Origin of the sequence: Desulfovibrio cuneatus DSM 11391 (genome assembly GCF_000430005.1) — a bacterium.
GTDB classification, from domain to species: Bacteria; Desulfobacterota; Desulfovibrionia; order Desulfovibrionales; family Desulfovibrionaceae; genus Frigididesulfovibrio; species Frigididesulfovibrio cuneatus.
On record NZ_AUCY01000010.1, the window covers coordinates 57,672 to 114,767 of the forward strand.

Annotated in this window: 57 protein-coding genes and 1 tRNA gene (2 of these 58 running past the window's edge); 39 read left to right on the forward strand and 19 right to left on the reverse strand. The window is 53.6% G+C overall.

Annotated elements, in window-relative coordinates:
* On the forward strand, positions 1-617 hold the 3' end of the coding sequence (gene groL / locus G497_RS0101165) for a chaperonin GroEL (protein WP_027186771.1). The gene continues 1,027 nt to the left of window position 1, outside the view; only the last 617 of its 1,644 coding nucleotides appear in the window; its start codon lies off the left edge, out of view; its stop codon occupies positions 615-617.
* Positions 618-871: 254 nt separating this feature from the next.
* Here groL and G497_RS0101170 read toward each other — a convergent pair whose 3' ends face one another.
* Positions 872-1,948 carry a hypothetical protein gene (locus G497_RS0101170; RefSeq protein WP_156907870.1) on the reverse strand — a complete coding sequence of 359 codons (1,077 nt, stop codon included), beginning with the start codon at positions 1,946-1,948 and terminating at the stop codon, positions 872-874.
* Positions 1,949-2,378: 430 nt separating this feature from the next.
* Between G497_RS0101170 and G497_RS0101175 the strand changes: the two genes are divergently transcribed.
* Positions 2,379-3,893: a 30S ribosomal protein S1 gene (locus G497_RS0101175; protein WP_084515832.1), complete on the forward strand. Its 1,515-nt coding sequence runs from the start codon at positions 2,379-2,381 to the stop codon at positions 3,891-3,893.
* A gap of 214 nt (positions 3,894-4,107) precedes the next feature.
* Here the strand turns inward: G497_RS0101175 and G497_RS0101185 are convergent, their stop codons facing one another.
* Complete coding sequence (locus G497_RS0101185; RefSeq protein ID WP_027186774.1) at positions 4,108-4,626, reverse strand: ferritin; 519 nt, start codon at positions 4,624-4,626, stop codon at positions 4,108-4,110.
* A 122-nt stretch (positions 4,627-4,748) separates the two neighbouring features.
* Between G497_RS0101185 and G497_RS0101190 the strand changes: the two genes are divergently transcribed.
* On the forward strand, positions 4,749-4,958 hold the full coding sequence (locus G497_RS0101190) for a dual CXXC motif small (seleno)protein (protein ID WP_027186775.1): 210 nt from the start codon (positions 4,749-4,751) through the stop codon (positions 4,956-4,958).
* 72 nt (positions 4,959-5,030) lie between these two features.
* On the opposite strand, the gene G497_RS0101195 is transcribed toward G497_RS0101190, so the two are convergent.
* The 8 genes from G497_RS0101195 to G497_RS0101235 form a co-directional block, all read right to left on the reverse strand.
* Positions 5,031-5,510, reverse strand: coding sequence for a deoxycytidylate deaminase (locus G497_RS0101195; protein ID WP_027186776.1), 480 nt, complete (start codon positions 5,508-5,510; stop codon positions 5,031-5,033).
* 296 nt (positions 5,511-5,806) lie between these two features.
* Positions 5,807-6,301, reverse strand: a complete 495-nt coding sequence (locus G497_RS0101200) for a rubrerythrin family protein (RefSeq protein ID WP_027186777.1) — start codon at positions 6,299-6,301, stop codon at positions 5,807-5,809.
* A gap of 155 nt (positions 6,302-6,456) precedes the next feature.
* Positions 6,457-7,902, reverse strand: a complete 1,446-nt coding sequence (gene radA / locus G497_RS0101205) for a DNA repair protein RadA (protein ID WP_027186778.1) — start codon at positions 7,900-7,902, stop codon at positions 6,457-6,459.
* A gap of 155 nt (positions 7,903-8,057) precedes the next feature.
* Positions 8,058-8,912 (reverse strand): DUF3426 domain-containing protein, encoded by an 855-nt coding sequence (locus G497_RS0101210; RefSeq protein WP_084515834.1) that lies wholly within the window; start codon positions 8,910-8,912, stop codon positions 8,058-8,060.
* Between the two features lie 23 nt (positions 8,913-8,935).
* The gene (gene hpt, locus G497_RS0101215; RefSeq protein ID WP_027186780.1) at positions 8,936-9,460 is read right to left on the reverse strand and encodes a hypoxanthine phosphoribosyltransferase; all 525 of its coding nucleotides are present in this window, start codon (positions 9,458-9,460) and stop codon (positions 8,936-8,938) included.
* A 109-nt stretch (positions 9,461-9,569) separates the two neighbouring features.
* Positions 9,570-10,031, reverse strand: coding sequence for an N-acetyltransferase (locus G497_RS0101220; RefSeq protein ID WP_027186781.1), 462 nt, complete (start codon positions 10,029-10,031; stop codon positions 9,570-9,572).
* 178 nt (positions 10,032-10,209) lie between these two features.
* The gene (locus G497_RS0101225; RefSeq protein WP_027186782.1) at positions 10,210-10,725 is read right to left on the reverse strand and encodes a TlpA family protein disulfide reductase; all 516 of its coding nucleotides are present in this window, start codon (positions 10,723-10,725) and stop codon (positions 10,210-10,212) included.
* A 446-nt stretch (positions 10,726-11,171) separates the two neighbouring features.
* A complete protein-coding gene (locus tag G497_RS0101235; protein WP_156907871.1) occupies positions 11,172-13,613 on the reverse strand; it encodes a homocysteine S-methyltransferase family protein in 2,442 nt (813 codons plus the stop codon).
* Positions 13,614-13,970: 357 nt separating this feature from the next.
* Here G497_RS0101235 and G497_RS16090 point away from each other — a divergent pair, with 357 nt between their 5' ends.
* The 13 genes from G497_RS16090 to G497_RS0101305 all read left to right on the forward strand — a co-directional run bounded on the left by G497_RS16090 (position 13,971) and on the right by G497_RS0101305 (position 27,524).
* Positions 13,971-15,125, forward strand: coding sequence for a sigma-70 family RNA polymerase sigma factor (locus G497_RS16090; RefSeq protein ID WP_084515838.1), 1,155 nt, complete (start codon positions 13,971-13,973; stop codon positions 15,123-15,125).
* Positions 15,126-15,127: 2 nt separating this feature from the next.
* Complete coding sequence (locus G497_RS0101245; protein ID WP_027186784.1) at positions 15,128-16,969, forward strand: tetratricopeptide repeat protein; 1,842 nt, start codon at positions 15,128-15,130, stop codon at positions 16,967-16,969.
* Positions 16,970-16,985: 16 nt separating this feature from the next.
* Positions 16,986-17,900, forward strand: a complete 915-nt coding sequence (locus tag G497_RS0101250; RefSeq protein WP_027186785.1) for a hypothetical protein — start codon at positions 16,986-16,988, stop codon at positions 17,898-17,900.
* A gap of 320 nt (positions 17,901-18,220) precedes the next feature.
* A complete protein-coding gene (rpiB, locus tag G497_RS0101260) occupies positions 18,221-18,679 on the forward strand; it encodes a ribose 5-phosphate isomerase B (RefSeq protein ID WP_027186786.1) in 459 nt (152 codons plus the stop codon).
* Positions 18,680-18,690: 11 nt separating this feature from the next.
* Positions 18,691-20,169 (forward strand): cysteine--tRNA ligase, encoded by a 1,479-nt coding sequence (cysS, locus tag G497_RS0101265; RefSeq protein ID WP_027186787.1) that lies wholly within the window; start codon positions 18,691-18,693, stop codon positions 20,167-20,169.
* Complete coding sequence (locus G497_RS16095; RefSeq protein ID WP_084515867.1) at positions 20,154-21,593, forward strand: M48 family metallopeptidase; 1,440 nt, start codon at positions 20,154-20,156, stop codon at positions 21,591-21,593. The genes cysS and G497_RS16095 overlap by 16 nt, the downstream gene beginning before the upstream one ends.
* A 54-nt stretch (positions 21,594-21,647) precedes the next feature.
* Entirely contained in the window at positions 21,648-22,199 is a 552-nt protein-coding gene (hslV, locus tag G497_RS0101275; RefSeq protein ID WP_027186788.1) for an ATP-dependent protease subunit HslV, read from the forward strand.
* Between the two features lie 8 nt (positions 22,200-22,207).
* A complete protein-coding gene (gene ispE, locus G497_RS16100; protein ID WP_084515842.1) occupies positions 22,208-23,197 on the forward strand; it encodes a 4-(cytidine 5'-diphospho)-2-C-methyl-D-erythritol kinase in 990 nt (329 codons plus the stop codon).
* A 5-nt stretch (positions 23,198-23,202) separates the two neighbouring features.
* Positions 23,203-23,278 (forward strand) — tRNA-Gln (locus G497_RS0101285).
* Positions 23,279-23,382: 104 nt separating this feature from the next.
* Positions 23,383-24,324, forward strand: a complete 942-nt coding sequence (locus G497_RS0101290; RefSeq protein WP_027186789.1) for a ribose-phosphate diphosphokinase — start codon at positions 23,383-23,385, stop codon at positions 24,322-24,324.
* Positions 24,325-24,434: 110 nt separating this feature from the next.
* On the forward strand, positions 24,435-25,031 hold the full coding sequence (locus G497_RS0101295) for a 50S ribosomal protein L25 (protein ID WP_027186790.1): 597 nt from the start codon (positions 24,435-24,437) through the stop codon (positions 25,029-25,031).
* Positions 25,032-25,442: 411 nt separating this feature from the next.
* On the forward strand, positions 25,443-26,357 hold the full coding sequence (locus tag G497_RS0101300; protein WP_027186791.1) for a manganese-dependent inorganic pyrophosphatase: 915 nt from the start codon (positions 25,443-25,445) through the stop codon (positions 26,355-26,357).
* Positions 26,358-26,510: 153 nt separating this feature from the next.
* Positions 26,511-27,524 carry a glycosyltransferase gene (locus G497_RS0101305; RefSeq protein WP_027186792.1) on the forward strand — a complete coding sequence of 338 codons (1,014 nt, stop codon included), beginning with the start codon at positions 26,511-26,513 and terminating at the stop codon, positions 27,522-27,524.
* 7 nt (positions 27,525-27,531) lie between these two features.
* On the opposite strand, the gene G497_RS0101310 is transcribed toward G497_RS0101305, so the two are convergent.
* A complete protein-coding gene (locus G497_RS0101310) occupies positions 27,532-28,854 on the reverse strand; it encodes an amidohydrolase family protein (RefSeq protein WP_027186793.1) in 1,323 nt (440 codons plus the stop codon).
* 330 nt (positions 28,855-29,184) lie between these two features.
* Between G497_RS0101310 and G497_RS0101315 the strand changes: the two genes are divergently transcribed.
* Together G497_RS0101315 and G497_RS0101320 are read left to right on the forward strand one after the other, a co-directional pair.
* Complete coding sequence (locus G497_RS0101315; RefSeq protein WP_027186794.1) at positions 29,185-29,622, forward strand: hypothetical protein; 438 nt, start codon at positions 29,185-29,187, stop codon at positions 29,620-29,622.
* 77 nt (positions 29,623-29,699) lie between these two features.
* Positions 29,700-31,034: a glycosyltransferase gene (locus G497_RS0101320; RefSeq protein WP_027186795.1), complete on the forward strand. Its 1,335-nt coding sequence runs from the start codon at positions 29,700-29,702 to the stop codon at positions 31,032-31,034.
* Between the two features lie 15 nt (positions 31,035-31,049).
* Here G497_RS0101320 and G497_RS0101325 read toward each other — a convergent pair whose 3' ends face one another.
* The 4 genes from G497_RS0101325 to G497_RS0101345 form a co-directional block, all read right to left on the reverse strand.
* Positions 31,050-32,456, reverse strand: a complete 1,407-nt coding sequence (locus G497_RS0101325; RefSeq protein ID WP_027186796.1) for a sigma-54-dependent transcriptional regulator — start codon at positions 32,454-32,456, stop codon at positions 31,050-31,052.
* The gene (locus G497_RS16105) at positions 32,446-33,717 is read right to left on the reverse strand and encodes a two-component system sensor histidine kinase NtrB (RefSeq protein WP_084515848.1); all 1,272 of its coding nucleotides are present in this window, start codon (positions 33,715-33,717) and stop codon (positions 32,446-32,448) included. The genes G497_RS0101325 and G497_RS16105 overlap by 11 nt, the downstream gene beginning before the upstream one ends.
* Positions 33,711-34,859, reverse strand: a complete 1,149-nt coding sequence (locus tag G497_RS0101335) for an iron-containing alcohol dehydrogenase (protein ID WP_027186797.1) — start codon at positions 34,857-34,859, stop codon at positions 33,711-33,713. Before G497_RS0101335 ends, G497_RS16105 begins: the two co-directional genes overlap by 7 nt.
* A gap of 386 nt (positions 34,860-35,245) precedes the next feature.
* Positions 35,246-36,427, reverse strand: coding sequence for an iron-containing alcohol dehydrogenase (locus G497_RS0101345; protein WP_027186798.1), 1,182 nt, complete (start codon positions 36,425-36,427; stop codon positions 35,246-35,248).
* Between the two features lie 579 nt (positions 36,428-37,006).
* Here G497_RS0101345 and G497_RS0101355 point away from each other — a divergent pair.
* From G497_RS0101355 to G497_RS16110, 4 genes are all read left to right on the forward strand, one after another.
* Positions 37,007-39,115, forward strand: a complete 2,109-nt coding sequence (locus G497_RS0101355; RefSeq protein WP_169726950.1) for a methyl-accepting chemotaxis protein — start codon at positions 37,007-37,009, stop codon at positions 39,113-39,115.
* Positions 39,116-39,318: 203 nt separating this feature from the next.
* On the forward strand, positions 39,319-39,762 hold the full coding sequence (locus tag G497_RS0101360) for a lysozyme inhibitor LprI family protein (protein ID WP_027186801.1): 444 nt from the start codon (positions 39,319-39,321) through the stop codon (positions 39,760-39,762).
* A gap of 31 nt (positions 39,763-39,793) precedes the next feature.
* A complete protein-coding gene (locus G497_RS0101365; protein WP_027186802.1) occupies positions 39,794-40,072 on the forward strand; it encodes a hypothetical protein in 279 nt (92 codons plus the stop codon).
* A 1-nt stretch (position 40,073) separates the two neighbouring features.
* Complete coding sequence (locus tag G497_RS16110) at positions 40,074-40,292, forward strand: hypothetical protein (RefSeq protein ID WP_034636054.1); 219 nt, start codon at positions 40,074-40,076, stop codon at positions 40,290-40,292.
* 679 nt (positions 40,293-40,971) lie between these two features.
* Here G497_RS16110 and G497_RS19530 read toward each other — a convergent pair.
* From G497_RS19530 to G497_RS0101390, 4 genes are all read right to left on the reverse strand, one after another.
* Positions 40,972-41,202 carry a hypothetical protein gene (locus G497_RS19530; RefSeq protein ID WP_084515852.1) on the reverse strand — a complete coding sequence of 77 codons (231 nt, stop codon included), beginning with the start codon at positions 41,200-41,202 and terminating at the stop codon, positions 40,972-40,974.
* A gap of 152 nt (positions 41,203-41,354) precedes the next feature.
* A complete protein-coding gene (locus G497_RS0101380; protein ID WP_034636056.1) occupies positions 41,355-41,639 on the reverse strand; it encodes a DUF6953 family protein in 285 nt (94 codons plus the stop codon).
* 6 nt (positions 41,640-41,645) lie between these two features.
* Complete coding sequence (locus G497_RS0101385) at positions 41,646-41,840, reverse strand: YodC family protein (RefSeq protein ID WP_027186805.1); 195 nt, start codon at positions 41,838-41,840, stop codon at positions 41,646-41,648.
* Between the two features lie 72 nt (positions 41,841-41,912).
* A complete protein-coding gene (locus G497_RS0101390) occupies positions 41,913-42,161 on the reverse strand; it encodes a hypothetical protein (RefSeq protein WP_027186806.1) in 249 nt (82 codons plus the stop codon).
* A 352-nt stretch (positions 42,162-42,513) separates the two neighbouring features.
* Between G497_RS0101390 and G497_RS0101395 the strand changes: the two genes are divergently transcribed.
* From G497_RS0101395 to G497_RS16135, 17 genes are all read left to right on the forward strand, one after another.
* On the forward strand, positions 42,514-42,786 hold the full coding sequence (locus G497_RS0101395) for a type II toxin-antitoxin system TacA family antitoxin (protein ID WP_027186807.1): 273 nt from the start codon (positions 42,514-42,516) through the stop codon (positions 42,784-42,786).
* Positions 42,774-43,289 (forward strand): GNAT family N-acetyltransferase, encoded by a 516-nt coding sequence (locus G497_RS0101400; protein ID WP_245576330.1) that lies wholly within the window; start codon positions 42,774-42,776, stop codon positions 43,287-43,289. The genes G497_RS0101395 and G497_RS0101400 overlap by 13 nt, the downstream gene beginning before the upstream one ends.
* Before the next feature lie 584 nt (positions 43,290-43,873).
* Complete coding sequence (locus tag G497_RS0101405; RefSeq protein ID WP_027186809.1) at positions 43,874-45,652, forward strand: methyl-accepting chemotaxis protein; 1,779 nt, start codon at positions 43,874-43,876, stop codon at positions 45,650-45,652.
* 212 nt (positions 45,653-45,864) lie between these two features.
* On the forward strand, positions 45,865-46,332 hold the full coding sequence (phnG, locus tag G497_RS0101415; protein ID WP_084515853.1) for a phosphonate C-P lyase system protein PhnG: 468 nt from the start codon (positions 45,865-45,867) through the stop codon (positions 46,330-46,332).
* Positions 46,332-46,988 carry a phosphonate C-P lyase system protein PhnH gene (gene phnH, locus G497_RS16115; protein ID WP_034636058.1) on the forward strand — a complete coding sequence of 219 codons (657 nt, stop codon included), beginning with the start codon at positions 46,332-46,334 and terminating at the stop codon, positions 46,986-46,988. The genes phnG and phnH overlap by 1 nt, the downstream gene beginning before the upstream one ends.
* Positions 46,979-48,133 (forward strand): carbon-phosphorus lyase complex subunit, encoded by a 1,155-nt coding sequence (locus G497_RS0101425; protein ID WP_027186812.1) that lies wholly within the window; start codon positions 46,979-46,981, stop codon positions 48,131-48,133. The genes phnH and G497_RS0101425 overlap by 10 nt, the downstream gene beginning before the upstream one ends.
* On the forward strand, positions 48,130-49,065 hold the full coding sequence (locus G497_RS0101430; protein WP_084515855.1) for an alpha-D-ribose 1-methylphosphonate 5-phosphate C-P-lyase PhnJ: 936 nt from the start codon (positions 48,130-48,132) through the stop codon (positions 49,063-49,065). The genes G497_RS0101425 and G497_RS0101430 overlap by 4 nt, the downstream gene beginning before the upstream one ends.
* A 44-nt stretch (positions 49,066-49,109) precedes the next feature.
* Positions 49,110-49,895 (forward strand): phosphonate C-P lyase system protein PhnK, encoded by a 786-nt coding sequence (gene phnK, locus G497_RS0101435; RefSeq protein ID WP_034636061.1) that lies wholly within the window; start codon positions 49,110-49,112, stop codon positions 49,893-49,895.
* 6 nt (positions 49,896-49,901) lie between these two features.
* Complete coding sequence (phnL, locus tag G497_RS0101440) at positions 49,902-50,630, forward strand: phosphonate C-P lyase system protein PhnL (RefSeq protein WP_034636064.1); 729 nt, start codon at positions 49,902-49,904, stop codon at positions 50,628-50,630.
* Positions 50,620-51,780: an alpha-D-ribose 1-methylphosphonate 5-triphosphate diphosphatase gene (locus tag G497_RS0101445; RefSeq protein WP_034636066.1), complete on the forward strand. Its 1,161-nt coding sequence runs from the start codon at positions 50,620-50,622 to the stop codon at positions 51,778-51,780. The genes phnL and G497_RS0101445 overlap by 11 nt, the downstream gene beginning before the upstream one ends.
* Positions 51,780-52,382 carry a phosphonate metabolism protein/1,5-bisphosphokinase (PRPP-forming) PhnN gene (gene phnN, locus G497_RS16120; RefSeq protein WP_034636068.1) on the forward strand — a complete coding sequence of 201 codons (603 nt, stop codon included), beginning with the start codon at positions 51,780-51,782 and terminating at the stop codon, positions 52,380-52,382. The genes G497_RS0101445 and phnN overlap by 1 nt, the downstream gene beginning before the upstream one ends.
* Positions 52,375-53,205: a phosphonate ABC transporter ATP-binding protein gene (gene phnC / locus G497_RS16125; protein WP_084515857.1), complete on the forward strand. Its 831-nt coding sequence runs from the start codon at positions 52,375-52,377 to the stop codon at positions 53,203-53,205. Before phnN ends, phnC begins: the two co-directional genes overlap by 8 nt.
* 262 nt (positions 53,206-53,467) lie before the next feature.
* Entirely contained in the window at positions 53,468-54,472 is a 1,005-nt protein-coding gene (phnD, locus tag G497_RS0101460; protein ID WP_051257709.1) for a phosphonate ABC transporter substrate-binding protein, read from the forward strand.
* Positions 54,473-54,535: 63 nt separating this feature from the next.
* Positions 54,536-55,315, forward strand: coding sequence for a phosphonate ABC transporter, permease protein PhnE (gene phnE / locus G497_RS0101465; protein ID WP_027186818.1), 780 nt, complete (start codon positions 54,536-54,538; stop codon positions 55,313-55,315).
* Positions 55,316-55,381: 66 nt separating this feature from the next.
* Entirely contained in the window at positions 55,382-56,140 is a 759-nt protein-coding gene (locus tag G497_RS18805; protein WP_051257710.1) for a DUF1045 domain-containing protein, read from the forward strand.
* Positions 56,137-56,799: a DapH/DapD/GlmU-related protein gene (locus tag G497_RS0101475; protein ID WP_051257711.1), complete on the forward strand. Its 663-nt coding sequence runs from the start codon at positions 56,137-56,139 to the stop codon at positions 56,797-56,799. Before G497_RS18805 ends, G497_RS0101475 begins: the two co-directional genes overlap by 4 nt.
* Positions 56,800-57,081: 282 nt before the next feature.
* Positions 57,082-57,096 carry the 5' portion of an EAL domain-containing protein gene (locus G497_RS16135; protein ID WP_051257712.1) on the forward strand. Its footprint extends 900 nt past the window's final position, so only the first 15 of its 915 coding nucleotides appear in the window; it begins with the start codon at positions 57,082-57,084; its stop codon lies off the right edge, out of view.

The window sequence follows — 57,096 nt, forward strand, 5'->3', positions numbered from 1 at the left end:
AAGCCCGCGTTAAACAGATTCGCGCACAAATCGAAGAAACCACTTCTGATTACGACCGCGAAAAACTTCAGGAGCGTCTGGCAAAAATCGTGGGCGGCGTAGCCGTTATTCACGTTGGTGCCGCTACTGAAACTGAAATGAAAGAAAAGAAAGACCGCGTGGAAGATGCCCTGAACGCTACCCGCGCAGCAGTTGAAGAAGGCATCGTTCCTGGCGGCGGCACTGCCCTTATCCGCATTGCAAAAAGCCTGGACGACGTAAAGCCTGCTGACGACGACGAAGCCGCTGGCGTTGCCCTTGTACGCCGCGCCATTGAAGAACCCCTCCGCCAGATTGCCAACAACGCTGGCTTTGAAGGTTCCATTGTGGTGGAAAAAGTACGCGAAGGCAAAGACGGCTTTGGCTTTGACGCTTCCACCGGCGAATACGGCGACCTGATTAAGCAAGGCGTTATCGACCCCAAAAAGGTAACCCGTATTGCTCTGCAAAACGCCGTTTCCGTAGCTTCCCTGCTGCTCACCACCGAGTGCGCCATTGCAGAAAAGCCTTCTGACAAAAAAGACGCTATGCCCGCTGGCGGCATGGGTGGCATGGGCGGCATGGGCGGCATGTACTAAACAAGTACAGCCCCCGGCTTCCAGCCAACATAAAAAGGCCGCCCGAAAGGGCGGCCTTTTTATGTTGGGGGCAAGGAGTTATGCTTTGCGGGGAAGGGGGAAAACCCCTTAAAGCTGACGGCAGTCGCGAGCGTAGCGAGCCGTGGAGTGAGGGTGGAGGGTACGAGCGGCTTTGCCACTTGCACATCTCAACGAAGCCAGAGTGGAGAAAGTGAAGCAACGCCGCCAAACGGAATAAATCAGCGTTTCCCTAACTACCGCGTAATGGTGCCGCCCACATTGCCGCCATTATACATACGCAAGCAGCGGCGAATGGTATCTAACATAAATTCATCACGGGAAGCGTCATAGGCCCTGTTGCTCATGGCAAGGGGGCCAAACACAGGGTAGGCAAAGGCGGAATCCTTTTTCTGGGCCCTGGCTGCCAACAGCACAAGCTGCCGCCGCTCCGCAGGGGTTTTGCCCATCACAAACCCTTCACCCGGTGCCGTGCCTGTGCCGCTCAATGCAATTATTGGCAGCGGCCCGCCGCCAGGAGCCCGCATGGTCACTACCCGTGAAGCTGCTGGCGTGCCCCGGTTCAGGCCTTCGGCCCGTGCCCCGGTGGAAAGCATCACATAATCCAGCCCCTGGGGAATAGAGCCGCCATAGACAATGCCCCCAACCAGACGCCCCTGCCTGCGGGCTTCTTCCAAAGCAGCCCGGAAAATAGCTGGCTTTGCCTCAAATACGGTGGAAACAGCATCAAAGGTCCAGGCTTCTGCTGTGAGCTTGCCAGCACTTTCGCGAAGGTGCTGGGTTACGGCTTCTGGCGTGCTATAGCGGCGCAGGTCTACCACCACATCGAACCCCGCTGCGGGGTTCGCCTTGCGCACGACGTTACGCAAGTTGTGCCACGCGCTTATGGTGACACTTGCCACAGGCTGGCCGGGTTCCAGCCGAATGGAACCTGTGACAAATTGCGGGGTCAGCCCGGCAACAATTTCTGCCACTTCTGCGCGTGTTTTCTCCGGTAACAGCCACTGGTTATTGGCATATTGAATGGCCTGCACGGTTTTGCCAAAGCTGACGCGGGAAAGTTGCCCCGCATTGCTTGCCAGGGGAATGATTTCGGCCAAAGGAATATCGTCGTCATCCGTGTCATTCAGGGCGGCAAGGCTGGCGGCCTCGGCTGGGACTGCTCTTGTGGGTTTTGCGCTACGGGTGCTTTTACTTGGCTTTGTACTTGCTTTGGCCGTAGTTTTGGTACGCTGCCGTGCAGAAGAAGCCTTAGTGCTGGTTGTTGCCTTTTGAGACTTTTTTGCTTTGGCAGGCGCTGATTTAATGGTCACTTTACCACTGCTTTTGCTTGCGGCTGTTGCTGCTGCACTCCCCTTTTTTTTCACACTGCTAATGGTTGTTTTACGCAGTGAGGCATTATTTCTTTCTGCCGGGGCACCCCATGCAGGAAGACACAAGCTAATGCAACAAGTACAAACCAATAGGGACAGGAACAGACGCATAATACTCCAACAGGGGGGTTACGGCAATTTTGCCTGTGTACCAAAAGTCAAGTAACGCTGCCAAATGGAATACACCAGCGTTTCCTAAAGTATACGCGCAGGCACAAAGGAGCGCAAGCACCCAGCCACACGCACCATAACGTCTCGTTCCCGCTGCTAATTCCTTTTGTTTTTGCAAAACAAGGCGTTTTCCCCTTGCTCTCCCACCATTCCGCTGGTAATAAAAAAGGAGGTGATACCACACGGTTAAGGAGAGCCCATGACAAGTACAGAGTCCACCATTCAGGAAGCAGCCCAACCCCAGGCTGATGCCGCACAAAGCACCCACCTGGAAGCAGAGCTTTCGTTTGCTGAAATGCTTGAACAGCATGAACAGGAAGAACCGCCCCAGGCCCGTTTTTCCCCTGGTCAGCGCGTTACCGCCCGCATTGTGGCCATTACTGGCGAAACAGTTTTTGTCAGCACTGGTGCCAAAGTAGACGGCATTGTTGACCGCCAGGAACTGGAAGTGGACGGCGAACTTCCTTACAAGGTTGACGATGTTGTTGACCTGTATGTTGTTTCCGTAAGCCCGCAGGAAGTAAAACTTTCCAAAATTATTCGTGGCGCTGGTGGCATTGCTGCCCTGGAAGAAGCCAAGGATGCTGGCCTGCCTGTAGAAGGCAAGGTTACCGCAGACATTAAGGGCGGCTTTGCTGTAGATATAATGAAGCGCCGCGCGTTTTGCCCTGCCAGCCAAATGGACCTTCGCCCTGTGGAAGATGTAAGCCTGTATGTTGGGCAATCGTTCCCTTTCCTGATTACCCGCATTGAAAGCAGTGGGCGCAACATTGTTGTTTCCCGCCGTGCCCTGCTGGAACAGGAACAGAACCAGAACCGTGATGCTGTGCTGGCAACCATGCAGGTGGGCCAGGTGTGCGAAGGGCGCGTTACCCGCCTTGCCCCATTTGGTGCCTTTGTGGAACTTGCTCCTTATGTGGAAGGGCTTATTCACCTTTCCGAACTTTCCTGGACAAGAGTTGCCCAAGCTGATGAAGCCGTAAGCGTTGGCGACCTTGTACGAGCCAAAATTCTTGCCATAGACACAACAGACAAAGGCACCCGCATTTCCCTTTCCACACGCCAGGTAACGGAAGACCCATGGTATGCCGTGGCGGAACGTCTGCACGAAGGTGACGCGGTTGAAGGCAAAGTGGTACGCATAGCCCCCTTTGGCGCCTTTGTGGAAGTGCTTCCCGGCGTGGAAGGGCTCATTCACCTTTCCGAACTTTCCTATGAGCGCCGTATTATGAAGGCCGACGAAGTGGTTACCGCAGGCGAGCGGGTAACCGTGAAGGTGAAGGAAGTAAGCGCTGAAAAACGCCGCCTTTCCCTGAGCCTGCGCGATGTTTCCGGCAACCCGTGGGAAACTGTGGCCCCCAGCTTTGTTCCTGGCACTGAAGCCACAGGAACCCTGGAAAAGCGTGCCCCCTTTGGCCTGTTTATTACCCTGGCTCCTGGGGTAACCGGGCTTTTGCCCAACAGTGCCCAAGGCCCTGCCAAAGCCCAGCTTGCCAAAGTGGGCGTGGGGGAAGCGGTTGCTGTGCGCGTTACAGAAATTGACCTGCAAAACCGCAAAATTACCCTTGCCCCGGCAGGTGTTGAAGTGGCGGAAAGTGCCGCAGTGGAACGTGAATGGAAAAACCACGCACCAAAGCCCGCTTCCACTGGCATAGGGGCCCTTGGTCTTGCCCTGCAAGCAGCCAAGGTGGCAAAAACTGGCAAAAAGAAATAATATGTTCCTGGGCCAGCGCGTGCTGCCTGAAAAAGGCCTGCCCCCGGCAGGCCTTTTGTTATTCTGCAAAGGCTATGCAGCCATCATGCAAAAGAAATCACTCTGAACCACGTTACGAGTACAAATGAAGAGTCGCGGCACTAAAACGACAACACCGCCACAAGGGCGGTGTTGTTGTGCATAAAGCAGTCAAACGAAATAAATCAGCGTTTCCTTAAGCGGTGGTCGCGGAAGCAATGCTGGGCGCAGCGCGGGCAATAAGCTCACGGTCCACCAGCAACAGGCCGCGGCCATCGCCCTGTACCAGCTTCAAAGTGTTGATAATGTCGGTAAAGGACTCTTCTTCTTCCACCTGCTCATTAACAAACCACTGCAGGAAAGAGTGCGCAGCGTGGTCTTTTGTTTTCAGGGCAAGGTCCATAAGGGAGTTGATGCGCCCAGTAACATATCTTTCGTGGTCCAGGCCAAAGTTGAACACGTCCAGGGGGCTATTCCATTCGGCCTGGGGTTCGTCAATGGCGTACAGCTTGATTTTACCGCCACGGGCAATAACATAGTCATACATTTTGTTCACGTGCAGCATTTCTTCTTCGGCCTGCATACGCATCCAGTGGGCAAAGCCGCTCAGGCCCATATCTGCAAAATAAGCAGACATGGAAAGGTACAGGTAGCTGGAAAAATATTCGTGCTTGATTTGCTCGTTCAAGGCGGTTAGCATTTCAGTGTTTGCCATGATGCAATCCTTTATTAACAGATGGTTAAAGAAACTTGCCTATGCCCATTGCACACGGGCATGAACTGTTCCTCAAGTTTGTTTTATTATAATCCTTTTTAAGGCCCCTAGCAAGGACACGTATGTGGAAATACACACCCGCACCGCGCAGCGCGCAAACCACCATTCCCTGCTCCTGTTGCTCTACCCCGCTGGAAGCACGCCGTTCCTGCCATGAAGCAACACTTTATTGCCCCAGTTGCAAACGTGCCTTCCCCGTGCAAGACTATGTAAAACACATGGATGAAGCCCTGGAAAATTTCCTTGAAGCATTGCAGTGCAACAGAATTTAAAGCATGGCAGCACAATGAGCCAAGATTCATGCAGCGGCCAGTACAGGCCACGTATCTTCCCAGTAACCGCGCCTATTCTGTTGCAAACGTGAGCAAAATGGGCTCGCGCTTGCCGCGATATTCTTCATACACCACCCCGGCGGCGTCCAGCATTCTTCTGCCTGCCACGGTGGATTCTGCGTCTTTATACTTGTTGGAAAGAAACACCACGCGCACAATGCCTGCCTGAATAATTGCCTTGCAGCATTCGTTGCAGGGGAATAACGAGGCATACAAGGTGCAGCCTTCCACTTTGCCGCTGGCGTTGAGAATGGCATTGAGCTCCGCATGCACCACATAGGCATATTTCTGATCAAGAAAATCCCCTTCAGTTTCCCAAGGGAATTGGGCATCGTCGCATCCATTGGGGAAGCCGTTGTACCCAATGCCAATAATGCGCTTATTGGCATTGACAATACAGGCCCCCACCTTTGTTCTGCGGTCTTTGCTTCTGAATGCGGAAAGCTGGGCAATGCCCATGAAGTATTCGTCCCAGGAAATGACAGCGTTCATATGCCACCTTCTTGCAATAAATAAAAAACGTTCCCAACACAGCACATTCCTTGGAAAAAGGACTGCTGCGCCGCAGGAAGTGCACATGACTAATCGCTACAACAGGCAACAAAGGGCTGCGCATGTGCTCAATCAAATTTGCACTAGTTTTTCTTTTTTACGCTGTGGGCACTGGGGAGTCAAGAAGGGAACCACCGCACATGCAGCATGGCACCCCACAACAGGTCGTGTTGCAAGGTGCCATAAGCTTGCGCAAGTGCCCTTACCTTAAAGGTAAGGGAGTTGCACGGTAGGTATTAATCTACCTTGTAAAAAGCAGTAACGGCAGCTTTGCAAATGGGGCACTTGTCTGTGGCTGGGCCTTCATGAATAAACCCGCACACGCTGCAAATGTAGTAATCTACAGCAGCGGTGTTACCGTTGGCGTCCAGAGCTTTCTGGTACAGGCCAGCGTGGCAGGCTTCTGCTTCGCCCACGTCACCAAAGTGCTTTTTCAGGGCGTTGTTGCCTTCAGCTTCAGCATCCGCCACCATTTCAGGGTACATCTTGGTAAACTCAAAGGTTTCACCAGAAAGTGCGTCTTTCAGGTTCTCAAGGGTAGTACCAATTTTGCCAGCCTTACGCAGGTGGGCAAGGGCGTGCAGGGTTTCTGCTTCAGCAGTGGCGCGGAACAGTTTGGCAACCTGGGGCAGACCTTCTTTTTCAGCCTGCTTGGCATATGCCAGGTATTTACGGTTTGCTTGAGATTCACCAGCAAATGCAGCCATGAGATTTTCTTGAGTCTTAGACATATTTGTTCTCCTTGAAAGTAATTAGTTCGTTATTGTGGCAGTTCTTATTAGGAACAACTACTAAATAAGGAAAAAATTGCTGGAAGTAAAGTCTTTTTTTTAGTTTTACTTGTATTTCTATAAAATTCCCTGAAAAGAGTAGGTTACAGGCACAGTTACCCTACCCTATTTCCACTGTTGCTGTTGTTCCCGGTGCTGCCGTTGTTCCCGGCAGGGGCAGCGCCACCAGTGGGCCTGCCAGCAGGCGCTACAGGCTTTTTGCGTGGGGGGAAAAGGTTGCGCTGCATTTCCACCAGGGTGGAACAGCCAGGAAAGCTTCCCCCCACCGGGCACAGCACCGGGGTGTAACCAAGGCGGGAAGCCTGGGCTTCTCGAATCGTTTGCCCCAACACGGGGCGAATTTGCCCGTTCAGGTCTACCTCGCCCCACAGCACGGCCCGCTCCGGCAAGGGCAGGTCGTAAAAAGAAGAAAGCACTGCCGCCACAAGGCCAAGGTCCATGGCCGGGTCTTGCAACTTCATGCCGCCCCCTACCTTGGCATAAATATCAACCTGCCCAAAGGAAAGGTTCAGGCGTTTTTCCAGCACGGCAAGCAACAGGTGCAGCCTGTTCACATCAAACCCCAGGGCAGTACGCCGGGGAATGCTCAGGTAGCTGCGGGTTACCAGGGCCTGCACTTCCACCGCCAGGGGGCGCTGTCCGTCCACAGCCATAACCACCGCTGTACCGGAAAGTGTGGCGTCCCGCGCGCCCAAAAAATAGGTAGAAGGGTCTTCCACCAGTTCCATGCCCTTTTCTGCCATTTGGAAAATAAGCAGTTCCTGGTTTGGCCCAAAGCGGTTTTTCAAAACACGCAACAGCCGGAACACCTGCTGCCTGTCCCCCTCCAGGCTGATAACGGTATCAACCATGTGCTCCAGCAACCGTGGGCCAGCCAGGGTGCCTTCTTTGGTAACGTGCCCCACAAGCACCACAGCGGTGCCCACTTTTTTGCAACGCTCCACCACTTCCGTTGCTACGGCCCGCACCTGGCTTACGTTGCCAGGCAACCCTTCTGCCCGCAGCGAAGACACAGTTTGCACAGAATCCAGAATAAGCAGGGCTGGCGGGTGGGCGCTTTCCAGCTCTGTAAAAATATCTTCCACCTGCGAAGTGGCAAGAGCCAGCAGGTTGTCGTGCAGCACCCCAAGGCGCTCTGCCCTGTTTTTGATTTGCGTTAGGGATTCTTCCCCGGAAAGATACACCACCTTACGGCCGGAAGCGGCCACTGCCCCGGCGGTTTGCAGCAGCAGGGTAGACTTGCCAATACCAGGCTCCCCTCCCAAAAGCAGGGCTGCCCCCGGCAAAAGCCCCTGCCCAAGTACCCTGTCCAGCGCTTCCAACCCGGTGCTGAACACCGCGCCCCCTGTTTCCGGGGCCTCGGCCAGCGGGGCAATTTGCTCTGCCCTGCCACTGGCGGGCATGGCCCTGCCGGGGGTGGCCACACTCACCTGCATGGCCTGCAATGAGTTCCAGGCAGAACAGGTGGGGCATTGCCCCTTCCACTGGCTGGTACGGCTCTGGCACTCTGAACACACATAAATTTCACGCATTTTTGCCATATTGTTTCCTGCCTTCACCCTGGGGGCCAGGGGAGGCTATCGTAATTATAAGCACCTGAAAAAGGAAAAATGGGCTGTACGGTCAATGGCCCAGCACACTCCCCCATTAAAAATGGCCCCATGCGGGGCCACTTTGTGCGCGTACCATGCGCCCCTTATTGCCCTTGGGCCGGGGGAATTTCCGCTCGAATGGGGCGCACTTCATAGCTATATAAATCTTCCGGCACCCCGCTGAATACCACCAGAAAAGGCACCTGCCCACCGGGAAGGATATTGACATTTTTGCTCAATATGTCCACGGGGTTGTTCAAGGCTTTGCCCAGTTCATCCAGGCTGAGCACCTGAAGCTGGGTAAGCATAAGGGAAACCCCTGCCGCCTGCTTGGCCCGGCCAAGCACCTTGCCAGCCTTATCCAGCAAAAGCGCTTCCACCTCAATAAATTCGCGCGGGCTGTCGTAATCATTTCTGGCGTACCCTTCAATAACCACAAGGGGGCCAATGCGTTTATTTTCCACCACTGTTTGGCGCACATTAACCAAGGTAATGGAACTTACCTGCGCGTCTTGCTCTTTGCGGTCTTTGGCTTCCTGTTCCCGCGCTTCACGCCGGGCCTTTACGGTATCAATGGCTTTCTTTTCCGTGTAGGCGTCTTTCAGCAGTAATCCACCAAAAGCAAGCCCTGCAATGCAGGCAAGCGCTACACAGCCAAGCACAATGTATTTTAACCAGCTTTTTTTTGCTTTCTTGGGGGCAGCCTGGCCTGCCGGGCCAGGGCCCATGGCAAAATCAGCATCATTTGGGGCAGCCCCACCCCCCCCGGAAAATGCAAGAGATCCAGCAGGCGTTGGGCCAGAACCCCCAACAGGGCCAGCAGAAGCGCCGGGCAAGGCTGGCATGGCAAACACATGACGGCATTGAGAGCAGCGGGCCTTGCGCCCGGGCCGGTAGGCTTCATCAGCCACCGAAAACGAGGCAGTGCAATGAGGGCAGGTAATAATCATTCGTTTCATTCACCTTTCAAACGCTGAAAGTATCACAATTCGGCCACATAAATAGCAGGAAGTTCACGGTAGCGTTCCGCATAGTCCAACCCGTACCCCACAATGAATCCTTCTTGCACGTAAAAGCCTGCATAGTCAACCTGCACGGCAACCTCACGGCGTTCGTGCTTGTCTACCAGGGCAGCCACTTTAAGCGAGGCAGCCCCGCGTGCAGCCATTTGTGCAATAAGAAATTGCATGGTCTGGCCTGAATCTACCACATCTTCAACCAAAAGTACGTGTTTGTCTTGCAGGGAAATTTCCACATCCTTGGTGAAGCTGATGGTTTTTGTACTGCTGGTACCCATACCATAGCTGGCAACCCGTACAAAATCCACCTCAGGTGAAACGGTCACATGCTTCACAAGGTCGGAAAAAAACATGAAGGCCCCTTTCAGCACACAAATCATTACCAGGGGCTTGTCCTGATAATCACTGTTAATTTGTGCGGCCAAAAAGCGCACCCGCTGGTCAATTTCTTCTGCACTATACTGAACGGAAAGGGATTTTACTTGCATTGTTCGCTCCAAACGCTTGCGGCGGGCGCTGCCACGCAGGCCGCCATTGCGGGCTTCTTGTCTTTCATATCGGCAAACAATTTGTTTGCAGTACCTTTACAGAGGGAATTTATAAAGTTCGCTGCATGGCAATTTCATCGCAGTCCGGAAATTTCACGCAGTGAATGCAGTCGGCCCAAATTTTTTGAGGCAGCGTGTCTTTGCCCACCACATCAAACCCCATGCACCGGAAAAACGCTTCCTGGTAAGTAAGGGCAAATACTTTAATAATGCCCAGGCCGCGGGCTTCTTCAATGCACGCTTCCACCAGCTTTCGGCCTAAGCCTCGGCCCCTGGCTTCTGCCACAACGTAGAGGGAGCGAACTTCTGCCAAATCCTCCCATATAATTGAAAGGGAAGAACAGCCAAGAAAAGTGCCGTCTTCTTCTTCCAGCACCACAAATTCCCGGCTGTGGTTATACAACTGGGAAAGGGAACGGGGTAAAATAACTCCCTGCCCTGCCCCTTCCAGCAAAGCGGCGTGAATATTCTTCACATCCTTTACAGTGGCATTGCGTAGTAACGCAGACATAACAATCCTTTTGTATACAAAACACAGGCAGAGCACCTGAAAAAAGCGAAGCAACGAAGCCAAACGGAATAAATCAGCGTTTCCCCAACAAAAGCAGCAAACCCGGAGCATATACCATAAAATGCTCCGGGTTGCCAGCAGGCACTTATGTGCCACCGTGGTCAAAAAAGCCTATGGCTTACTTGCCTGCTTTCAGTTTGGTAATAATTTCTTCCACTTCTTCCTGGGAAGCAAATCCTTTGTGCTTCAAAGCAAGCTTGCCTTTTGTGTCGTACACAAAAAGCTGTGGTACAGCGGTTATACCCACTTCACGCACAAATCCTTCTGCAGCAATAAACACCGGAAAGTTGAAAGACATTTCTGCCATAAAGGCCTGAAGTGCCTTGGAAAACTTGGGTTCCCCCGGCTTGCCTGCTTCTGTGGCTTCATCAACAGAAACCCCAAGAATGACAACCTCTTCCGGGGAAAACTTTTTCCGTATGGCAATAAGGCCGGGCACTTCTTCCCGGCAGGGAGGGCACCAGGAGGCGAAAATATTCACCACAACCACTTTACCCTTGGATTCACTGATTTTTTTCACCAGCCCCTGGGCTGTCATTTCCGTCACAGCAGGGGCTGCAACGGCTATGGATACACCCGCAAGAACAAAGGCACACAAAAGAGCCGGCAACACCAGCTTACGAACAGAAAACATACACCCCTCCTGCAATAAGCATTTTTTATGGAAACGCTGAGTTATCAGTTGTTCCTTGTAGAAAGTTGAGTAATTCATGCACAAAAACTGCCCCAGCAAAGAAATGGCATTTTTCTTGTTTGGAAACCGTGCGGTACCTGTGTACCCCAAGCAGACCAAGCCCAAGGGGGAAGTGCGCCAAACGTGAATTAAAGAGATTCTCTTGCATTCAAGCCAGTTGCCCTACTATTGAGGCAAGATTCATGCCTAAGGTAAATTACCTTACACAGTTTCCATAAAAAAATCCACCCTGCGTCATGGCAATTACTGACCACAAAATAGCCGTCATTTAGGCAGCCTTAACAAAATCACGGCGCGGGCTCATTGGAAACGCTCATGTTTTCGTATGCCAAGCCATAAGCTTTTTATGAAACGAGTGCTGCCAAACAGAATACCGCAGCGTTTCCTCACTGGGCAGCAAATAGTTCCTTGGCCAAACGTACCGCGTCCACCGCGTCACTTGAATAATGCGCGCCAATGGAACGGGCAAAGGCTTCTGTCACCACAGCCCCCCCCACCAGCACCTTTTTTTCCAGGTTGCGTTCCCGCAGCAGGGCAATAGTGTCTTGCATGCGCACCATGGTGGTGGTCATCAGGGCGGAAAGACCAATGAGCTTGGCGTTGTGGGTACAAGCAGCTTCCACAATGCGCCCGGCGCTCACGTCTTTGCCAAGGTCCACCACCTCAAACCCGTGGTTGCTCATAAGCAGGCTGACAATATTTTTGCCAATGTCGTGAATGTCGCCTTCCACTGTAGCCAGTATGATAACAGGCTTTTCGGTTGTGCGGGAATCTTTGGCAAGCAGGGGGCGCAAAATGCCAAAAGCTGCCTGCATTGCCTCGGCAGAGCGAATAAGCTGGGGCAGGAAATATTCCTTACGTTCATACTTGTCTCCCACCTGGGTAATGGCCGGAATGAGCACATCATTTACCAGGGAGAAGGGGTCGTTGCCTGCATCCAGTGCCGCCTGGGTTAATTCCAGAGTTTTAGCCTTATCCCCTTTAATCACCGCTTCATCCAGGGTTTGGGCTGCCCCGGCAGGGCTGCCTGCCCCCCCTGTTCTAGGTGCATTCCCGCCGGAAGCGGCCCCGCTCCCTTCCCCGCCAGAATGCTTCCAGCCTGAATAGCGGGCGATGAAGGATTCTGCCCCTTCGTCATTGCCTTGCAACAGGCGTAGGGTGTCTAGGGCTTCAGCCACTCGCGGTGCCCCTGGGTTGGCAATACAAGCGGAAAGCCCGGCCCCGGTGGCAAGGGTAAGGAACGCCGCATTCACCAGGTCACGTGCGGGCAGACCAAAGGAAATATTGGAAAGGCCACACACCGTGGGCAGGCCCAGCACGTTTTCACAGTGGCGAATAACTTGTACACATTCTGCTGCGGCCTGCTCGCTGGAAGAAATGGTCAAGGCCAGAATATCCACCACAGCCAGGCGGCGCGGCACCCCAAGGGCGTCCATTTCTGCCAGCAACGCTTCAATAACGGCAATGCGTTCCGCCGCTGTAACGGGCAGGGAGCCGCCCTGCAAGGGCAGCAAAATAAAAGGCGCGCCATAATCGCGGCACAGCGGCCCAAGGCGGGCCATGCGCCCTGCTTCTCCACTAATGGAGTTTACCAGGGGGGATGCCGGGTACACCCGCAGGGCTGCTTCCACCGCTTCGGGGTTGGAAGAATCAATTACCAGCGGGGTAGGCACAGCGGAAGCAAGGCGGCTTACCAATTCCGGCAGCAGGCGCACTTCATCCACCATGGGGGCACCCACGTTCACATCCAGCACTTTTGCCCCGGCGGCAATCTGCTCTTCAGCAAACTGCATGGCCAATTGCAGTTCCCCTGCCTGCAAGGCCGCAGTAAGCGCCTTTTTCCCTGTGGGGTTGATGCGCTCGCCAATGAGCTGGTGAGGAAACCCCGCGCCAATGCGCACCAGTGAACTGCGTGTGGTAAGGGCCACACCGGGGAAAACCGGGCGCGGTTCAAGGGCTGGCAACCCTTCCACAGCATTGCGCAAGGCGCGAATGTGGGCAGGCGTTGTGCCACAGCACCCCCCCACCACCTGGGCCCCGGCCTTGGCAAACTGTGCCGTGAGGGTGGCAAATTCTTCCGGCCCAAGGGGAAACACCGTGCGCCCGTTTTCAAGCTGGGGCAGGCCTGCATTGGGCTGCACCAACACGGGCAAGGGCGATTCTGCCAGCATAGCCGCCACATGGGGGGCCATTTCCACCGGGCCAGCGCTGCAATTCATGCCCACAACGTCCACCCCCATGTTGGCAAGGGTGGCAATGCACACAGGCACGCCGGAACCTGTCAGGGTCGCGCCATCTTCATAGGTCATGGAAACTACTATGGGTAAACGGCACACTTGCCGGGCTGCCACCACCGCGGCCCGCACTTCAGCAATGTCGTACTGGGTTTGGATAAAAAGCAGGTCGGCACCACCGTCGGCCAGCCCGCGCATTTGCTCTGCAAAGGCTTCCACCATGGCCTCAAAGGAAACATCGCCCATGGGGGCAAGAAACACCCCGGTGGGCCCCACGTTCCCCGCAACAAACACAGGCCTGCCAGCCCGGCTGGCGGCGGCTTTGGCAGTTTGGGCCATGCGTTTGTTGAAGGCGTAAGGTTCCAGCTCCTTGGGCAACTTGTACCGGGAAGCGCCAAAGGTGTTGGTGGTGAGCAAGTCAGCCCCGGCAGCGACATAGTCGGCATGCACCCCTTCCAAAATTTCCGGGTGTTCAAGGGAAAACAGCTCCGGGCTTTGGCCTGCCACAAGCCCCCGGCCTTGCAGTTCTGTTCCCATGGCACCATCAAAAAGCAAACGCTTGCGGGCAGCAAGCAGGCTGGCAAATGAATTCACAATATTTCTCCTCACGGTTCAGGCCGTTGCTCCCGCATCTGGCGGTATCTTTAAGGAATCGCTGATTAATTGCCATTAATCAGCTCCAGGCCCAACCAAGCAAAATCCGTTTAGTTGGGAAAGGCACAGAATCCACTCATTATTAGTAGGTTCTCGTCTTTTCGCTCCGTAAAAAAGACGTAAGAAAACACTCGGGCTGTGCTTCCTTAAAAACACCTATACATAACAGGCAAAATAACGTATCCTGTGGCAAGTCAATGCGCCTCGAAGCAGCGGCATTCCACATGCAGCCCATGCAGGCCCACACAGCCCCGGTACCCTACCTAGAAATGACATTCTAAACAAATATATAGCGCTATGGCAACTCTGAAAACACCCCCCAAGCAGCAAAAAACTGCTGCCCCCCCCGGCAAAAAAAAGGGGAAAGCCAAGGCCGAAGCCCCCGCCCCCCCGGACCCGACGGAAGATGAAAGCACGCCTGCAACCCCTGAAGTTGATCTGCTGGAACCAGAAGAGGACGAAGGCGATGCCCTGGACGACCTGGAAGAAGGTGACGTTCCTGTAGACATTGACCTTTCGGACGAAGCGCTGCAAAAACCCCTGGCCCTTGGCATGATGGAAGGGAGGTTTGCCCTTACGCCTGCCCTTGCAGACCAGTCCAAAGATTCCTTGCAGCTTTACCTGCGCGAAATCAGCAAATTCAGCATGTTGCAACCTGAAGAGGAAATTATGCTGGCCCGCCGGGTGCAGGAAACAGGCGACCCGGACGCAGCGTTCCGTCTTGTTTCTTCGCACCTGCGGCTGGTGGTGCGCATTGCCATGGACTTTCAGCGCCGCTGGATGCAAAACGTGCTGGACCTTGTGCAGGAAGGGAATGTAGGCCTTGTGAAGGCTGTAAGCAAGTTCGACCCGGAAAAAGGCATCAAGTTTTCCTATTACGCCAGTTTCTGGATTAAAGCATACATCCTTAAATTTATTATGGATAACTGGCGCATGGTCAAAGTGGGCACAACCCAGACCCAGCGCAAGCTGTTTTATAACCTTAACAGAGAGCGCCAGCACCTTATTGCCCAGGGGTATGAGCCAGACCCGGAAGTGCTGGCGGAACGCTTGAACACCACCCGTGAACAGATTATTGAAATGGAACAGCGGCTGGACAGCTTTGATATGTCGCTGGATACCCCTGTGAACGAGGATGAATCAGGCGGCAGCACCCGCATGGACTACCTGCCCGCCCTTGGCCCTGGCATTGAAGAAACCCTGAACAACAAGCAAATGGCCCACCTTGTGCGGGAACGGTTGGAAGACCTGGAACCTTCCCTTTCAGACAAGGAAAGATACATTCTGCATACCCGCCTTCTTTCCGACGACCCTGTGACCCTGCGGGAAATTGGCGAACATTTTTCCATTACCCGCGAACGGGTGCGGCAAATTGAAGCACGCCTGCTGCAAAAAGTACGTGACCACCTGCTTAAAAACATTACTGACTTCTCTCAAGAATGGATACACTAAACATGCCGCGCCCCTCTTCCTTCGGCTTTCATGGTTCCTTTCCCTTTGGCGCACAAAGCTTTGGCGGTATTACCCCCAGGCTATGCCTGCCTTTTTTAAGTGTTATGCTGCTTACCCTGTGCGGGTTCAGCATGGCGGCCTGTGCCGCTTCTCACTCTGGCGGCATTTTCACCAAGGCCCAGGCCCTTTCCCCGGAAGCCCAACGCCTGTACCACTACCTTGTTCTTTCGGACGCCACCATTGAAGGCGACAGCCCCTCGGCAGTGCGTGCCCTCAAGTCTCTCATTCGCCTGGATTCTTCCAGGGAGTTGTACCGCGATGCAGGCACCATTTTGCTGAACTGGAAAAATTACGGTGAAGCAAAAAAAATTACCGCTGAAGGGCTGCAAAAATACCCTGGCGACGCCATTCTTACCCTGTTGCTGGCAACTTCCCACAGCGAAACAGGGGAAACACAGGCAGCCATTCAGTTGCTTACCCGTTTTGTTAATACCTACAAGCCCACCACGGCAAAAGGCAAAAATGCCACGCTTCCGGCTGGCACCAATGCCACACAAAACGCGGGCAACGAAAAATCGCTCCAGGAATATGCTGCGGTGGTGAATGAACTGGTGCGCCTGCACTTAAAAGACAACAACCTGCAAAAAGCCGGGGAACTACTGCCCCGCCTGCCCACAGCAGAAAACCCCCAAACCATGTATTTGCAAGCCCGCATTCTGCAAAGCACAGGCAAGCTGGACGAAGCCAAAACCGTTCTGCAAGACTTGAGCAAAGCCACCCCGGAAGACCCGGAAGTGTGGATAGACCTTGGCTATTTGGCGGAAAAACGCCAAAAGCCGGATGAAGCGGTGCAAGCCTACAGCACCGCCTATTCCCTTGCCCCGGAAGCGCAGGAACTGTTCTTTCGCATCATTGTGCTGCATATTGAAGCCAAAGAACCACAAAAAGCGGTGGAATTCATCAAGCAGCGGGGGGAAACACCGGGTATTATCATACAGTCGGCCCTGTTGCTGAGCGAACGTGACCTGCACGACCTGGCCCGGCAAGTGCTGGAATTTGCCAAAACAGCCGGGGCCAAAGCCGACGAAGTGGCCATGGCACTTTCCATTGTCTACCTCAACGATGGAGACAATACAGAAAAAGCCCTGGAACAGCTCACCCCCATTACGCCCCAAAATCCTTTGTATGAAGAGGCGCTTGAGCGACGTACCCGCTTGCACCTTGTGGCAAAACAGTTTGCCAAAGCCGCCACCCTGGCACGGGAAGGACAAAACGCCTTCAAAGAAAACACCGTGTTTTGGGAACTGGAAGCGTATGCCAGCATGGCGGAAAGGCGTTTTGACAATGCCCGCAAAATTATTGCCACGGCCTTAAAAACCTTCCCCGGCAATGAAGACCTGCTGTACACAATGGCCACAGTGGAAGATGAGGCCGGCAACCCCAAAAAGGCCATGCGCCTGATGGAAGACATTATTGCCCAAAACCCACGCAATTCCCGTGCCCTGAACTACGTGGGCTACAGTTTGGCGGAAGCTGGCAAAGACTTGCCCCGCGCACTGAAACTGCTTACTGTAGCAGTACAGGAAGACCCGGGGGCGTGGCAAATTCTAGATTCCCTTGCCTGGGCACAGTATCGCCTGGGTAACTATAAAGAAGCATGGGGCAGCATTCGCCAGAGCATTGAACTTGGTGCAGATGAACCCACCATTTGGGAACATTATGGCGACATTGCCCGCGCCCTGAAGAAAAAGGATGAGGCCATCAAGGGGTACGACGAAGCCCTGAAGCGCTCCCCGGACAACGCGGTAGAAATTCGCAAAAAACGCGACGCACTGAACAAGTAATACACATCATTATATTATGAAGTACCCCTTCCCCTTCTCCCGTTCCTGTTGGGCAGGTATTAGCCTGTGTGCCTTGCTGTTGGCAAGCGGTTGTGCCACTAACTCAAAACAAACACCCCAAGGCCAGCAACCCGTGCCCAATGCAGGCGCGCAGGCCCAAGGCGCACCCGGCACCCAGCAAGGCAATGCCCCTGCCAGTGCAGAAAACCAAAAAGCCCAAACCGCATGGCGCAGCTACCTTGTGCGGGCCAAGGCCGTGCCCAGAACGCAAGGGGCCTTTCGCATCAGCGCATCTGTTCGCTACACCACCCCGCAGGAAACGCAGCGGGTAAGTGCCTTGCTGTGGGGGAACGGCAAGCCCGGCTCCCCCTACCCTTTGCGGCTGGACTTACTGGCAGGCGTTGGCAGCGTTGTGGCCAAAGTGCGAGAAACAGAACACAGCTTTACCGCCTTTGTGCCCGATGAAAACGTAGCCTACGTGCACCCCGAGGGGGCCAGCACCCTGGCTTCTTTCGGGGTGCCTATTCCCCTTGATTTACACAGCCTTACCCAAATGCTTACCGGGCGGGGCCACGTGCTACTACTGCCTGCCGGGGCCTCCCTTGAAGCGCCCATGCCCTCAGGTTTCATTGTAAGCCAGGAAGGGGTGCGCTTTCCCCTGCCCACAGCCCCCCTGGGGGGCAGCCTGCTACTTTCCCCTGAAGGGGTCCCCATTGAATGGCAGGAAAATGGAGACAAAGGCTGGGTTATTGGCATTGAACCTGAAAAAACAGGCAGCCTGCGCCCCGCAAAATTGCGCATAAGCCACCCCAACGGCTACGGTGCCCTGCTCGTACTCAAGGAAATAGCCGCCATGCCCGCTCCATTCACCAAAGAAAATATGAGCCTTGTACTGCCCAAAGGCGTAACAGAACGCCCCCTGGAACAGTAGTACAAGCAACGTATAATCAAGAACATTGGGGAGGCTCTGCCTCCCCACCCCCCACCGCCAAGGGCATGATGCCCTTGGAACCCGCATCTACGTTTACTTTTCCGCATAGCGGAAAGGTAAACGAAAATGGGGGTACAACGGCAGCATGCCCTCAAAGCCGACGGCAGTCGCGAGCGTTGCGAGCCGTGGAGTGAGGGCGGAGGGTACTGGCAGCTTTGCTGCCTGTACATTTCCACGAAGCCCGAGCGGAAAAAGGCGGGTTTGGGGGACAGCGTCCCCCAATACTATACATAAATTAAACCACGCGCCAAGGAAATACAATGACCGCTACTACTCCTTTATATATTGCCTCCGACCACGCAGGGCTGCACCTGAAAAACGCCCTTGTGGAATATTTGCCCACGGTGGGCTTTCAGGCCGAGGATGTGGGCACCTACACCGGTGAAAGTTGCGACTACCCGGACTTTGCCCACCGCCTGTGCCAAAAAGTACTGGAAACAGGTGGTAAGGGCATTTTGATATGCGGCACGGGCATTGGCATGTCCATAGCGGCAAACCGCCATGAAGGCATACGTGCGGCCCTGTGTACCCATGAATTTCATGCCCAGGCCACCCGCGCCCATAACGACGCCAATGTGCTGTGCCTTGGTGAACGGGTAACAGCCCCTGGCCTTGCCTGCCTGCTGGCCCGCATTTTTCTGACCACTGCATTTGAAGGCGGCAGGCATGCAGGCCGCATTGCCAAGCTTGCCCTTAACACCATTACTGCATCAAAATAATACAGGTAATTATGCAAATTTATAATACCCTTACCCGCAAGAAAGAACCCTTTGTTCCCGTAACCCCCGGCAAGGTGGGCATGTATGCCTGCGGTATAACCACTTACGACCTGTGCCATATTGGGCATGGCCGTTCTGCCGTGGTGTTCGACGTGCTGGCCCGCTACCTGCGCTCCCTTGGGCTGGAGGTGACGTTTGTGCGCAACTTTACCGACGTGGATGATAAAATCATCAACCGCGCCATTAAAGAAGGGGCAGAAGGCAAAGCCATTGCAGAACGCTGCGCGGACATTTCCCGCACCTACATTGCCGCCTTCCATGAAGACATGGACCTTTTAGGGGTGCAACGGGCTGATATTGAGCCAAAAGCTACCGAACATATTGAAGAAATGATTGCCCTGTGCCAAACCCTTATTGGCCAGGGGCACGCCTATGCCACCCCTTCCGGGGATGTGTATTTCAAGGTGCGTTCTTTTGAGCCTTACGGCAAACTTTCCGGCAGAAGCCTGGATGAAATGCAGGCAGGCGCACGGGTTGCCCCTGGTGAAGAAAAGCAGGACCCCATGGACTTTGCCCTGTGGAAAGGCGCAAAGCCAGGAGAACCTTCCTGGCCAAGCCCCTGGGGCCAAGGCCGCCCCGGCTGGCACATTGAATGCTCTGCCATGACAGAAAAGCACCTTTCCCTGCCCCTGGACATTCACGGCGGCGGGCAAGACCTGGTGTTCCCCCACCATGAAAACGAACTGGCCCAAACAGAAGCCGCCACCCAGAAAGGATTTGCCCGCTACTGGGTACATAATGGGTTTGTGCAAATCAATGCGGAGAAAATGTCCAAGTCTCTTGGCAACTTCACCACCCTGCGCGACATTTACAAAACACACCTGCCGGAAGTGCTGCGCTTTTTCCTGCTGGCCCGCCACTACCGCAGCCCCATAGATTTTACGCCAGAAGCCATGGAAGATGCAGAAAAGAACTGCAAGCGCATGTATGAAACATTGCAGGCCTTGCAGGCAGAACTGGCAAAACCGGAACCCAAAGGCGGCACGGCCCCCAAAGAACTGGAAGAAGAAGCCGCCAGCCTTATGCGCCAATGGGACGAAGCCATGGCAGACGATTTGAACACCGCCGCAGCCCTTGGCTACATGAACAGTATGGGCCACCTTATTAACCGGGTACTGGACGACAAAGGCCTGCGCAAAAACGCCGGGGCACGGCACGTGCTGGCCCACATGGCCCAAGCCTTTGCCAAGGCAAGCGTGGTGCTGGGCCTGTTCAGCCAGCAACCAACAGCTTTTTTACAGGCCCTGCGCAGCATAAAGGCTGCCCGCCTGAACCTGGACATTGCCAAAGTGGAAACGCTGATGCAAGAGCGCCTTGAAGCCAGAACCAGTAAAGACTTTGCCCGCTCCGATGCCATTCGGGATGCTCTTGCCGAGCTTGGCGTTGCAGTGCGCGATACCCCAGAGGGTGCGTTATGGGACATAGCCTGATTACAACGAATTGGGTGCAAAAACTGTGCAGCCGGGCCTTATGCAAGCAGGCATTATGCGCCGTGCTTGTGCTGCTCCTTTGCCTGCCTGCCCCCATTGCCCATGCATTTTGGGAATTCACGGTAAAAGACGAGGCAGAACTTGGCAAAAAGTTTAATATTCTCGTTAAATCCCAACTCCCCCTGGTGCAAGACCCGGAAATAACAGCGTATATTGACGACCTTGTGGCACGGTTGGCCAAAACCATGCCAGCCCAGCCCTTTCCTTTTACTGCCAGTGTAGTGCGCCACAATGCGGTAAACGCCTTTGCCACCCCCGGTGGCTATGTATTTGTATTCACCGGGCTTATTCTTGCCATGAGCCATGAGGCTGAACTGGCCGGGGTGCTGGCCCACGAAATGGCCCACGTTACCCAGCGCCACATTGCCAGCCGCATTCAGCAAGGCCGGGTGGTGAGTATTCTTTCCATAGTGGGGGCCCTTGCCGGGGCTTTCATGGGGGGGGAAGGCGGTTCCGCAGCCATGGCTGGCTCCATGGCCGCAGGCCAAGCTGCCATGCTCAGTTACAGCCGGGCAGATGAAAATGAAGCCGACCAAGTGGGCATGAACTACCTGACCAAGGCAGGGTTCAACCCCCAGGGCATGGGCGGCGCGTTCAAGGTGCTGGGCAGAAAACAAATTATGATGGGAAGCAAAATTCCTTCCTATTATTCCACCCACCCGGATATTCACCAGCGTACAGACAACATGGCCCAGCGCGTGGCCCGCCTGCCCGAAGGACAGCGTAAAAAGCCGGACAACGACGCACGCTTTCTGCGCATTCAAACCCTGGTGCGTGGGCGCTACAGCGACCCGGACATGGCCGAACGCGCTTTTGCCAACCAGCTTGAAAAAGGCCCTAACGCCCTGGCCCTTATGGGGCAAGGCATTTTGTGGTCGCGCCTCAACAGAATTAACGACGCCACAACCGCCTTTGCCAAAGCCATGGAACTGGCCCCAAAAAATGAGTTGATTATTCGGGAAGCAGGGCGCTTTCATTACACCAAAGGCAACCGCGACCAGGGCGTGGCCCTGCTGCGCCGCGCTGTGGAGATGGATAGCAACGATATTATGGCCCGCTATTACCTTGCCAGGGTGCAGGGGGATGAAGGCAAACTGAACGAGGCCATTGCAAACACGCGCCTTGTGCTGCGGGCTGTGCCGGAAGACGTGGAACTGCATGAAATGTTGGCCCGCCTGCATGGGCAAAATAACCAGATGTTCCTGGCCTATTTACACATGGCCTACGCAGCGTTGTATTCCAATAATAAAATTAAAACAGCCCAACTCTATGAAAAGCTCAACGGCATGCCCAGGCAGGCTGAAGAAAAAAACCAGTTGGAACGCTTTCAAACAAGCTACAAAGAGCGGCGCGAATTCTGGTAGTTCACTCCAACAAAACCGAATCGTCCTGAAGGACACAATAGTTAAGAGGACTCCATGCAACTTCGTGGTACAACAATTCTTGCGGTAAAAACGAACAATACCGTGGCCCTGGCAGGCGACGGTCAGGTTACCCTTGGTCAGGCTATTGTTATGAAGCACAGCGCAAAAAAAGTGCGCCGCCTGCACAAAGGTAACATTGTGGCGGGGTTTGCCGGTTCCACAGCAGACGCCTTTACCCTGTTTGAACGGTTTGAAGCCAAGCTGGAAACCCACGGGGGCAACCTTGTGCGAGCCGCTGTGGAAATGGCAAAAGACTGGCGGCAAGACAAATACCTGCGCCGCCTGGAAGCCATGCTGCTGGTGGCAGACGCAACCACCATTCTCATCCTTTCCGGCACAGGGGACGTTATTGAACCAGACGACGGCATAGCAGCCATTGGGAGCGGCGGGGCCTATGCCCTGGCCGCAGCCCGCGCCCTTACCCGCAACTGCCCGGATATGTCTGCAGAAGGCGTGGTGCGCAAAGCCATGGACATTGCCGCTGAAATTTGTGTGTATACCAACACCCATGTCACGGTGGAAACCATTCCCCCAACAGAAGCGTAAAACAGCCCATGCCCACAGCCTTTTCCCTTTGCCCTGAAAGCACGCACGAAACACCCCCCGCAGGCACTGCCACGCGCATTGTAACGGGCTGCAAAATCAATCTGTTTCTGCATGTGCTGGAACGGCTGGGAAACGGCTACCACACCCTTGAAAGCCTTTTTCTGCCCCTGCACACCCCCCACGACGTGCTTACCGTGCAACAGCTTCCTGAACAGGCCTTGGGGGGCCCAGGCACACCGCAAGGTGTACAGGCTGGGGGCGTAACGGGGGCAGGGAACCCGCCTGTGCTTACCTGCACGGCACAGGGCATACACCCGCACCACAATACACTGACCAAGGCCTGGCACCTGTATGCCCAGGCCACAGGTTTTGCCCCTGCCCTTGCCCTGCACCTGGAAAAAATGGTCCCCATGGGGGCTGGCCTTGGGGGTGGCAGCGCCAATGCCGCTGGCCTGCTGCTGCATTTGCAACATCTGGCCCAGGCGGCAGGTGTTGCCCCCCTGCCCCACACAGCCTTAAATGCCATGGCTGCCAAAGTGGGGGCAGATGTACCCTTTTTCCTGCATAATGTGCCTGCCCTGGCCACAGGCATTGGGGAACAGCTTACCCCGGTAGCAAACCCTGTGGCAGGCTTGTGGCTGCTCCTTGTGTGCCCGGCAGTGGCCGTGAATACGGCCTGGGCATACAACGCTTTAGACACCTTAGGAAAAAAAATTTACGGAAAAAAAAGAAAGTGCTTGACTTATTCCGAGGTTCTGGATATTTCTTCCTTCGCTGACGGGGTGAAACCGCAGAACGATTTTGAACAAGTCGTTTTTCAAGAATTTCCAAAGCTTTATACCATAAAGCAGGAACTTGAAGCTGCGGGAGCTATCTATGCACTCATGAGTGGTAGCGGGTCGAGTTTATTTGGCCTGTTCCGCACTGAAGAGCAAGCCCGAAAAGCGTCGCAGTCCGCCGCAGTGGGTGAGCATATCACTTATTTGCAGGCTGTATAAAATGCAGGGGTGTAGCCAAGTTGGTAAGGCACCGGGTTTTGGTCCCGTCATCCGAGGGTTCGAGTCCTTCCGCCCCTGCCAAAAATTACTGAAAACTACCGCCGCAATACTCTTGGGGCGGTTTTTTTCTTTTTGGCGTTGTGAAATTTTTTGCCATCAACACTTAGCCGTGGAAGCGCACTGCCATGCAAGGTCCCCTCAAGATACTTACCGGCACATCCAACCCCGCCCTCGCCAACGCCATATGCGAGCACTTGCAGTGTTCCCTTACCCCGGCCATGTGCGAAACCTTTAGTGATGGTGAAATTCGTGTTGAAGTAGGCGACAATGTGCGCGGGTGTGACGTATTCGTCATTCAGCCCACATGTGCCCCTGTTAACTTCAACCTTATGCAACTGTGCCTGTTGCTGGACGCCCTCAAGCGCGCCAGCGTGGGCCGGGTAACGGCTGTGGTGCCTTACTACGGCTATGCCCGCCAAGACAGAAAAGTGAGCCCCCGTGCGCCCATTAGCGCCAAAATGGTGGCAGATTTTCTGGAAGCTGCCGGCATGCACCGCCTTGTTACCGTAGACCTGCACGCAGGCCAGATTCAGGGCTTCTTTAACGGCCCGGTGGACAACCTGTTTGCTGGCCCTGTTATGCTTGACCACATTCGCCAGCTTGGTAAAGAATTTGTGGTGGTTTCCCCCGATGCTGGTGGTGTAGAGCGCGCCCGTGCCTATGCCAAGCGCATGGGAGCTGGCCTTGCCATTATTGACAAACGCCGCGACCGCCCCAACCAGGCCAGCGCCATGCACGTAATTGGCGATGTGCAAGGCAAAGCCGCCCTCATTGTGGACGACATGGTAGACACGGCAGGCACCATGGTGGCAGCAGGCGAAGTACTGCTGAAAAATGGTGCTACAGAAGTTATGGCCTGCGCAACCCACCCTGTGCTTTCAGGCCCAGCCCTGGACCGCCTGTGTAATTCCGCATTTTCCCAAATTTTCGTTACAGACACCATTCCTCTTGGTGACAAACAGCAAATTTGCTCCAAAATCAAAGTGATTTCGGTAGCAGGCCTTCTGGCCAAAGCAATTCGTAACATTCATACTGAATCCTCCGTCAGTGTCCTTTTTAATGAATAACAGCCTTTTTTCACCTAAAGAGTATATGTACTCTAAGTGAATCTGTTCTTATTAAAAAGGTCCGTCAGCAACGGCGCTCCGTCATGGCTGAGGTTCCCAAGGAGAAACACATGTCCCGACTGCAACTGAAAGCAACTGTTCGCACCACCAAGGGTAAAAACGCATGCCGCAAACTGCGCGCCGTAGGGCAAATTCCGGCTGTATTCTACACCCCTGAAGGCAAAACCGCTTCTGTACAGGTGCGTGAATCTGAACTGATGCGTGTATACAACACCACTGGCCGTACTGCCATTTTCGACCTGGAAATTGACGACAACGGCAAAACCACCACCTGCCCCTGTCTGGTGTGGGACGCAGAATACTACCCCACCAAGCAGCGCTTCCAGCACGTTGACTTTTACGGCGTGGACATGAACAAAGAAGTGCGCGTGCGCGTACCCCTTGAGTTTGTGGGCACACCCAAGGGTGTAAAAGTGGGTGGTAAAATGGACCTGTACCGCGACCAGATTCATATTTTCTGCAAGCCTGGCGATTTGGTACAAAAAGTTGTGGTTGATATCAACAAGTTTGACATCAACACAGGCATGCGCATTGCTGACCTGCCCCTGCCCCAGGGCGTGCGTGCCAGCTTTGACGACAACTACCCCATTCTGTTTGTGGCTGCCCCTGGCGGCGCGCCTGAAGAAGACACAAAGGGCGGCAAGTAACACCTGCTGCTTCCTGAATACAACAAAGGCCGGGCTTGTCCCGGCTTTTATTGTTTAGGAAAACGCCTTCAGCCCCTCCCCCATGGCCTACTGGCTCCTCAGGGACCACTGCTCAAGTGGCACTGCTCAGCCCCATGCCCAGGCAAGTGAAAATCCCATGTTTGAAGAAAGCACATAATCCACACATTTTACAGGACAAATGAATTCTAATTATGGGTGGATTATGGTCTTTTTACTTTGCCACAAGACATAGGGAAACACGTAAACAGTGTTTCCCTTATAAAAAAATCCAGAAAAACCGCAGGAAGGACTTGGCAAGCAAAGCACTTTGTGCTATTTTACACAAATTCAAGCGGCATATTTTTGCGCGACTTGCGCATGCACTCCCCAAATTCCTTACGGAGGAAACTCATGGCAGCTCTTGTCATCGGTCACAAAAACCCGGACACCGATAGCGTTATTTCCGCCATTGCGGTTGCAGACCTTATGTCAAAACGCGGTACAGCTTGCCAGGCTGCTGCCCAGGGCGCACCCACTCCTGAAACCGTATTTGTTCTGGAAAAATTTGGGCTGAAGGCACCGGAAGTAGTTACTTCTGTTGCTGGTAAGCAAGTAGTGCTGGTTGACCATTCCGACCTGCCCCAGGCCCCGGCCGACCTGAAAGATGCAGAATTGATTGCTGTGGTAGACCACCACAAACTGGGCGATGTAACCACTTCCAGCCCACTGCTTATGTGGGTTTGGCCTGTGGGCTGCACCTGCACTGTCATTAAAAACATGTACGACTTTTACGGCATTGAAATTCCCAAAAATATTGCCGGTGGCCTGCTCTGCGCCATTCTTTCCGACACCGTTATCTTCAAGTCCCCCACCACCACGGATGAAGACAAGAAAGCTGTGGAAGGCCTGGCAAAAATTGCTGGCGTAACAGACTACAAAGCCCTTGGCATGGATATGTTCAAGGTAAAATCTGCTGTAGACGGCGTGCCCGCCCGCGACCTTGTGTTCCGCGACTACAAAGACTTTGACATGAGCGGCAAAAAAGTGGGCATTGGCCAGCTTGAAGTTATCGACCTTGCCATGCTGGACGGCATTAAAGCCGAACTGGCAGCCGAGCTTGCAAAGGTAAAGGGCGAAGGCCGCCACAGCGCCTTCCTGCTGCTTACCGACATCATGAAAGAAGGCTCGGAAATGCTTATTTGCACAGACTGCCCTGATATTGTGGAAAAAGCCTTTGGTGTAAAAGCCGACAAAAGCGTGTGGCTGCCCAAAGTAATGAGCCGCAAAAAAGACGTTGTGCCCAAGTTTGAAGCTGCTTTTAAATAAGCACCTGCTGCCATGTATTGTAAAAGGCCGCCCTTGGGGCGGCCTTTTCGCGTTATTGCTTCGTGCTGCCCTGTAGCACCATGTTGGCACTCTTCCCCAGGGGAGCACACGTTCCCACTTGATTCTCATCCCCCCGCAGTATACACTGCTAGGATGCGTATATATTACCACATTAGCAAATATATCAGCCACAGCACGGCCGGGGTTGCCTTCATTCGTGCCTTACGTGCAAACGGGGTTGAAGTTCTCACCGGGGAAAGTGATGCGACAGGCTGCCAAGCCGCTATCATTCACGACGACCCCTTGCACCTGCCCATTCTGTTTAGCCAGCGCCCAGATGTGGCGGGGCTGCCCTTTGCGGCTTATGCGGTGTGGGAAGGAAGCGAACTACCCGCCAGCTACCCGGAACTGTTGGCCCCTGCCGCCCAGGTTTGGACATGTTCGCACTTCAGCCAAAGCCTTTTTTTACCCCATTTGCCAAACACCCATGTGGTGCCACACATTGTGACGCGGCCTGTTCCTTCCGCAGCAGACGTGCGCTATGCCAGGGAAGCCACCGGTGCAGACGATGGGGCCATTCTGTTTTTCTCTATTATTGACGGCTTAAACCCCAGAAAAAACCTGGAAGGGCTTCTTGCCGCATTCAATGCCTTGCGCACCAGGGTTTGTGTGCCTGTGCGCCTGGTGATAAAGCAATATCGTGTTACCCTTCCGTTGCAGCATATTCCCGGTGTTCGCAGCATGGAAGGAGACCTGACCCCAGGCCAAATAGGTGCCTTGCACGCCATTTCCCATGCCTATGTCAGTGCGCACCACGCTGAAGGCTGGGGCCTGGGACTTTCTGAAGCCATGGCCTTTGGCAAGCCCGTTATTGCCACAGGCTATTCCGGGAACATGGAATTTATGGACGCAAGCAACAGTATTCCCCTGCCATACACCATGGTTCCCGTTTCCCAGCGCATGTGTTCCCTGCTCCCTGTGTTTACCCCGCAAATGCATTGGGCCGACGTGGACATACGCAGAATGACAGACGCCATGAAACTTGTGGTAGACAAACGCCTGCCCACAGAGATGTGCCGCAATGCCGCAGCCATTACCCAGCGCTTTTCCCAAGAACTCATTGGTGCGCATATGCACTCCCTTCTCCAACAATTTGCAACGCCATAACGTTGTTTTACCGAAGCGCTCGGTTTTCCCGAACCCAGCGCACAAGCCCCTCCATCTCTTGCAGCAGTAGCGGGTAATCAATGGTGGTATAGCGGCCATCCTGGTACACAATGCGCCCGTCCACTACTGTCAGGCACACTTCATGGGCTGAAGCGGCATACACCACCTGGGAAACCGGGGTAAAACAGGGCTGCATGTTGGGGCGGCGCATATCCAAAGCAATCACATCTGCCGGGGCCCCCGGTTGCAAGCAACCAAGGCCTTCCCAGGCCAGGGCCGTGGCCCCACCCAAAGTTGCCATGTCCAGCACGGCCTGGGCTGGCACAAGGGTGGGGTTTTGCCCCACAACTTTGTGCAGCAAAGCACACTCATTCATTTCAGCAAACATGTTCAGGGCGTTATTGCTGGCAGCGCCATCCGTACCCAGGGCCACAGGTACCCCTGCCGCCAGCAAGGCTGGCACCGGGGCCACGCCAGAGGCCAACTTCATGTTACTTTTGGGGTTATGCACCACGCATACCCCCCGCTGGGCTAACAGGGCTATTTCTTCAGGCAACAGCTCAACGCCATGGGCAATGCTGGTGCCCGGCATCAAAAGCCCCAGGCGTTCAGCATAGGCCACAGGCCGCAGCCCATGCAGACTCTGGCTTTGCTCTGTTTCCGTGGCTGTTTCCGCAAGGTGAATGTGCAGGGGCAGGTTATGCTGGTGGGCAAAAGCCATGCACCGTTCCAGCAATGGGGCTGTGGTGGTGTACACACTGTGCGGGGCCACCACAAGGCGCACCCGTTCATGCCCTTGCCAGTATTTTACCTGTTCTTGCAGCAAGGCAAATGCCTCTTCTTCCGTGGCATAGGCCGGGGAAGGGAAGGAAAAAATTCCCTCCCCTACCCGCGCTTTTATGCCAGCAGCCCCCATGGCCCTGCTGGCCGCCTGGGTGAACAAATACATATCCTGGCAGGCGGTAGTGCCTGTGGCCAACATTTCCGCGCAGCCAAGCAGGGTGCCAATTTCCACAATTTCTTCTGTCAGGTGTTTTTCCACAGGGAAAATATGGTTGGTCAGCCAGTCCATGAGGGGTAAATCATCTGCCATGCCGCGCAAAAAGGTCATGGCAGCATGGGTGTGCCCGTTTACCAGTCCGGGCATAAGCAGGGTATGCTCAAGGTGCACGGTGTTGCCTGCCGTACATTGCTCAAAGCTGGCAGCAGGGCCAAGGGCCGCCACCTTGCCCTGGGAAATGGCCAGGCAGGCATCTTCCAGCACCTCACGGGAGCTATTTTGGGTCAGTATATATTTGGCAAAGAGCAGCATGTCATATTGTGGGTGCATGGGGCCTCCTGTAGTTGCGAATAGCAAGGGGAACAAATTGCAATCCTTGAATTATACCTGCACAGCGGGCGCTTTTCAAAGAAAAAATAGCATGCGGCAAAACACGGCCGATGGAACCGGCGTTTGCTTAATACTCATGCGTGGCAAAATATCACAGGCAAACCGGGCAAGTACCTTGTCAAGCACGGAAAAACTGTCTAAGATGCTTACTCTCTCAATAGCGCAGAAGAACCTCTTTTCCCTGCAAGCCGCCTTGCACACACAATGCCAGCAAGGCACTGGGCAATGCAACCAAAATTGTGCTTGTGGCACAAGGCAAAACGAGCAAACATGAAAACAGACCAAAGGCGCCAGCTTGTATTTACCACCCTTATGGGGCGCTTTGCCAGCAACCATGCACGCCGCCACGAAGCATTAAGCGACGTGCTGGGCCTTACCGTGCCGGGGGTAGACGAAACCGCCGCCCAGAACATTGCACGCCTGGTACCCATGCTGCCTCAAAGTTTGTATGAAAAATGGGTAAACCTGTTTTGCGACACCTTTTTTGCCACCACACCAGAAAGCCAACTGACCCATTTATGCACCCCAGGGGAAGAAAATGAAGCCGTGCTGGCTTTGGTGTTCCTCATGTTTATGGAATCTGCCCGCATGGAACAGACAATTGCGGAAGATTTACGCACCCTGGGCATTGCCGTGGGGAACAACGATGAGGAAGGAACAGCCCTTGGCTTGTGGTTGCGACAAAAAATGACAGCAGGCAGCCACTAAGGAAACACTGCGTTATTACGCTTTGAAAGCGCGGCTCCACTTACCTTCAATCCCAGCCAGGTGCTGCACACATACGTATGAACATACTTTTTATTCATCAAAATTTTCCTGGGCAATTTTTACACCTTGCCCGGTACGCCGCAGCCCAGCCCGGCAACAAGGTTATTGGCCTTGGTGAAGCGGAAAACATTATGCGCCGCGGTTCCCTGCCGGGCATTACCACCCTTGGCTATGCCAAGCCCGCCGGGGCCGGGAACGAAACGCACCATTACTTGCAAAACACGGAAGCCGAAACACGGCGCGGCCAAACGGTGTTGCGTTCATTGGTTACCTTGCGCAAACAACATTTTGAGCCAGACGTTATTTGCCTGCACCCCGGCTGGGGTGAAGGGCTGTTCATACGCGACCTGTTCCCCCACACGCCTGTGATTATGCTGGCGGAATTCTTTTTCCGCTCTGGCGAGGCAGACATTGGCTTTGACCCGGAATTTCCCGTTTCCCTGGACTGGCTGTGCAGCGTGCGTTTGCGCAACACTACCCAGCTTATTTCCCTGGAACAGGCCAATGTATGCTCAAGCCCCACGGCATGGCAGGCTTCCCGCTACCCCTGGTACATTCAGGAACGCTCTGTGGTGCAGCATGACGGTATTGACACAACCTTTATGTGCCCAAACCCCCATGAAACACTCACCATTCAGCCCCTTGCCACCCCTGGCGACAGCATGGTGGTGGCCGTGAATGAAACCCCCATTCCCAGCACAGCAGAAGGACAGCAGCAGCCCAAGGGGGCACCCATTACCTTTACCCGGGAAACCCCTGTTATTACCTACATGGCGCGTAACCTGGAACCGTACCGGGGCTTTCATACTTTCATGCGGGCCTTGCCCCAAATTCAAAAAAACCACCCCGATGCCCACATTCTTATTGTGGGGGGCACCAGCACAAGTTACAGCCCGGCACCTGCCACTGCCAAAAACTACAAAGAGCAGTACCTTACAGAACTGCACAACCAGCTCGACCTTTCCCGCATCCACTTTCTTGGGCGCATACCGTACCTGGCACTTCGGGCCATGTTCCGCATTTCCAGGGCCCACGTGTACCTTACCTACCCCTTTGTGCTTTCCTGGTCTGTGCTGGAAGCCATGGCCTGCGAAACGCCCCTTGTGGCTTCCAACACAGCCCCGGTGCAAGAAGTGGCCACCCACGAAAAAACCGCCCTGCTGGTGGACTTTTTTGACCCGGCAGCTGTTGCCGCAACCATCCAGCGCACCGTGAATTGCCCGGAGGAAATAGCCCCCATGCGCCGTGCAGCACGCCAGGTGGTTGTGGAGCGCTACGAACTGAAAAACTGCCTTGCAGCAAACTATGACCTGCTGCAAAAAGCCGCAGCCGGGGCCTTTCCCTTACGCTAATAGCAACCAATGCGGCTATGGTTCCAGCAGGCTTGCCAATTTGCGGTACAGCGTTTTACGGGAAATGCCAAGCAACAGGGCCGCCTGGCGTTTATTGCCATGGGTACTTGCCAGCACCGCCTGAATATGGCGCAGTTCCATGGCAGCCAGGGGGGAAAGCCTTTCTTGTGGGCTTGCGGCACCCGCCTGGGGCACGGCCCCCAGCGGTTGAGCTTGCGGCATGGTGTCAGGCAACTCAGGCACGGCGGTACGCAACAATTCCTGCGGCAGGCAGTCCGGGGTAATTATTCCCTGTTCCGCCAAAATCAGCCCCCGTTCCATCACATTACGCAGTTCCCGAATATTGCCGGGCCACGAATAGGCCAGTAAATGGACCATGGCTTCCGGCGTTACCTGGCCTGAATTTGGCCCCTTATGCAGCATGGCAAGGAAGTGGCTGACCAGGGCTGGAATATCTTCCTGGCGCTTGGCAAGTGGGGGCAGATGAATGCGGAACACGTTGATGCGGTGGAACAGCGCCTCATGAAAACGCCCCTGGGCCACTTCTTCTGCCAAGTCCCTGTTGGTAGCAAACAAAAAGCGTACGTCTGCGTGGCGTTCCTCTTTTTCCCCCACCCGGCGGTAGCGCTTATTTTCCAGCACCCGCAAAAGCTGGGCCTGCACATCCAGGGAAAGTTCCCCTACTTCATCAAGAAACAGCGTGCCCCGGTGGGCATGGCTTAACAGTCCTTCTGTCGCACTCACGGCATGGGTAAACGCCCCTTTGGCGTGGCCGAACAATTCTGTCCGGGCCAGTTCCGGCTGCAAGCCCGCACAATTCTTCACCACAAAAGGCATGGCAGCCCGCAGGCTGGCCCGGTGCAACGCAACTGCCGTAACGTCTTTACCGGTGCCGGAAGCACCCGTTATAAGCACAGGCACATCTGTGGGGGCCACCTTTTCCACAAGCAGGCGCACCTGCTGCACCGGGGGAGTGTGCCCCACCATGGTAGATATATTCCCCTTGGCGGCAAAGCGCAGCCCGGCGTTTTCCCGCTCCAGGCGGGCATGTTCCAGGGCCCTGCACAGCACCACTTCCAGCTTTTCCAGGGGAAACGGCTTGGTCACAAAATCATAGGCTCCCTCGCGCATGGCCCGCACTGCCAGTTCCACATCGGCGTAGCCTGTCATCACCACCACCTTGGCCTGGGGGCAACAGCGCCGCACAAAGGGCAAAAGGTCAAGGCCGTTGCCATCGGGCAGGCGTACATCCAGGAGCAGTGCATCAAACGGCTCGCGCTCGCACAGGGCACGCGCTTCTGTTAAAGAGCCCACAGCACGCACCTGCCGGGCCGGGGTTGCCAGTTCCTTTTGCAGCAAGCGGCAAATGGATTCTTCGTCATCCACCACCAGCACAGAACACATGGAAACATCAACCGCCATATACCCCCCTGCCTGTGCCCGGCCCGGTGGCAAGGCCTTCTCCCTCACCTGCTGGGGTATTTATCCCTTCACCCGCAAGGGGCAACCGAACAGAGGCACACGTGGCCCCCTGGGGGGTGCTTGCCAGGGCAATACGCCCGCCATGGGCCTGCACCATGGTGTAACACATGGAAAGCCCAAGCCCCAGCCCCTTGGGCTTGGTGGTGAAGAACGGTTCAAAGACGGAGGCCAGATTCTCCTGGGCAATGCCTTTGCCGGAATCTTCCACTTCCAGCACCACTTCCCCCTGTTCCACACGGGTACGCACAGTAATAACCCCTGTACCACCTTCTTCGCCCGCTGCGCTTACGGCATCAAGGGCGTTGGTCACCAGGTTCAGCAACACCTGGCGCAACTGGGTGTCGTCTGCATAAATTTTGGGTAAACCGCTGGCAAGGTCAAGACAAAATAATACCCTGTGATGCAATTTTATGTTGTGGCGTAATAGGGAAAGTGTTTCTTCTATCAACGAATGCAAGCACACAAGACGTAGCAGTGGCGCGGAGCGGCTAAAATTCATCAGGGTTTGCACAATGTCGCGGCAGCGAATGCATTCGCGCACAATGGTGTCGGTATATTCTGCAAGGTCACGCCGCAATTCTTCCGGCACAGTGTCTTCCAGCAGGGGCAACCGCCTCTTAATGCCTTCGGCAAAGCCGCTTACTGCGGTGAGTGGGTTATTGATTTCATGAGCCACCCCGGCAGCCAGCATGCCCACGGAAGCCATTTTTTCCGTCTGGTACATTTGGGCCTGCATCTGTTTTTGCAGGGTCACATCGCGCTTGAACACCAGCACACCGCGCCCCTGTTCCCCCGGCAGGGGGGAAGCCACCATGTCGAAATGCATGGTTTTGTCGTGAACATGAAAAATAGCGGTTTCCCGGCACACATCACCGCTGTGCAGGGAACGCAGCGCCGGGCAGCCTGGGCACACCCCACCCCTGGCATGGAAAAACTGGTGGCAGAACTTGCCCACAACGTCTTCATTGGGAAACAGAGAGTGGAATACCCGATTTACGGAAACAATACGCAACTCTTCATCCAGCACCATCATCAGGTCGGCAATACCTTCTAAAATGGCCTGGTTGGCAAGGCGCTGGTGTTCCGAGGCCGCGTGGGCCTTGCGCAGCTCCACCATTTTCCGCTGCCATTCGCTGTAAAAGCCAAGCTTTGTCTGGCTTACGCCCAGCACATCTTCAATGGAAGGAAGGTGGTTCACCATGCCTCCTGGCAAATTTCAAGCAATTGCTCTGCCCCGGCTGGGCGTGGGTTGGTCAGCATGCAGGCATCCTTCACCGCAGCCTGGCACAGCTCTGGCAGTTGCTCCTTGGCCTGCGGCGGCAACACAGCCCCAAGGCGCACAGGTGCCCCCAGGGTGCTGAAGCGCTCATAGAGCAAGGCAATACCCTGCTCCACTGCCGCCGGGCCGGCAAAGGAATGGTCAGGAAACAGCAAGCCCAATATTTCCGCTGTTTTTGCCGGGCTGTGGGACGCATTAAACCGCAAGACAACAGGCAGCAAAATAGCGTGCATACCACCATGGGGCATGTCAAAACGCCCGCCAAAGGCGTGGGCCAGGGCGTGCCCCACCCCAAGGCTGGCATTGCTAAAGGACATGCTGGCCGCAGCACTGGCAAGGCACAGCCCTTCCAGGGCGGCAGGTTCCCCGGCAAAGCAGCCCCGTTCCGCATGTTCGTTCCACAAGCGCAGGGCCAGCCGGGCCTGGGTTTCCGTAAAGGGGGAAGCTGCCGTGGAAATGAACGATTCCACTGCATGGGCGAGGGCGTCTATGCACGAATCCACCAGCAGCCCACGCCCGGCAGACTGCAAAAAATCGGGGTCAATAATAGAAATGTTGGGAATAAGCGAGCGGCTGATGAGAGACATTTTGAGCTTGCGCTGCACATCGGTAATAATAGCAAACTGGGAAAGGTCGGAACCGCTGCCCGCAGTGGTGGGCATAAACAACATGGGGGGCAAGGGGTGGGTTACCCGGTTGGCCCCTTCATACTCTGCAATATTCCCCCCATTGCTTACAAGAATGCCAATGCCCTTGGCCGTGTCCATGGGGCTGCCACCCCCAACGGCCACAATAACGTCTGCGCCGGATTCACGGTATAACGCCGCCCCGGCGTGCACCTGGCAATCACGCGGGTTGGGCTGCACCTGCAAAAACTCCACACAGGTTAGCCCGGCCTGAGCAAGGTGGCCACGTACCACATCCAGCCAGCCAGCCTGAGCAAGGCCTGGGTCGCTTACCAGAAACACCGTTTCCCCGCCAAGGGCCGCTGCACAGGCACCCACATGGGCCATGCTGCCCCTGCCAAACAAAATTTCCGGTATGGCAAACTTGGTAATACGCACAAACCCTCCCAAACGGCTACGCATTGTGGCTACGCCTTACTTTACACACACCCAGTGGCATAGCTGCTTTCACAAAAAACTGACTGCTGCGCGGTGCTGCAATACGCACACTCACATCCCGTTAGTTGTACATGCCCCACCCCCAGGAAGCAAGCCTGGCCTGCGGGGGAAACAGGGCCTGCACACGCTGCCGGGTAAACAGCAAAGCCCCCCACTGCGTACCGCTGAACCACCAATGAAAAATGCCCTTCTAAGCAGTGTTACCCGTTACGGCAGCACCCTTAGAAGGACAGATCATATTACGATGAGGGAGGCACCAGAGAAGTCGCGCAGGAGCGCAACCCTGGTGCCCATGACCCTACAAAACAAAGACGGCAAGGCAAATGCTACAGGGCAGACTGGTAAATGGCTGCGATTTGGGCATCATTAGCTTTACGCGGGTTAGTAAGCATGCAGGCATCGCGCTGGGCGTTTTTGGTCATGATGTCAATGTCTTTTGCCTGCACGTTTTTCCCGTAGCGCTTGCCAAGTTCCACAAGGCCGGAAGGAATGCCTACGTCTGCTGAAAGGGTACGAATGGCTTCAATACCTTTCAGGGCAGCTTCACGCGGGGTCAGCCCAGCGGTGTTTTCGTCTAACAGGCGGGCAATAGTGCCGTAGCGGCCCATGCGGGCAATAAAGTTGAACTGGCACACATGGGGCAACAGAATGGCGTTGCATTCACCATGGGGCAAGTCATAAAAACCGCCAAGCTGGTGGGCCATGGCATGCACATAGCCAAGGCTGGCGTTGTTAAAGGCCATGCCTGCCAGGAACTGGGCGTGGGCCATTTGTTCACGCGCTTCCATGTTGGAACCGTCGCCCACGGCTTTGCGCAGGTATTTGGCAATAAGCACAATGGCTTTTTCCGCGCATGCGTCTGTCATGTGGGTGGCTGCGGTGGAAACAAATGCCTCCACTGCGTGGGTCAGGGCGTCCATGCCTGTAGCTGCGGTAAGGGACGGGGGCATGCCTACCATGAGCAGGGGGTCGTCAATGGCGGTGTTGGGGGTAACACGCCAATCCACAATGGCCATCTTCACCTTGCGGCTGGTGTCGGTAATAATGCAAAAGCGGGTCATTTCCGAAGCGGTGCCCGCGGTGGTGTTCACGGCAAGGTACGGGGGCAAAGATTTTTTCGATTTATCCAGCCCTTCATAATCATGAATTGCGCCACCATTGCTTACCACAAGGCCAATGCCCTTGCCACAGTCGTGGGAGCTACCGCCGCCAAGGGTAATCAGGGAATCGCACTTGTTGTCTTTGTAAACCTGCACGCCTTTTGCCACGTTAACGTCTGTGGGGTTGGGCACGGTTTCATCGTAAATGGCATAATTCAATTTGGCGGCTTTCAGTTGCGCCTCTATTTGGGCGGTAATGCCGCAGGCGGTAATGCCCTTATCTGTTACCAAAAGAGGTTTTTTGGCACCAAGGGCCTTAATGCGGGCGGGAATTTCCTTGTGTGCGCCAATACCAATAAGGGTTACCCGGGGCATAAAAAAGCCGGATACTTGTTCAATGCTAGCCATACGATCTCTCCTGTTGTAGGGGCATGCCGCGCATGTTTACCCACCATGGGGAAAATGACTGCGGCACGCCTGGATTCACAAAGGGTCATTCCAATTGCCTACAAGGTAGCAAAAACAATGCCGTTTTTTACACCAAGGGCGTGTGCAGGAGAAATAAGTACAAAAATATATGGACTTGCGCCGCAACCCCTTGGGCGACCAGCGTTTTGAAATAAACAAAATAATAACCACAACAACACCTGCCGCTGCCTGCACGGCAACTTCCCATAAAAACAGCTCCTTCCACATAAGGACAGGTGCAGCAAAAAGACACACACATGTATCATAAGGTAACATGTGTGTGTCACACAGAAAGAAGGGGTACCCAGCCCCAAAAGTATTGCCAAGCATCCAGAAAAAGCAAAGCCTTGCAGCTACCTTCCGCAAGATGGCATGTGCCTTTATACTGCCCCCCTCTGCCGCCATGCAATCGCTGCTAAACTTTATTTGCACAAATGTCGATATGACATTACACTTAAAGAATTCACCTTCCACATCGACATATACTGCGTTGCGTTAGCAACGCTTCAGAGGTGCCCTGTGTCAATTCGTACCAGAATAGTCATGCTTGTTTCCCTCAGTGTGCTCATTATAGTATGCCTTGCATCCGCTATAATATACCGCACTGCTTCCAGAAATGCCTTACGCCAGTTTGAGCAACAGTCACAAAGCCAATTGCTCCGCATTGATGATATCATTGCCACGTACCTGAGCAGTGGGCAAACCATTGTTACCACCCTGGCTGCCAAACAGGAACTGCTTGATGCCCACGACAAGCTGACTGATTATTCCCAAACGCAAGAAGCCACCCCCCTGGTTGTGGATGAAATGGCACCCGAAGTAAAAGCCGTTTATACCCTGCTCAGCAACACCAAAAACCTGGCACCCAATGTCGACTTGGTGTTGTTTGGCACCCTGAACAAAGGCTACATCCGCGGCCCTGCCAAAAACGTTGCCAAAGGGTACGACCCCACAACCCGTGGCTGGTTCAAGTTGGCTGCCTCCGGCAACAGCCCCTATACCATTACAGACCCGTATGTTTCCACCACCGGGCAAATGGTTATTACCGTTTCTGCCCCTGTGCGCCTCAGTGGCAAAATAATTGGCGTAACCGGGGTAGACTTCAGCCTGCAACCCCTTGTAGACAGGCTGACAGCAACAAAAATCGGCCAAACAGGCCACATTGTCTTGTTTGATAAAGCCGGAAGGGTCTTTGTAGACCCCCACACAAAAACAGACGCTATTGCAGGCCAGTTCCGCAACAACACAACGTTGCAAGAAAGCGCCCTGCTTGAGCTTGGCAAAATGCAACCCGGCACCACCACAATCAACAGGCTTGGCACAAGCTACATGGTTAATGTTGTGCAGTTTGCGGATACGGGCTGGCGGGGCGCTGTGCTCATAAGCCAGGAAGAAGTCATGGCAGACACCAACAAGCTCATCAGCCAGGTGCTTATGGGCTGTGGCGTTGCCGGGCTTATTCTTATTCTTGCGGGCATGGCCATTGCCGCAGGCATTACCAACCCGCTGTATACTTTAATGAACAAGGTGAACAAGGTGGCCACAGGCGACTTTACGGCCTTTGACAACCAAGCCTTGCCAAAAATGCCTGAAGTAAAGAACCTGACGGAAAACATTCAGCGCATGATAGGCCAAATTGTGGGGCTTATTTCTTCCACCCAGGCTAAAGCCAAAGAAGCGGAAGAGAACAGCCTTGCCGCCCGCAATGCCCTGAAAGCCGCCGAAGCAGCCCAGGAACAGGCTAACAGAGCAACCCATGAAGGCCGGGTGCAGGCGGCAGGCAAGCTGGAAAACATTGTGGAACAGGCCGCCCATGCTGCCACTTCCCTTACCAGCCAAATTGAAGCCACCGTTGACAGCGCCCAAATGCAGTTGCGAAAAACGGAAGAATCGGAACATGCCATTGGTTCCATGCTGAATATGGTTTCCGACGTGGCCCGTTACGCCCAAGATGCAGGCGCAAGCACAGAAGAAACGCGCCACAATGCCAAAGAAGGCGAACAAATAGTCACCAAAGTAAAAGATATTATTCATGACGTGGACACCCACACCGAGCAGCTTAGTGAAAGCCTGGGAGCCTTGGGCGATAAAGCGCAAGGCATTGGCAACATCATGGTTGTTATTACAGACATTGCCGACCAGACCAACCTTTTGGCCCTGAATGCCGCCATTGAAGCCGCGCGAGCAGGTGAGGCCGGGCGCGGGTTTGCCGTGGTGGCAGACGAAGTGCGTAAACTGGCAGAAAAAACCATGGTGGCCACCAAAGAAGTGGGCGACGCCGTGAAAGCCATTCAGCAGGGAACAAACCTCAGCATTTCCCTTGCAGAACAATCGGGCACCATTGTGAAGCAGTGTACGGAACTGGCCCAAAATGCAGCGGATGCCCTGAACAACATTGTAAAAGCCGCAGAACGCAGCAGCATGCAAGTGGAAGCCATTAATGACTTTTCCACAAAACAGACCAGGGCCAGCGACGAATTAAGCCGCAATACAGAGGAAATATCCATGGTGGCCAACACCAGCGTTGTGCTGATGCAGGAATCGCAACAGGCTGTTATGGCAATTTCCGATCTGATTATTCAGATTAAAGATTTTATTGAGGAACTGAAAGCCAATACCCAGGCATAGTCCTTAATACACAGCATACACCAACGACAGATGTGGAGTTGATCCACAAGCAACTGAAATAACAAAACGTTGGGTTATTCCCCTTGGTCCCATAAGAGAAAGAACATAAACGAGCTGGCGTGCGGTGTTGCCGTGCCAGCTCGTTTATTGTTACAACGCACAACACAGGCAATAACGCTTCACCCCATAAACCAAGAGGCCTTATGCGTCCAATACAGTTGATTTTTTTTGGTTTGATTATGTACGTAGCAACACCAGCGCTTGCCGCCTCAACAGACCCTGTTCTTGGGGAGCGGGCCTTGCGTGAGGAATGCAGTGCCTTCCCCCAAGCAGAAATGCACGTCTGCCTGGCGCAGAAAGCCGAAAGCAGCGAGAAGGCGTTGCGGCAAGCCGAGGATGAGGTAGCTCGCCTCCTCTCAAAATGGGATGAGGATAAACAGTACGTTAACCAAGCCAAAGAAAAACTTGCCACATCCAACAAAAATTTCTCCAACTACCGTGATTCCCAATGCCAATTCCTGGCTTCGCTCAGTGGAGGTGGCGCTGGCAACGCGCACGAAATACGCCGCCTGGCATGCATTGCGGAACTCAATAACAGACGAACCCAGCAACTACGCGACGCGGTGTCTGATTTGCCATTACAATAGCTCACATGCGGGAGCAGGTCTGGCGATATTCATGCGCCCGGTTCTGCACGTTATCGCAAAAGCTTTGAGCTTGGGCGTTACGTTCATTTACATAGCAGATAGCTCCATTACATTGATTTTGCTAACAATGTACGTTGTGACAACAATTCAAAATGTAGCGGGAATGCAGCAAGATAGCTTAGAAAGAGTGTTGCTTTGTGTGACGGCAGGCGGCATTGCTATCTATGCTTTTGTTACAGAAGCAATGAAGAATACAAGAAAGTTTGATGCATATACTGAAAAGATGCATAGACACATTGCGGAAGTGTAGCATGTACGCAGTAATAGGAATTACATTGATAGTGTTCACGATTGCAAGCGGTTTTTATCTTGACAGGCAACAATTCAACAGAAAAAATATTGCCGGAGTGCAGGAATTTAGCAGTTACGGCTCACTTGTAAAAACACGCATAATAGAAGGCACAATAAAAGCAATGAGTATTGCATCTGGGCTTGCAGGCATCGGCTTCATCATTGTACATTTTTCGTGAAACACAACAGAGTAGCAAAAAAGGGGCATCCAGGAGGGTGCCCCTTCATAAAAGAACTTTATATAAAAATGCTCCCTATCCTCCCATACTAGACATATGATACTTAATTATGCTTTATTTATACAAAAGCAAAGGAGGAATAAATGCCAATCCGTTACAAGGCCATCGGTTTTTCATATGAGGAACACAAAAAATACGCTCAATTATGCAAAATAGTGCGTATGTATGCACCTTGGTCTAATTATTGTAATAAGCTTCATTGGGAAATGGAAAAGTTACTTGCTCATGAAGGGTATAAAATCGACTTTTGCCGGGGCCGGAGGCACCCGCCTGAAGAGGGAAATTATTATAGCCCCTACCTGGAAGGCCCAGATCCAGTTTTACCAATTTATTCATTGGATGAATGTTACAAAGAACTGCACCTACTAATCACGAACCTTGAAACATCAGATGCTCCAACATGTGCGACCAATGCAATAAAATATGCACACAAAGCCATAGAGCACCTCCAACGGTCCAGTAGGACCAAGTACTTTCCTCAGTATATTAAGTGGGTCAATAAATTAAATCCAAACAATATAGTGAATAATGAGTGCAAATAACAAGTGGCTATATCAAATGATATTCAGTAGTCAGAAAGAAATAAGGGCACCCTGTTGGATGCCCTTATTTATATTTCTTAATCATCATTCTCTGCATAACTTTCTCTTACAGTACCTATCTTTGTTTGCCCTGGAACGTGGTTCCCGTCTCCGTCAAGAACATCTACAGTAAGACCAGGATATTGCTTACTAAAGCGACGATCTTTCCATTCTTTAACGGTCATATCATTTTTTGCCGCATTTACCATGCCATACTGTGGCAAATTAGCTTTATCCGAGCGCAAGTTTTTACTTTCAGAAGTTTTCATAACTACAGAAAACCCTTCAACATCCCAAATTTTTTTTCAACAGACTTAACTCTTGCCACATTATCTCCTTAAAATTTGGCCTATGTGAAACCATATTGTTTTCAAGATTTTGAACTTCCATCGAAGTCCATTTTTGCCCTAAGTACCTAGAACTATTCCTGCATACGACCTGGAGCATCAAATTTATCCCGCAACCGCCACATCCGTTCTCCACGATCCCAGATTACAATATTATCAGATATCTTTCTGAATATCTTCAATATATCCCTATGAATAGCTTGATTACCATTATCATTAAGATATGAGAACTCCTCCCCGAAGTTTAATATAATAGATGATACGGCATGATCTTGGTACAAGGCACCGTCTTTTTCAACTGTGGCAATCATCCATTCTGCTATTTGCTGGGGCGTAATTTCTTTTGGCTCTTTTGGCATATAAGGTTATTTTTTGGGCTCAGGTTCAACGTATGATTGCAACGCCTCATAATTAAAATTCTCTTTATTACTCTTTGTCCCTGCAAACCATACACACGTGCATGAAAGCGGAAATGTGACAGAATTAACAGTCATTTTCGGGCCTCCAGATTTAAGCTGGACAAGGTCGCCAATTTTAAATTTTTGCTTGTTATCGGTCATGATATTTCCATGCATAGTTATAGGTTGTCTTGAAAATTTTAGTTAAAACAACGTTCCACTCAGCTATCAAGCTTAACGTTCTTTATTTGATTGAACTAAAACAGAAGCCGCAAGTTCTTTTGTAAGTTCGCTAGACCGAATACTCTTCAACGCCGCAGAAGCCTTTGCTTCCATATCTGCCCCAGTTTGCTTACCCGAAGCAGCTTGTGCTAATGCAGAAGCTGCAAGGCTCCTCTGGATTGCAGAAGCATTTTCATCTTGTAAGACTTGCCCCGCAATGCTTGCAATCTTCTGCGAAGTTTTCTTTTTATTTTCTGCCATAAAAACTCCCGTAGTAGATTATTTTTGCCATAGATTTTTATAATGACCACAAAATAATTATATTAAAAATAATGCGTTATTTCAAGAAGTCAATAGTCATTTCCTGAATAAATACTGCATGAGCTATTGATCGTTCTTATCCGTTCCATTTCATGGTGCGCATCCGCACAACTCTCACGCCAAAGCCTCACAAATATGTATATTCACTTATTTCACTATAGAAGTAAACCCTTCTCCCAAAAACACCCAAGGCATATGGTAACAGCAAGCGCTTACCCCCCCCGCCGTATACACATTGTATTGACATCATCCCCCGCAGGCTTTATCTTTCCTCAACAAGGAAGGACACGCCATGAGCGCCACAGCCACCATAAATTTACGTATATCCGACGAGGAAAAAGCCCTTATCGACCATGCCGCGCAGAGCATGGGCAAAAGCCGCACGGCCTTTATTCTTGAAAATGCGGTACGTTGTGCGCAAGAAGCCTTGCTCGACCGCACCCGTTTTGTGCTTGATAGCAGCCAGTGGGAGCAGATTAATGCCGCCATGGACGCCCCCCCTACAGAAGGGCAGATTCAGGGTTTGCGTAAGCTGTTTGCCGCCCAAGCGCCATGGCAGAACTAAGTCGCGCCATGCTTTCAGTCCCCGCACCGCTCACCAAAGCCCACGCTCTCTCCCACTTTTCGTGCGGGGAGCATTTACTGGATGACTGGCTACGCCAACGGGCCATGAAGAATGAACTCTCCGGCGCAACCCGCACCTATGTGGTGTGTTCCGGTAAGGCGGTGGTGGGTTATTATTCGCTGGCAGTGGGCAGTATTGAACACCAATTCACACCGGGCAGTATCAGGCGCAATATGCCACAACCCATTCCTGTAATGCTTCTGGCCCGCTTGGCGGTGGACCAAAACCACACAGGGCAGAACATGGGCACTGGTATGCTGCGTGATGCCCTGCTGCGCACCCTGCAAGCGGCAACCATTGCTGGCATCAGGGCGCTACTTGTCCATGCCCTGCACGAAAGAGCTGCGTCATTCTACCTGAACCGGGGTTTTATAGTATCACCCTTTGACCCCTTGGTTCTGTTATTGAATCTTGACCATGCCAGGGCAACAATAGCCCCCTAACAAGACAAAGGCTTTTACTTCATAGATGCAACCCGTAAACTGCTCATAACCAACCGTCCGCAAGGATGGTTTTTTTTGCCCTTCTCTTGCACACCCTTGCCATTTCCCCACCATGAACCCAAAGCCCTAAATACAGAAAAAGCCCTTACAGCGTTTCCACTGCAAGGGCCTAATTTCTATGGTTGCGGGAGCAGGATTAAAATTTAAAACATAACATGTTGATACTTTTCAGATAAAATAAAAAATTAAAAACTGATACCCCCTCAAATACCCCCATATTATCTTGATGTGAAAAGATTTGGTTACACAAAGTGGGACAGAAATCGCCCACAGGTATATGCCATATACAAAAAACAAGCAGAGAGAAGAAAGAAAACCTGGAGTATTCCAGCAAGTGCACGCAGGAATAACGGAAAAGTCACGCTAATGTCACAAAAATGTCATAAATTATCCATGGCAAAGCGTGTTTGCTGCCGATATGCAATAATAAGCTCTGAGGTGCATTGCCCAAACAGGCCAATAACACTCTCATTCAAACATGTTCTTATTTTTGCCTGTAAATATACCGGAAGGATGGTCTTTTCATGTCTGTACGGACAAAGATTCTGCTTGGCATCTCGTTTCTGTTGGGGCTTCTCTTGCTTTCAGGGGGTGCAGGCTACTACGGCGTGCGTTCGCTTTGGGCAGAAACAGCAGCTATACGGGGGCAAGAAACCCAGCTTGTACAAGCTGCTAACGCGGCCCATATTTCCATGCTCACCCACAGGCGGTTTGAAAAAGACCTGCTGCTGAATGCAGGAGCAACTGAAAAACAAAAAGATTACTTGCAACGCTTCATGGCAGAAAATGACCGCTTGCAGCGCATACTCCAGAGCCTGCTGCAACTTGCTAGGAATGACGCCAGCATGCCGCGTGAAACCCGTGAAATGCTGGATTCTGCCCCAAACGACCTGAGTGTGTATATACAGGGGGTTAAGGGCGTGGCCGCCGAACTGTTTGCCCACCCGGAACTTACCCCGCAGCAGGGTAATAGCAAGATAGGGCAATTCAAAACGGCAACCTACCGCATTGAGCAGGCAGTAAATGCCGTGCTTACCTACAGTGCTGAAGCCATAAGCAGGCGCGAAGCCGAGCAGCAGGAAAACAATGAAAACATCAGCAGTCTCATCCTGCTTGTCCTTGCTGCGGGGGCCGGGAGTTCGCTGGTTATTGCCCTTGTGTTGCTCCGTTCTGTGACGCAGCCGATAATTGGGCTGATAAACTTTGCCCAAAATGTGGAAAAAGGCAATTTGGAAGCTGTTGCCCGTGGAACATATAAGGCTGACATGCTTGTTCTAAAACAGGCACTTGAGGCCATGGTAGCTTCATTGCGCACAGAAATGGCAGCTGCTGCAACGCAAGCCAGGGCAGCCCAGGTGGCAACCCAGGCAGCAAAAGAAGCTCAGGCTAAAACGGAAGAAGCCATGCGGCAGGCTGAAACCGCCAAGCAGGAAGGCATGGCCCAGGCAGGCAAGGCGCTGCAAGGTGTTATGCAGGAATTGCGCGCTACGGCAAAGGCTATTGAGCAATGTGTTGGCACAGCCAGTGATGGCACTCGTAAGCAGCAGGATCATACCCAGGGTATGGCAGGTGCCATTGGGCAAATGCGGGCCAGTGTGGAAGTAGTGGCCCAGCGGGGGGCCACCACTGCGGCGGAAAGCACCACGGCCTATACCGCCGCAACGAAAGGCCTGCAACGGGTGGAAGCCTTGGCAGGCTCCATGCAGGAAATATCGCAGCAGGTGGAAAACACTCGCCTTGGCCTGGGTGCGCTGGAAGAGAAAATGAACGGCATTGTGCAGATTTTGGGTAGTATTCGGGAAATTGCCGACCAAACCAATTTGCTGGCCCTGAATGCCGCCATTGAAGCTGCCCGCGCTGGTGAAAGTGGGCGCGGGTTTGCTGTGGTGGCTGATGAAGTGCGCAAACTGGCTGAAAAAACCATGACAGCCACAGGGGAAGTGCAGTCAGTTGTGAACAGCATTGGCACCGAAGTTGGTCATGTGGCAGAATGTATGCGCCTTTCCATTGCCTCTGTGGAAAAAGGGGTAAACCTGAGTCAGGAAACGGAGCACCATATTCGAGACATTGCTCATTCTACACAAGAAGCTGCCACCCAGGTGCAAAGCATTGCTGCGGCAGTGCAGGAACAAGCCGTCAGCAGTGAGGCGATAGAAAGAAATGCCACCGAAGTACACTCCATTGCCAGTGAAACGTTTACCTTAATGCACGAAGCTGAAACCAGAGTCGGCCACATCGGTTCCAGCGTGGCAACGCTGGAAACACTCGCAGCACAACTTATATCCGGTAAACAGATGCATTAATAACAGCAGGTTGGCATGGAGCCATTCAAGGCCGAACTCTTCTTTTGCAGGAGTTCGGCCTTTTTCTTTTCTTTTCTTTTTCTTCTCCCGTGTTCCCTGTCACCAAAATGTCATGGGTCTGCCATTGTTTATTCACACAGGTTTCATACAAACTATTGCAGCAGCCAATGCGGCTGCGTGTTGTGTGAACTTCCATACGAGCAGGCAGAACCATGAATATATCTTGCTGCGGCAGTACAGAGCCACTTACCAGGGCGCAATGGATGCGCCTTCTGGCCCTTGCCCCAGAACAATTACTTGATGCATTTATCCGTCCGGTAGCCCAGCGCGCCGCCTATTCTTTTTTGCGCAAGCCCGAAGCTGGGCTTGTGATGGTGGAAGGCCAAACAGGAGCCACCCGGTTTAATCTTGGTGAAATGCTGGTTACCCGCTGCACCGTGCGTTTGCAAGGCGAACAGGAATGCCTTGGCTATGCCTGGGTGCAAGGTAACAAGCCAGAACATGCCACACTTGCTGCTTTGGGCGATGCCTTTATGCAGCTTGCTGAATATAATAAGCCGTTTACAGAGCAGCTATTTTCTGTGCTGCAACAAAAAGAAGCTGAGCGCACACTGGCTCAGGAACAGGAAGTAGCCCCAACGCGGGTAGAATTTTTTACCATGGTACGGGGGGAAGACTAATGAGTACACTTGTTCCCGGTTTTGCCAGCCCAGTGCATGAGGCGCAGCAATGCTTCCACACTGTGCTCCATGCCATGAGCACCCCCTGCACGCTGCATACCTTGCCTGTGTTGCCCCCCCAGCCTGAAGCCGAGGGCAAATTCAGCGCAGGCATGGCCGCCCTGGCCCTTGCCCTGTGCGACGGGGAAACACCCCTGTGGTTGCAGCCAGAGTTAGATACTGAACCCCTGCGCCGCTACCTGCGGTTTCATTGCGGGGCCGTGTTTGCACCTTCCCCTGAAAATGCCGCCTTCGCCTTTATTGCCATGCCACAAACCATGCCCAGCCTGAATGCTTTTTGCCAAGGCACTGCCATGTACCCGGAAACCAGTACCACCGTCATCATTGCTACTTCCTTTGCTGGGGCAAGCGGCCTTGTGGTCCAAGGCCCCGGCATTGGTGGGGCGCATGGTAAGCAGCGCCCCGTGCCAGTAGCCGAGTTGCCAGAACTTTTTTGGCAACAGTGGCGGGAAAATAACCGCAGTTTCCCCTTGGGGGTGGATGTGGTTTTTATTGAAAATACGACGAATACAGCCATGCCCCGCATTATGGGCTTGCCCAGAACCACGGTTGTGCAGGCCGCCACAGTTACACAGGAGGCCATGCCATGTATGTAGCCGTAAAAGGGGGCGAAAAAGCCATTGACGCCGCCCATGCCTTGCTTGCCCAAAAACGCCGGGGCAACCCTGCTGTGCCGGAAGTTGGCATAGAACAAATAACCGAACAGCTTTCCCTGGCAGTGGACAGAGTTATGGCGGAAGGTTCCCTGTATGCCCCGGAACTGGCAGCCCTTGCAGTCAAGCAGGCCAGGGGTGACATGGTGGAAGCCATTTTTCTGCTCCGTGCCTTTCGTACCACCCTTACCCGTTTTGGCTCTTCCTTGCCTGTGGCAACAGAAACCATGCAGGTGCAGCGGCGTATTTCTGCCGCCTATAAAGACATTCCCGGCGGGCAGGTGCTTGGCCCCACGTTTGATTACACCCACCGCTTATTGGATGCCTCCCTGCTGACTCCTTCTGCCACGACAGAAGACGTATCTGCCATGGCACAAGAACAGGCGCATGCCACAGTAAATAACGTAACCTACCCTAAAGTTATGGGATTCCTGGAGCAGGAAGGACTGTTGCCGCAAGCAAGCAATACAGAGCCACCTGCTGCACCGGAAGACATTACCCGCAACCCCCTTACCCTGCCCGCAGGGCGCGATGTGCGTCTGCAAAACCTGGCTCGCAGTGATGAAGGGTTGTTGCTTGCCCTTGCCTACTCCACCCAGCGCGGCTTTGGTTCCACCCATCCCTTTGCCGGGGAAATTCGCATGGGTACGGTGGAAGTGAGTTTTGTGCCGGAAGAGTTGGGCTTTCCTGTAGTGCTTGGGGAAATGTTTCTTACGGAGTGTGAAACGGTGAACAAGTTTCACGGTGGCGCGGGGATAGAGCCTTGCTTTACCAGAGGCTATGGCCTTGCCTTTGGGGAAAACGAACGCAAAGCCCTGAGCATGGCCTTAGTAGACCGTGCCTTGCAAGCCCCGGAGCTGGGGGAAGCCGTCATGGCCCCGGCCCAAGACCAGGAATTTGTTTTGTACCATAGCGACAACGTAGAAGCTTCCGGCTTTGTGCAGCATTTAAAGTTGCCCCATTATGTGGACTTTCAGGCGGAACTTGGCCTTGTTCGTGGCATGCGCGAGGCATTTGCCCGGCACCAGGCCAGCGCCCAGGCTACCACACAGGCAAATGCAGCAACCGGTACGGAGGAAGGCATATGACCGCCCAAACAGACACAATGCACAGCATGGAAAACCATGCCGAGGCATGTTTTCAATACAATTTTGCCTACCTGGACGAACAAACAAAACGCATGGTGCGCCGGGCCTTGCTCAAAGCCGTTGCCGTGCCGGGTTACCAGGTACCCTTTGGCAGCCGTGAAATGCCCATGCCGTATGGCTGGGGGACGGGGGGCATTCAGATTTCTGCCGCCATTATGGGCCAGGATGATGTGCTGAAGGTGATTGACCAGGGGTCAGACGACACCACCAACGCTGTTTCCATTCGCAGCTTTTTCCGCAAGGTTGCCGGGGTTGCCACCACAACGCATACAAGCGAGGCAACCATTATCCAAACCCGCCACCGTATTCCTGAAGAAGCCCTGCAAGAGGGGCAGGTTATGGTGTACCAGGTGCCCATTCCTGAACCTTTACGCTGGCTGGAACCCAGCGAAACCGAAACACGTACCATGCACGCCCTGGAAGAATACGGCATCATGCATGTGAAACTGTATGAAGACATTGCCCGCCATGGGGAAATTGCCACCAGCTACGATTACCCCGTGCTGGTGGGGGGGCGCTATGTGATGAGCCCTTCCCCCCTGCCCAAGTTTGACAACCCCAAAATGGACAACTGCCCGGCCCTGCAACTGTTTGGGGCAGGCAGGGAAAAACGGGTGTATGCCATTCCGCCCTATACCACAGTAAAAAGCCTTGATTTTGAAGACCACCCCTTTGCCGTGCAAACGTGGCTGCGCCCTTGCGCCCTGTGCGGCAGCACAGAAAGTTACCTGGACGAAGTGATTGTGGATGATGCCGGGGCGCGATTGTATGTGTGTTCAGACTCTGACTACTGTGCGGCCCGCCAGGCCCAGGGCCATGTGGGTGACGGTATGCCCGTTGCTGCCCCGCAGGGTACAGGGAAGGAAGCATAGCTATGAGTACAGTATCTTCACAATACCCAACCACGATGGAGCCCATGAATACCAGTACAGAACAGCCTTTGTTGCAGGTGGAAAATGTGGCCCACTATTATGGTAGCCGGGTAGGCTGTGCCAAGGTCTCATTTTCTTTGTGGCCGGGAGAAGTGCTCGCCATTGTGGGGGAATCCGGTTCTGGCAAAAGCACGTTGCTCAACATTATTTCAGGCCGCCTTGCCTTGAGCGAAGGGTCTATTACCTACCGTGATGCCGCTGGGCAGCCATACGACATTGCTAACCTGCCGGAAGGGGCAAAACGCCGCCTGTTGCGTACGGAGTGGGGTTTTGTACACCAGCACCCGCGTGATGGTTTGCGCATGGCGGTGAGCGCCGGGGGGAACATTGGGGAACGCCTTATGGCTTGTGGTGAGCGGCATTATGGCACCATTCGCAATGCAGGCAAGGAATGGTTGCACCGGGTGGAAATTCCGGAAAACCGGCTGGATGACACCCCAGCCTCCTATTCCGGCGGTATGCAGCAGCGTTTGCAAATTGCCCGTAACCTTGTGTCTTCCCCACGGCTGGTGTTCATGGATGAGCCCACAGGCGGGCTGGATGTTTCTGTGCAAGCAAAGTTGCTTGACCTGCTCCGCCACCTGGTGCGCAACCTTGGGCTTGCTGTGGTGCTTGTTACCCACGACCTTGCAGTGGCCCGCCTGCTGGCAGACAGAATGCTGGTGATGCACCAGGGTGCGGTGGTGGAAGCAGGCCTGGCAGACCAAGTGCTGGACGACCCACACCACCCATACACCCAGTTACTTGTTTCCTCCATTTTGCAAGGATAATGCGCCATGACCATTTCCGCTGTACCCACAAATACCCCGCCTGCACTGGCAGTGCGCAATCTTTCCAAAACATTCACCCTGCACACCCAGGGCGGCGTGCGCATTGAGGCCTTCAATAACCTGAACCTTGAAGCCCATTATGGCAAATGCCTTGTGTTACACGGGCCTTCCGGGGCGGGTAAATCCACCCTGTTGCGCTCCATGTATGCCAACTATAAGCCGTGTTCCGGCAGCATTGTGGTGCAGCATGGGAAAGAAGTGGTGGATATAGCCACCGCAACACCCCGGGAAATATTGGCGATACGCCGCGACACCATCGGTTATGTCAGCCAGTTTTTGCGGGTTATTCCCCGTGTAAGCACCCTAGATATTGTGGCAGAGCGCTGCCTGAGCATGGGGGAAGACAAGGCCTTGGCAGAAGAAAAGGCCGTGGCCCTGCTACGCCGCCTGCGTATTCCAGAACGGCTCTGGCGCATTGCCCCTGCCACCTTTTCCGGCGGGGAACAACAACGAGTGAACATTGCCCGTGGGTTTATTCGCTCCTACCCGGTGCTGCTGCTGGATGAGCCCACAGCTTCACTGGACGCCACCAACAGACAAACAGTTATTGAACTTATACAGGAAGCCAAGGCCAATGGTTGCGCGGTAGTGGGCATTTTCCACGATGAAGCCGTGCGCCATGCCGTGGCAGACACCCTTTTTCAAGTACAATCAGGAACAACCAATGCTGCGTGAACTGTGCCTTGTAAATGCAAAAATTGTCACCCCTTTTTCCGTAATAGAGGGGCATGTCCATATCCAAGATGGCAAAATTGCCCATGTGGAAGCAGGCCCTCTGCCTTCCCTGCACCTGCAAAACGGGTGCACTGTGGAAGACTGCCAGGGCGATTACCTTATTCCTGGCCTTGTGGAACTGCACACCGACAACCTTGAAAAGCATATGATGCCACGGCCCAAGGTTATTTGGCCTTCTGCCAAGTCGGCTTTTTTGGCGCACGACGCCCAGCTTGCCGCAGCAGGCATAACCACCGTGTTTGACTCTGTATGTATTGGCGAAACCCAGGACAAAGGCCGTTACCCCATGCTCAAAATGGCGGTAAAGGCGTTTGATGAATGCGCCCATGAAGACGACATGCGCGTGGACCACCGCTTGCATTTGCGGTGCGAACTGAACGACCCCAACATGTGGGACATGTTTGAACCCCTTGCCCAATCAGCGGGTTTGCAGCTTGTTTCCTTGATGGACCATACGCCGGGGCAGCGCCAATGGCGTAATACCGACGCCTACCGCACTTACTACAGCACTTCAAAGATGTGGAGTGAAGAAGAATTTGCTGAAACTGTTGCCATATTGCAGGAAAGGCAACGCCGTTACACACCCTTGCACACCCGCATGGTGATGGAGTTTTGTGCCCAGCGCAACCTGCCCATGGCCAGCCACGACGACACCACCACAATGGATGTGGACGATGCGCTGAAAATGGGCATAGGCATCAGTGAATTTCCCACCACCCTTGAAGCCGCACAACACGCTCATGCCCATGGCATGACAGTACTTATGGGTTCGCCCAATGTGGTGCGCGGGCAGTCGCATTCCGGCAATGTCAGCGCCCTGGAAATAGCCAGGGCTGGCTGGCTTGGGGGCCTTTCATCCGACTATGTTCCTGCAAGCCTGCTGCACGGGGCTTTTGTGCTGCACCAGCAAGCGGGCCTTTCCTTGCCCGCAGCCATTGCCTTAGTAACCAAAAATAATGCCGATGCTGTGGGCCTGAAAGACAGGGGTGCCATTGCCCCTGGCTTGCGGGCAGACATGGTGCGGGTTGCCCTGCGGGGCGATTTGCCCGTTGTACGCCGGGTGTTGGTACAAGGCCAATTGGTATTTTAATGAAACAGTATTCCGGACTTCTCGTGTATGTGGTTGGTCCTTCCGGGGCTGGCAAGGACAGTTTGCTTTCCTTTGCCAAAAGCCATTTTGCCCAGAACAGGCAGGGCAGCCAGCCCATGCATTTTGTCCGGCGGCACATTACGCGCCCAGCAAAAGCTGGGCATGAAGATCACATACCCCTTTCCTCTTCCCAGTTCACCGCACTTTCCCAGGATGATGCCTTTATTCTGGAGTGGCACAGCCACGGGCTTTCCTACGGCATTCACCGCAACATACTGGAACGCCTCAAGCAGGGTGGCATTGTTGTCATGAACGGCTCACGAGCCTACGCCCAAGAAGCTGCCCGGCGCATTCAGCCCATGCTTGTTGTTGAAATTACTGTGCAGCGGGAAGTTCTGCGCCAGCGCCTTGCGGCCAGGGGCAGAGAAAGCGAAGAAGGTATTGAAGCCCGCCTGGAACGGGCTGGCCTGGAACTTCCTCCCCTTCCAAACCATATACGCATTGATAATTCGCTGGCGCTGGAAACTGCCCAGCATGCGTTTGTGCAAACCCTTGCCAATTCTTGGCAATACGTTCTTCATAAGGAGACTACTCATGATTAAGGTCAAGAATCTCTCCCGTTCCTTTGGTTCCCACCGTGCTCTCAACGATATATCCCTTTCCATCAATAAAGGGGAAATGGTGGCCCTTATTGGCGCTTCCGGTTCCGGCAAATCTACCTTGCTGCGCCACATTTCCGGCCTTACTCAGGCAGATAAGGAAGGCGGCTCAGTGCGCGTTTTGGGTGACGTTGTACAACATAACGGTAGGGTTACCCCGAGCATCCGTAAAACCCGTGTGAACATTGGCGTTATCTTTCAGCAATTCAACTTGGTGGAGCGGCTATCCGTACAAACCAACGTTATGCTGGGGGCGTTGGGGCGCGTTCCTTTGTGGCGTTCCTTTTTCGGTATGTTTCCGGAAAAAGTGCGTAAAGATGCCTTGCAAGCCCTTGTGCGTGTTGGGATTATAGACAAAGCATTTCAGCGTGCTTCCACTCTTTCCGGCGGGCAACAGCAACGCGCTGCTATTGCAAGAGCCATGGTGCAAAAGGCCAAAGTGCTTCTGGCAGATGAACCCATTGCTTCCCTTGACCCTGAATCTTCCCGCCGGGTTATGGAACTGCTTGCCGAAGTGAACCAGAAAGACGGCGTTACCGTGGTGGTAACCCTGCACCAGGTAGACTTTGCCATTAAATACTGCCCGCGCACGGTAGCCTTGAAAGATGGCGTGGTGGTATACGACGGCCCTTCCGACAGACTGACCCCTGCCTTTTTACAGGAAATCTACGGCGCAGCCAGTGCGGAAATGTTTGCTCATGCCACTTCGCAGGAAACTGAACATAACTATGCACCATCCATGCAGCTTGCCCACGGGGCTGCATAGGGAAACGCTGATTAATTCCGTTTGGCGGCGTTGCTCGTTTTTTTTGAAGCGGGGCAGGACCGAAGAGTTGACTCGGCCCGTCCTGGGCCTCGGCCTTCGGCTCCCGCCCTCCGGGCGGTTCCCAATTCCGCTTTCCTGCGGAATTGTCAGCACCCGCCTCAAAAAAAGCTCGTGCCTTGCCAAACGAAACAACTGAGCGTTTCCCCCAATGGCCATGTAATCAATGTGTTTCAAATTTTTATCAATCTTATTGGAGTGCCCCATGAAACTATCCCGTATACTGGCTTTAGCCCTTACTGTGGCCTGCGTTACCGGTTTTTCCCTTCCTGGTGTGGCAGCCGCCCCCAAGGAACTGGATTTTGGTATTATCAGCACGGAATCTTCCCAGAACCTGAAATCACAGTGGCTCCCCTTTTTAAAGCGGATGGAAGAAGAAACGGGCATGAAAATTAATGCCTTTTTTGCCCCGGACTACGCAGGCATCATTACCGGTATGCAGTACAATAAAGTACAGCTTGCCTGGTTTGGCAACAAGTCTGCCATTGAAGCTGTAGACAGAGCTGATGGCGAAGTATTTGCCAAAACCATGGATAAGGCGGGCATTGGTGGGTATTACGCCCACCTGGTGGTGCGCAAAGACTCCCCACTGAACTCAGTTGAAGACGTGCTGAAAAATGCCAAGAACCTTACGTTCAGCAATGGCGACCCCAACTCTACCTCCGGCTTTGTGGTGCCTGGGTATTATGTATTTGCCAAAAACAACGTAGACCCCAAAAAAGCATTTAAGCGCACTGTAAACGCAAACCATGAAACCAACGCCATGGCTGTTGCCAACAAGCAGGTAGATGTAGCCACTTGCAACAGTGAAACCTTGACAAACCTGCGCAGAAGTAACCCCGCCAAAGTAGATGAAATCAAAGTTATCTGGACTTCCCCCCTTATTCCCGGCGACCCACTGGTGTGGCGTAAAGACCTGCCCAAGGAAACTAAAGAAACCATTGCCAACTTCATCTTCAATTTTGGAGTAAAAGGCCCAAAGGTGGAAGAAGACAAGAAAATTCTTGCCAACCTGGATTGGGCTCCTTTCCAGCCTGCCACCAACGACCATTCCATTCCCATTCGCCAGCTCGAATTGTTTAAAGACCGTTCAAAGGTTGAAGGCAACGCCAACCTGAGCGATGCGGAAAAGAAAGAGAAATTGGCTGCCATTGACGCTGCCCTGGCAAAACTGGATGCCCGCGCCAATGAGCTGAAAAAGGCCAAGTAATCTTTGTTATGACTGTTAAAGAGCCCGGTTACAAGCCGGGCTCTTGTATAGAAAGGAAAGAGTATGACCAATGCTACGTTACTCGCTCCCAAGCGATCCTGGTTTCCTATGTTTCTTTGGGGAGGTTGCCTTGCTGTGCTGGCCCTCTCTTGGAATGGGGCAGACATGCGCCCCATGGCCCTGTTTACCGATGGTGCCAACATGGGGTCTTTTGCCAAGGGGTTCTTCCCGCCAGATTTTGCCGACTGGCGGCTGTACCTGGAAGAAATGGTAGTAACCATTCAGGTTGCCTTGTGGGGTACGGCCCTGGCTGTGGTGTTTGCTGTGCCTTGCGGCATTTTAAGTTCTGAAAACCTGGTGCCCTGGTGGGTGTACCAACCCATGCGCCGCCTTATGGATGCCTGCCGCGCCATCAATGAAATGGTGTTTGCCATGCTGTTTGTAGTAGCAGTGGGGCTTGGCCCATTTGCCGGGGTTATGGCCCTGTTCGTCCATACCACAGGTGTTCTGGCAAAGCTGTTTTCCGAAGCCGTGGAAGCTATTGACCCGCACCCGGTAGAAGGTATCCGCTCCACAGGTGCCCTGGGTATTGAAGAAATTCTGTACGGCGTTATCCCGCAGGTTCTGCCTTTGTGGATTTCCTTCTCCCTGTATCGCCTGGAATCCAACATCCGTTCTGCCACTGTGGTGGGTATGGTGGGTGCAGGTGGCATTGGTGTGGTGCTGTGGGAGTTAATACGCGGGTTCTATTTTGCCCAAACCGCTGCGGTTATGCTGGTTATTATTGCCGTGGTTATTTTGTTTGACGTGCTTTCCCAATTCATTCGCAAGCGGTTTGTATAGGGAAACGCTGATTAATTCCGTTTGGCGGCGTTGCTTCACTTTTCTTACCAAAACTCAGAGCAGAATATGGAATACCGCTACGCTATCTATTATATCCCCAAGCATGAAACCCCCCTGTATTCTCGTGGGGCAGCCTTGCTTGGCTATGATGTGTATACAGGCCATCAGTTGCCTTCAATCAAGGCTGCCCTGCCAAGGCCCCTGGCAGAGGATGCCCTGACGCAAGAGCCAGCCCGCTACGGCCTGCACGCAACCGTAGTGGCCCCTTTCTTTATCGCCTCCCTTACAGAAGAAGAATTGCTGGCAGAAGCGGCTGCTTTTTGCCTCCGGGCAAGTTCCGTGGTGTTACCGCATGTCCAGCTTGTCATGCACCGGGGGTTCTTTGCTTTGCGCCCGGCCCAGGTTTCCGCGCGGGAGCGCACAGCCTATGCCCAGTTGATGCAGCTTGCGGCGCTTGCTGTGCGCTTTTTTCATCCCCTTCAGGCTCCGCTTGAAGAAGTTGAACTGCGCCGCAGAGGCGGGCATTCCCTTACCCCACGGCAACAGGCCAACCTCACACGTTGGAACTACCCCTACGTGCTGGATGAGTATGAATTTCATATAACCCTAACCGGGAAGATTGCGGAAGGGCAGGAAAACAGCCTGGTATTGCCACTTAATTCATATTTCGCTCCACTCCTGATGGATCCACTGGAAATAGGCAGCTTGTGTGTGTGCCGCCAGCCCGTTACCCCGGAAGAAAAACGTGAAAGCCGCTACGCTTCCCCCTTTACGGTAGTGGCGCACTTTCCCCTTGAAGGCACAGTGGAAAGGAATGCCCTATGAAGCAAGAAACTACAGCCTCCAATACAGCAGGCACGACCATGCTTCACCCGGAACCTTCCGTGGCACCCTGTGCCAAATTGCATGAAACCGTGTTGGGAAAATGGACAGAAGTGGGGGAACGCTGCCAACTGCACGGGGTAACCTTGGGTGATTATAGCTATGTTTGCAATGATTCCGACATTATGTACGCATCCATCGGCAATTTTGTTTCCATTGCTTCCCATGTGCGCATAAACCCCAGTAACCACCCCTGGTGGCGGCCCACGCTGCACCACTTTACATACAGGCCGGGGAAATACGGCTTCCAGCATACCGGGGTAACAGACGAAACGGTGTTTACCTGGCGCCGGGAAGACGGCGTGCGTATTGGGCATGATGTGTGGATAGGCCATGGGGCCATTTTGCTGCCCGGTGTGCAGGTGGGTAATGGAGCCATTATTGGGGCAGGCAGTGTGGTAACAAAAGATGTACCTGCCTGGCATGTGGTGGTGGGCAACCCTGGCCGGGCGCTACGCCCCCGGTTTGCCAACCCTGCCATAGCCGAAGCGCTGGAACAGCTTGCCTGGTGGCACTGGCCGGAAGAAACCCTGAGTGCACGCTGGCATTTGTTTTGCGAAGATGCACCAACCTTTTTAGAAAAAGTTGGCCAATTTCTGTAATGCGCGGCTCCTGCACGTTCTTCATGGGAACATAACCAGGCTGTCATAGCAATAGTCTTCTGCTATTAGGTGAATATAGAAAACGCCACGCCCCACCCTTAAGCCGGGAGGAGCATGGCGTTCTTGTTTTGTTACGCGAGTGGAGCAATACTGTAACCTGTTTGCAACGTGAACTTCCTATGCTTTTTGCCTCTGGCGTATCTCAACCAGAGCATATCTGACAAGTTCCACTGGCAGCAGCCCCTGGCGCACCCACCACTTTTCCACCGTTACGGAGCATTTATGCAAACACCGCGT

Coding starts and splice junctions, on each gene's coding strand:
- G497_RS0101310 (WP_027186793.1), bottom strand. CDS start 28,854: ATGCACCCACAATATGACATGCTGCTCTTTGCCAAATATATACTGACC.
- radA (WP_027186778.1), bottom strand. CDS start 7,902: ATGGCAAAAATGCGTGAAATTTATGTGTGTTCAGAGTGCCAGAGCCGT.
- G497_RS0101225 (WP_027186782.1), bottom strand. CDS start 10,725: ATGTTTTCTGTTCGTAAGCTGGTGTTGCCGGCTCTTTTGTGTGCCTTT.
- G497_RS0101190 (WP_027186775.1), top strand. CDS start 4,749: ATGTGGAAATACACACCCGCACCGCGCAGCGCGCAAACCACCATTCCC.
- G497_RS0101220 (WP_027186781.1), bottom strand. CDS start 10,031: ATGTCTGCGTTACTACGCAATGCCACTGTAAAGGATGTGAAGAATATT.
- G497_RS0101385 (WP_027186805.1), bottom strand. CDS start 41,840: ATGACCGATAACAAGCAAAAATTTAAAATTGGCGACCTTGTCCAGCTT.
- phnK (WP_034636061.1), top strand. CDS start 49,110: ATGAATACCAGTACAGAACAGCCTTTGTTGCAGGTGGAAAATGTGGCC.
- G497_RS0101200 (WP_027186777.1), bottom strand. CDS start 6,301: ATGTCTAAGACTCAAGAAAATCTCATGGCTGCATTTGCTGGTGAATCT.
- G497_RS0101360 (WP_027186801.1), top strand. CDS start 39,319: ATGCGTCCAATACAGTTGATTTTTTTTGGTTTGATTATGTACGTAGCA.
- G497_RS0101365 (WP_027186802.1), top strand. CDS start 39,794: ATGCGCCCGGTTCTGCACGTTATCGCAAAAGCTTTGAGCTTGGGCGTT.
- G497_RS0101315 (WP_027186794.1), top strand. CDS start 29,185: ATGAAAACAGACCAAAGGCGCCAGCTTGTATTTACCACCCTTATGGGG.
- G497_RS0101445 (WP_034636066.1), top strand. CDS start 50,620: ATGCTGCGTGAACTGTGCCTTGTAAATGCAAAAATTGTCACCCCTTTT.
- G497_RS0101395 (WP_027186807.1), top strand. CDS start 42,514: ATGAGCGCCACAGCCACCATAAATTTACGTATATCCGACGAGGAAAAA.
- G497_RS19530 (WP_084515852.1), bottom strand. CDS start 41,202: ATGAAAACTTCTGAAAGTAAAAACTTGCGCTCGGATAAAGCTAATTTG.
- phnD (WP_051257709.1), top strand. CDS start 53,468: ATGAAACTATCCCGTATACTGGCTTTAGCCCTTACTGTGGCCTGCGTT.
- G497_RS0101430 (WP_084515855.1), top strand. CDS start 48,130: ATGACCGCCCAAACAGACACAATGCACAGCATGGAAAACCATGCCGAG.
- G497_RS0101175 (WP_084515832.1), top strand. CDS start 2,379: ATGACAAGTACAGAGTCCACCATTCAGGAAGCAGCCCAACCCCAGGCT.
- G497_RS16095 (WP_084515867.1), top strand. CDS start 20,154: ATGGGACATAGCCTGATTACAACGAATTGGGTGCAAAAACTGTGCAGC.
- G497_RS0101475 (WP_051257711.1), top strand. CDS start 56,137: ATGAAGCAAGAAACTACAGCCTCCAATACAGCAGGCACGACCATGCTT.
- phnH (WP_034636058.1), top strand. CDS start 46,332: ATGAGTACACTTGTTCCCGGTTTTGCCAGCCCAGTGCATGAGGCGCAG.
- G497_RS0101400 (WP_245576330.1), top strand. CDS start 42,774: ATGGCAGAACTAAGTCGCGCCATGCTTTCAGTCCCCGCACCGCTCACC.
- G497_RS0101250 (WP_027186785.1), top strand. CDS start 16,986: ATGAAGTACCCCTTCCCCTTCTCCCGTTCCTGTTGGGCAGGTATTAGC.
- G497_RS0101380 (WP_034636056.1), bottom strand. CDS start 41,639: ATGCCAAAAGAGCCAAAAGAAATTACGCCCCAGCAAATAGCAGAATGG.
- G497_RS0101185 (WP_027186774.1), bottom strand. CDS start 4,626: ATGGCAAACACTGAAATGCTAACCGCCTTGAACGAGCAAATCAAGCAC.
- G497_RS0101290 (WP_027186789.1), top strand. CDS start 23,383: ATGCAAGGTCCCCTCAAGATACTTACCGGCACATCCAACCCCGCCCTC.
- G497_RS0101405 (WP_027186809.1), top strand. CDS start 43,874: ATGTCTGTACGGACAAAGATTCTGCTTGGCATCTCGTTTCTGTTGGGG.
- cysS (WP_027186787.1), top strand. CDS start 18,691: ATGCAAATTTATAATACCCTTACCCGCAAGAAAGAACCCTTTGTTCCC.
- G497_RS0101425 (WP_027186812.1), top strand. CDS start 46,979: ATGTATGTAGCCGTAAAAGGGGGCGAAAAAGCCATTGACGCCGCCCAT.
- phnL (WP_034636064.1), top strand. CDS start 49,902: ATGACCATTTCCGCTGTACCCACAAATACCCCGCCTGCACTGGCAGTG.
- phnE (WP_027186818.1), top strand. CDS start 54,536: ATGACCAATGCTACGTTACTCGCTCCCAAGCGATCCTGGTTTCCTATG.
- G497_RS0101345 (WP_027186798.1), bottom strand. CDS start 36,427: ATGGCTAGCATTGAACAAGTATCCGGCTTTTTTATGCCCCGGGTAACC.
- G497_RS0101390 (WP_027186806.1), bottom strand. CDS start 42,161: ATGGCAGAAAATAAAAAGAAAACTTCGCAGAAGATTGCAAGCATTGCG.
- G497_RS0101300 (WP_027186791.1), top strand. CDS start 25,443: ATGGCAGCTCTTGTCATCGGTCACAAAAACCCGGACACCGATAGCGTT.
- G497_RS0101195 (WP_027186776.1), bottom strand. CDS start 5,510: ATGAACGCTGTCATTTCCTGGGACGAATACTTCATGGGCATTGCCCAG.
- hpt (WP_027186780.1), bottom strand. CDS start 9,460: ATGCAAGTAAAATCCCTTTCCGTTCAGTATAGTGCAGAAGAAATTGAC.
- G497_RS16105 (WP_084515848.1), bottom strand. CDS start 33,717: ATGGTGAACCACCTTCCTTCCATTGAAGATGTGCTGGGCGTAAGCCAG.
- rpiB (WP_027186786.1), top strand. CDS start 18,221: ATGACCGCTACTACTCCTTTATATATTGCCTCCGACCACGCAGGGCTG.
- phnG (WP_084515853.1), top strand. CDS start 45,865: ATGAATATATCTTGCTGCGGCAGTACAGAGCCACTTACCAGGGCGCAA.
- G497_RS0101210 (WP_084515834.1), bottom strand. CDS start 8,912: ATGAAACGAATGATTATTACCTGCCCTCATTGCACTGCCTCGTTTTCG.
- G497_RS18805 (WP_051257710.1), top strand. CDS start 55,382: ATGGAATACCGCTACGCTATCTATTATATCCCCAAGCATGAAACCCCC.
- phnC (WP_084515857.1), top strand. CDS start 52,375: ATGATTAAGGTCAAGAATCTCTCCCGTTCCTTTGGTTCCCACCGTGCT.
- G497_RS0101295 (WP_027186790.1), top strand. CDS start 24,435: ATGTCCCGACTGCAACTGAAAGCAACTGTTCGCACCACCAAGGGTAAA.
- ispE (WP_084515842.1), top strand. CDS start 22,208: ATGCCCACAGCCTTTTCCCTTTGCCCTGAAAGCACGCACGAAACACCC.
- G497_RS0101325 (WP_027186796.1), bottom strand. CDS start 32,456: ATGGCGGTTGATGTTTCCATGTGTTCTGTGCTGGTGGTGGATGACGAA.
- G497_RS16110 (WP_034636054.1), top strand. CDS start 40,074: ATGTACGCAGTAATAGGAATTACATTGATAGTGTTCACGATTGCAAGC.
- G497_RS0101245 (WP_027186784.1), top strand. CDS start 15,128: ATGCCGCGCCCCTCTTCCTTCGGCTTTCATGGTTCCTTTCCCTTTGGC.
- G497_RS0101320 (WP_027186795.1), top strand. CDS start 29,700: ATGAACATACTTTTTATTCATCAAAATTTTCCTGGGCAATTTTTACAC.
- hslV (WP_027186788.1), top strand. CDS start 21,648: ATGCAACTTCGTGGTACAACAATTCTTGCGGTAAAAACGAACAATACC.
- G497_RS0101305 (WP_027186792.1), top strand. CDS start 26,511: ATGCGTATATATTACCACATTAGCAAATATATCAGCCACAGCACGGCC.
- phnN (WP_034636068.1), top strand. CDS start 51,780: ATGAAACAGTATTCCGGACTTCTCGTGTATGTGGTTGGTCCTTCCGGG.
- G497_RS16090 (WP_084515838.1), top strand. CDS start 13,971: ATGGCAACTCTGAAAACACCCCCCAAGCAGCAAAAAACTGCTGCCCCC.